General features: G+C 65.7%; 48 protein-coding genes, 1 tRNA gene, 1 rRNA gene and 4 pseudogenes (1 of these 54 only partly in view). 36 read left to right on the forward strand and 18 right to left on the reverse strand.

The annotated features are described in order from the left end of the window. Positions 1 to 13: 13 nt before the first annotated feature. Both rrf and RUMESO_RS09080 read left to right on the forward strand, forming a co-directional pair. Positions 14 to 130: ribosomal RNA gene (rrf, locus tag RUMESO_RS09075) — 5S ribosomal RNA — on the forward strand. Between the two features lie 79 nt (positions 131 to 209). Then, a tRNA-Met gene (locus tag RUMESO_RS09080) sits at positions 210 to 286 on the forward strand. A 181-nt stretch (positions 287 to 467) separates the two neighbouring features. Here RUMESO_RS09080 and RUMESO_RS09085 read toward each other — a convergent pair. After that, positions 468 to 1,824, reverse strand: a protein-coding gene (locus RUMESO_RS09085; protein ID WP_156362798.1) for an IS3 family transposase whose coding sequence is annotated in 2 segments (ribosomal slippage) — positions 468 to 1,482 and positions 1,481 to 1,824 — 1,359 coding nt in all. Because the reading frame shifts where the segments join, the coding sequence is not laid out codon by codon here. 65 nt (positions 1,825 to 1,889) lie between these two features. Between RUMESO_RS09085 and RUMESO_RS24070 the strand changes: the two genes are divergently transcribed. From RUMESO_RS24070 to RUMESO_RS24080, 6 genes and pseudogenes are all read left to right on the forward strand, one after another. Continuing rightward, positions 1,890 to 2,099: a DUF6079 family protein gene (locus RUMESO_RS24070; protein ID WP_211262827.1), complete on the forward strand. Its 210-nt coding sequence runs from the start codon at positions 1,890 to 1,892 to the stop codon at positions 2,097 to 2,099. A 35-nt stretch (positions 2,100 to 2,134) separates the two neighbouring features. Next, positions 2,135 to 2,698, forward strand: coding sequence for a DNA methyltransferase (locus RUMESO_RS26250; protein ID WP_211262828.1), 564 nt, complete (start codon positions 2,135 to 2,137; stop codon positions 2,696 to 2,698). 2 nt (positions 2,699 to 2,700) lie between these two features. Next, positions 2,701 to 4,890 carry a hypothetical protein gene (locus tag RUMESO_RS09095; protein ID WP_211262829.1) on the forward strand — a complete coding sequence of 730 codons (2,190 nt, stop codon included), beginning with the start codon at positions 2,701 to 2,703 and terminating at the stop codon, positions 4,888 to 4,890. A gap of 3 nt (positions 4,891 to 4,893) precedes the next feature. After that, positions 4,894 to 7,707 (forward strand): DEAD/DEAH box helicase, encoded by a 2,814-nt coding sequence (locus tag RUMESO_RS09100; protein ID WP_037279844.1) that lies wholly within the window; start codon positions 4,894 to 4,896, stop codon positions 7,705 to 7,707. A 285-nt stretch (positions 7,708 to 7,992) separates the two neighbouring features. Continuing rightward, positions 7,993 to 9,708 (forward strand): annotated as a pseudogene (pglZ, locus tag RUMESO_RS24075) (BREX-3 system phosphatase PglZ); the annotation flags it as partial. Then, on the forward strand, positions 9,698 to 10,417 hold the full coding sequence (locus RUMESO_RS24080; protein ID WP_082483525.1) for a hypothetical protein: 720 nt from the start codon (positions 9,698 to 9,700) through the stop codon (positions 10,415 to 10,417). The pseudogene pglZ and the gene RUMESO_RS24080, both read left to right, overlap by 11 nt. Positions 10,418 to 10,994: 577 nt before the next feature. Here the strand turns inward: RUMESO_RS24080 and RUMESO_RS09105 are convergent. The 3 genes from RUMESO_RS09105 to RUMESO_RS09115 form a co-directional block, all read right to left on the reverse strand. Beyond that, positions 10,995 to 12,776, reverse strand: a complete 1,782-nt coding sequence (locus RUMESO_RS09105) for a DUF262 domain-containing protein (protein ID WP_051521176.1) — start codon at positions 12,774 to 12,776, stop codon at positions 10,995 to 10,997. 236 nt (positions 12,777 to 13,012) lie between these two features. Continuing rightward, positions 13,013 to 13,270: a hypothetical protein gene (locus tag RUMESO_RS09110; protein ID WP_051521164.1), complete on the reverse strand. Its 258-nt coding sequence runs from the start codon at positions 13,268 to 13,270 to the stop codon at positions 13,013 to 13,015. Positions 13,271 to 13,506: 236 nt separating this feature from the next. Then, positions 13,507 to 15,186: a hypothetical protein gene (locus RUMESO_RS09115; protein WP_156362800.1), complete on the reverse strand. Its 1,680-nt coding sequence runs from the start codon at positions 15,184 to 15,186 to the stop codon at positions 13,507 to 13,509. Positions 15,187 to 15,916: 730 nt separating this feature from the next. Between RUMESO_RS09115 and RUMESO_RS09120 the strand changes: the two genes are divergently transcribed. Further along, the gene (locus tag RUMESO_RS09120) at positions 15,917 to 16,669 is read left to right on the forward strand and encodes a hypothetical protein (RefSeq protein WP_156362802.1); all 753 of its coding nucleotides are present in this window, start codon (positions 15,917 to 15,919) and stop codon (positions 16,667 to 16,669) included. Further along, on the forward strand, positions 16,636 to 17,262 hold the full coding sequence (locus RUMESO_RS25055) for a hypothetical protein (RefSeq protein WP_156362803.1): 627 nt from the start codon (positions 16,636 to 16,638) through the stop codon (positions 17,260 to 17,262). The genes RUMESO_RS09120 and RUMESO_RS25055 overlap by 34 nt, the downstream gene beginning before the upstream one ends. Before the next feature lie 107 nt (positions 17,263 to 17,369). On the opposite strand, the gene RUMESO_RS25060 is transcribed toward RUMESO_RS25055, so the two are convergent. Together RUMESO_RS25060 and RUMESO_RS09130 are read right to left on the reverse strand one after the other, a co-directional pair. Next, complete coding sequence (locus tag RUMESO_RS25060) at positions 17,370 to 17,546, reverse strand: hypothetical protein (protein WP_156362805.1); 177 nt, start codon at positions 17,544 to 17,546, stop codon at positions 17,370 to 17,372. 191 nt (positions 17,547 to 17,737) lie between these two features. Beyond that, positions 17,738 to 19,789 (reverse strand): AAA family ATPase, encoded by a 2,052-nt coding sequence (locus RUMESO_RS09130; protein ID WP_051521166.1) that lies wholly within the window; start codon positions 19,787 to 19,789, stop codon positions 17,738 to 17,740. A 290-nt stretch (positions 19,790 to 20,079) separates the two neighbouring features. On the opposite strand from RUMESO_RS09130, the gene RUMESO_RS09135 reads away from it, so the two are divergent. From RUMESO_RS09135 to RUMESO_RS09165, 9 genes and pseudogenes are all read left to right on the forward strand, one after another. Next, the gene (locus tag RUMESO_RS09135; RefSeq protein WP_051521167.1) at positions 20,080 to 21,078 is read left to right on the forward strand and encodes a hypothetical protein; all 999 of its coding nucleotides are present in this window, start codon (positions 20,080 to 20,082) and stop codon (positions 21,076 to 21,078) included. Then, the gene (locus RUMESO_RS26255) at positions 21,075 to 21,443 is read left to right on the forward strand and encodes an MBL fold metallo-hydrolase (protein WP_211262830.1); all 369 of its coding nucleotides are present in this window, start codon (positions 21,075 to 21,077) and stop codon (positions 21,441 to 21,443) included. The genes RUMESO_RS09135 and RUMESO_RS26255 overlap by 4 nt, the downstream gene beginning before the upstream one ends. After that, positions 21,440 to 22,306 (forward strand): MBL fold metallo-hydrolase RNA specificity domain-containing protein, encoded by an 867-nt coding sequence (locus tag RUMESO_RS09140; RefSeq protein ID WP_082483531.1) that lies wholly within the window; start codon positions 21,440 to 21,442, stop codon positions 22,304 to 22,306. The genes RUMESO_RS26255 and RUMESO_RS09140 overlap by 4 nt, the downstream gene beginning before the upstream one ends. After that, positions 22,306 to 23,019 carry a metallophosphoesterase family protein gene (locus RUMESO_RS09145; protein ID WP_037279804.1) on the forward strand — a complete coding sequence of 238 codons (714 nt, stop codon included), beginning with the start codon at positions 22,306 to 22,308 and terminating at the stop codon, positions 23,017 to 23,019. The genes RUMESO_RS09140 and RUMESO_RS09145 overlap by 1 nt, the downstream gene beginning before the upstream one ends. Before the next feature lie 101 nt (positions 23,020 to 23,120). Next, positions 23,121 to 23,231, forward strand: a pseudogene (locus tag RUMESO_RS28475) (MerR family transcriptional regulator); the annotation flags it as partial. 13 nt (positions 23,232 to 23,244) lie between these two features. Further along, the gene (locus RUMESO_RS27070) at positions 23,245 to 23,748 is read left to right on the forward strand and encodes a hypothetical protein (protein ID WP_037279805.1); all 504 of its coding nucleotides are present in this window, start codon (positions 23,245 to 23,247) and stop codon (positions 23,746 to 23,748) included. Then, a complete protein-coding gene (locus tag RUMESO_RS09155; protein ID WP_037279806.1) occupies positions 23,735 to 25,066 on the forward strand; it encodes a vWA domain-containing protein in 1,332 nt (443 codons plus the stop codon). Before RUMESO_RS27070 ends, RUMESO_RS09155 begins: the two co-directional genes overlap by 14 nt. Before the next feature lie 46 nt (positions 25,067 to 25,112). After that, on the forward strand, positions 25,113 to 25,997 hold the full coding sequence (locus tag RUMESO_RS09160) for a hypothetical protein (protein ID WP_156362811.1): 885 nt from the start codon (positions 25,113 to 25,115) through the stop codon (positions 25,995 to 25,997). 100 nt (positions 25,998 to 26,097) lie between these two features. Next, positions 26,098 to 27,132 (forward strand): hypothetical protein, encoded by a 1,035-nt coding sequence (locus RUMESO_RS09165; RefSeq protein WP_037279809.1) that lies wholly within the window; start codon positions 26,098 to 26,100, stop codon positions 27,130 to 27,132. A 116-nt stretch (positions 27,133 to 27,248) separates the two neighbouring features. On the opposite strand, the gene RUMESO_RS09170 is transcribed toward RUMESO_RS09165, so the two are convergent. Continuing rightward, on the reverse strand, positions 27,249 to 27,584 hold the full coding sequence (locus tag RUMESO_RS09170; RefSeq protein ID WP_156362813.1) for a hypothetical protein: 336 nt from the start codon (positions 27,582 to 27,584) through the stop codon (positions 27,249 to 27,251). A 518-nt stretch (positions 27,585 to 28,102) separates the two neighbouring features. On the opposite strand from RUMESO_RS09170, the gene RUMESO_RS09175 reads away from it, so the two are divergent. Continuing rightward, positions 28,103 to 28,702, forward strand: coding sequence for a hypothetical protein (locus RUMESO_RS09175; protein WP_156362815.1), 600 nt, complete (start codon positions 28,103 to 28,105; stop codon positions 28,700 to 28,702). A 66-nt stretch (positions 28,703 to 28,768) separates the two neighbouring features. Here the strand turns inward: RUMESO_RS09175 and RUMESO_RS09180 are convergent, their stop codons facing one another. From RUMESO_RS09180 to RUMESO_RS09190, 3 genes are all read right to left on the reverse strand, one after another. Further along, complete coding sequence (locus RUMESO_RS09180) at positions 28,769 to 29,647, reverse strand: exonuclease domain-containing protein (RefSeq protein WP_156362817.1); 879 nt, start codon at positions 29,645 to 29,647, stop codon at positions 28,769 to 28,771. A gap of 250 nt (positions 29,648 to 29,897) precedes the next feature. Next, entirely contained in the window at positions 29,898 to 30,587 is a 690-nt protein-coding gene (locus RUMESO_RS09185; RefSeq protein ID WP_051521170.1) for a HEPN domain-containing protein, read from the reverse strand. A 496-nt stretch (positions 30,588 to 31,083) separates the two neighbouring features. Next, positions 31,084 to 32,187, reverse strand: a complete 1,104-nt coding sequence (locus tag RUMESO_RS09190) for a helix-turn-helix transcriptional regulator (protein WP_051521171.1) — start codon at positions 32,185 to 32,187, stop codon at positions 31,084 to 31,086. 122 nt (positions 32,188 to 32,309) lie between these two features. On the opposite strand from RUMESO_RS09190, the pseudogene RUMESO_RS09195 reads away from it, so the two are divergent. The 5 genes and pseudogenes from RUMESO_RS09195 to RUMESO_RS09210 all read left to right on the forward strand — a co-directional run bounded on the left by RUMESO_RS09195 (position 32,310) and on the right by RUMESO_RS09210 (position 39,566). After that, positions 32,310 to 33,916 (forward strand): annotated as a pseudogene (locus RUMESO_RS09195) (ADP-ribosylglycohydrolase family protein). A gap of 175 nt (positions 33,917 to 34,091) precedes the next feature. Then, positions 34,092 to 35,012 (forward strand): metallophosphoesterase, encoded by a 921-nt coding sequence (locus RUMESO_RS09200; RefSeq protein WP_156362823.1) that lies wholly within the window; start codon positions 34,092 to 34,094, stop codon positions 35,010 to 35,012. A 279-nt stretch (positions 35,013 to 35,291) separates the two neighbouring features. Beyond that, positions 35,292 to 37,772 (forward strand): annotated as a pseudogene (locus tag RUMESO_RS09205) (TM0106 family RecB-like putative nuclease); the annotation flags it as partial. A 214-nt stretch (positions 37,773 to 37,986) separates the two neighbouring features. Further along, positions 37,987 to 38,544, forward strand: a complete 558-nt coding sequence (locus RUMESO_RS26260) for a C-terminal helicase domain-containing protein (RefSeq protein WP_245639213.1) — start codon at positions 37,987 to 37,989, stop codon at positions 38,542 to 38,544. A gap of 62 nt (positions 38,545 to 38,606) precedes the next feature. Next, positions 38,607 to 39,566 (forward strand): hypothetical protein, encoded by a 960-nt coding sequence (locus RUMESO_RS09210; protein WP_156362825.1) that lies wholly within the window; start codon positions 38,607 to 38,609, stop codon positions 39,564 to 39,566. A 97-nt stretch (positions 39,567 to 39,663) separates the two neighbouring features. Here RUMESO_RS09210 and RUMESO_RS28775 read toward each other — a convergent pair whose 3' ends face one another. From RUMESO_RS28775 to RUMESO_RS09225, 3 genes are all read right to left on the reverse strand, one after another. Beyond that, the gene (locus RUMESO_RS28775; RefSeq protein WP_037279815.1) at positions 39,664 to 40,104 is read right to left on the reverse strand and encodes a hypothetical protein; all 441 of its coding nucleotides are present in this window, start codon (positions 40,102 to 40,104) and stop codon (positions 39,664 to 39,666) included. 65 nt (positions 40,105 to 40,169) lie between these two features. After that, a complete protein-coding gene (locus RUMESO_RS27080; RefSeq protein ID WP_037279816.1) occupies positions 40,170 to 41,291 on the reverse strand; it encodes a hypothetical protein in 1,122 nt (373 codons plus the stop codon). 52 nt (positions 41,292 to 41,343) lie between these two features. Next, positions 41,344 to 41,775, reverse strand: coding sequence for a hypothetical protein (locus RUMESO_RS09225; protein WP_037279817.1), 432 nt, complete (start codon positions 41,773 to 41,775; stop codon positions 41,344 to 41,346). A gap of 254 nt (positions 41,776 to 42,029) precedes the next feature. Here RUMESO_RS09225 and RUMESO_RS09230 point away from each other — a divergent pair, with 254 nt between their 5' ends. The 5 genes from RUMESO_RS09230 to RUMESO_RS28485 all read left to right on the forward strand — a co-directional run bounded on the left by RUMESO_RS09230 (position 42,030) and on the right by RUMESO_RS28485 (position 45,941). Beyond that, entirely contained in the window at positions 42,030 to 43,223 is a 1,194-nt protein-coding gene (locus tag RUMESO_RS09230; protein WP_051521172.1) for an NUDIX domain-containing protein, read from the forward strand. Positions 43,224 to 43,342: 119 nt separating this feature from the next. After that, positions 43,343 to 43,984 carry a hypothetical protein gene (locus RUMESO_RS09235; protein WP_037279818.1) on the forward strand — a complete coding sequence of 214 codons (642 nt, stop codon included), beginning with the start codon at positions 43,343 to 43,345 and terminating at the stop codon, positions 43,982 to 43,984. Positions 43,985 to 44,133: 149 nt separating this feature from the next. Then, entirely contained in the window at positions 44,134 to 44,895 is a 762-nt protein-coding gene (locus RUMESO_RS09240; RefSeq protein ID WP_051521173.1) for a metallophosphoesterase, read from the forward strand. Positions 44,896 to 44,936: 41 nt separating this feature from the next. After that, entirely contained in the window at positions 44,937 to 45,503 is a 567-nt protein-coding gene (locus RUMESO_RS09245) for a cyclin-dependent kinase inhibitor 3 family protein (protein ID WP_037279819.1), read from the forward strand. Between the two features lie 213 nt (positions 45,504 to 45,716). Beyond that, on the forward strand, positions 45,717 to 45,941 hold the full coding sequence (locus tag RUMESO_RS28485) for a DUF4411 family protein (RefSeq protein WP_425414889.1): 225 nt from the start codon (positions 45,717 to 45,719) through the stop codon (positions 45,939 to 45,941). Positions 45,942 to 46,054: 113 nt separating this feature from the next. Here the strand turns inward: RUMESO_RS28485 and RUMESO_RS09250 are convergent, their stop codons facing one another. Next, positions 46,055 to 47,284 (reverse strand): GAF domain-containing sensor histidine kinase, encoded by a 1,230-nt coding sequence (locus RUMESO_RS09250; RefSeq protein WP_051521174.1) that lies wholly within the window; start codon positions 47,282 to 47,284, stop codon positions 46,055 to 46,057. Positions 47,285 to 47,479: 195 nt separating this feature from the next. On the opposite strand from RUMESO_RS09250, the gene RUMESO_RS24100 reads away from it, so the two are divergent. Together RUMESO_RS24100 and RUMESO_RS09260 are read left to right on the forward strand one after the other, a co-directional pair. Next, positions 47,480 to 48,261, forward strand: a protein-coding gene (locus RUMESO_RS24100; RefSeq protein ID WP_425414891.1) for an IS5 family transposase whose coding sequence is annotated in 2 segments (ribosomal slippage) — positions 47,480 to 47,966 and positions 47,966 to 48,261 — 783 coding nt in all. Because the reading frame shifts where the segments join, the coding sequence is not laid out codon by codon here. Between the two features lie 427 nt (positions 48,262 to 48,688). After that, positions 48,689 to 49,189, forward strand: coding sequence for a recombinase family protein (locus RUMESO_RS09260; protein WP_245639211.1), 501 nt, complete (start codon positions 48,689 to 48,691; stop codon positions 49,187 to 49,189). 63 nt (positions 49,190 to 49,252) lie between these two features. Here the strand turns inward: RUMESO_RS09260 and RUMESO_RS09265 are convergent, their stop codons facing one another. Continuing rightward, positions 49,253 to 49,705 (reverse strand): hypothetical protein, encoded by a 453-nt coding sequence (locus RUMESO_RS09265; protein WP_037279821.1) that lies wholly within the window; start codon positions 49,703 to 49,705, stop codon positions 49,253 to 49,255. A gap of 432 nt (positions 49,706 to 50,137) precedes the next feature. On the opposite strand from RUMESO_RS09265, the gene RUMESO_RS09270 reads away from it, so the two are divergent. Together RUMESO_RS09270 and RUMESO_RS09275 are read left to right on the forward strand one after the other, a co-directional pair. After that, entirely contained in the window at positions 50,138 to 50,659 is a 522-nt protein-coding gene (locus tag RUMESO_RS09270; RefSeq protein WP_037279822.1) for a hypothetical protein, read from the forward strand. Then, positions 50,656 to 51,657: a hypothetical protein gene (locus RUMESO_RS09275; RefSeq protein WP_055725561.1), complete on the forward strand. Its 1,002-nt coding sequence runs from the start codon at positions 50,656 to 50,658 to the stop codon at positions 51,655 to 51,657. Before RUMESO_RS09270 ends, RUMESO_RS09275 begins: the two co-directional genes overlap by 4 nt. 228 nt (positions 51,658 to 51,885) lie before the next feature. Here RUMESO_RS09275 and RUMESO_RS09280 read toward each other — a convergent pair whose 3' ends face one another. Next, positions 51,886 to 52,533, reverse strand: a complete 648-nt coding sequence (locus RUMESO_RS09280; RefSeq protein ID WP_037279824.1) for a hypothetical protein — start codon at positions 52,531 to 52,533, stop codon at positions 51,886 to 51,888. Between the two features lie 340 nt (positions 52,534 to 52,873). Here RUMESO_RS09280 and RUMESO_RS09285 point away from each other — a divergent pair, with 340 nt between their 5' ends. Next, the gene (locus tag RUMESO_RS09285; RefSeq protein WP_037279825.1) at positions 52,874 to 53,158 is read left to right on the forward strand and encodes a PIN domain-containing protein; all 285 of its coding nucleotides are present in this window, start codon (positions 52,874 to 52,876) and stop codon (positions 53,156 to 53,158) included. 198 nt (positions 53,159 to 53,356) lie between these two features. Here the strand turns inward: RUMESO_RS09285 and RUMESO_RS09290 are convergent, their stop codons facing one another. After that, positions 53,357 to 53,968 carry a GIY-YIG nuclease family protein gene (locus RUMESO_RS09290; RefSeq protein ID WP_037279826.1) on the reverse strand — a complete coding sequence of 204 codons (612 nt, stop codon included), beginning with the start codon at positions 53,966 to 53,968 and terminating at the stop codon, positions 53,357 to 53,359. A gap of 170 nt (positions 53,969 to 54,138) precedes the next feature. After that, complete coding sequence (locus RUMESO_RS09295; RefSeq protein ID WP_037279827.1) at positions 54,139 to 55,485, reverse strand: IS5 family transposase; 1,347 nt, start codon at positions 55,483 to 55,485, stop codon at positions 54,139 to 54,141. 654 nt (positions 55,486 to 56,139) lie between these two features. On the opposite strand from RUMESO_RS09295, the gene RUMESO_RS27785 reads away from it, so the two are divergent. Next, positions 56,140 to 56,247 carry the 5' portion of a hypothetical protein gene (locus tag RUMESO_RS27785; protein WP_281177550.1) on the forward strand. Its footprint extends 18 nt past the window's final position, so only the first 108 of its 126 coding nucleotides appear in the window; its start codon is at positions 56,140 to 56,142; its stop codon lies beyond the right edge, outside the window.

A 56,247-nucleotide genomic window follows, 5' to 3' on the forward strand; every position in this document is an offset into this window, starting at 1 on the left:
GGCCCTGATCCGGTCTGGTGGCCATAGGCTGCGCGACACACCCGATCCCATCCCGAACTCGGCCGTTAAGCGCGCATCCGCTGATGGTACTGCGCCGTCATAGACGCGGGAGAGTAAGTCACCGCCAGACCTGACCAGAGCCCCCCCTCTCTCTCCCAGCGCCCCAGGCCCCCCAAGCCCAGGGACCCTCCGGATCAGACACGCCTCGCCGCGGGGTGGAGCAGCCCGGTAGCTCGTCAGGCTCATAACCTGAAGGCCGCAGGTTCAAATCCTGCCCCCGCAACCAAAACTGATTGCAAGGCCGTCCCGAAAGGGGCGGCCTTGTTCGTGTTGGCGCCGACCCCGTTGCAGGCCGTGGCCAGCGCCAGAAGCCCGGCCAGCGCGCCCTCCAGATTGTCCGTCGTCAGGTGATTTGAGACCGGTGGCGTCGCTCAGGATCGGAGGGTCTGGTCCATCTGGGTATGAGGTTAGGCGGTTGCGGCGTGATGCTGCAAGCGCCGGTGGGTTAGGGTCTGTCGTTTGATCCGCGCCCGCTCGGCTAGGATGGCCTCGCCGCGGCCGTGATAGACGTCGGCGGGGGTGAGATTGCCCAAGCTCTCGTGGGCGCGAGTATGGTTGTAGTGCTCGACGCAGGCTGAGACCTGCTCCTCCAGATCGCCGGGCAGGTAGTAGTGTTCGAGCAGGATGCGGTTCTTCAGGGTTTGGTGCCAGCGCTCGATTTTGCCTTGGGTCTGTGGGTGGCGTGGAGCACCTCGGATGTGGGTCATGCCTTGGTCCTCGAGCCATTCGGCCAGGTCGCTGGCGATGTAGCTAGAGCCGTTGTCGCTCAGGAGCCTGGGCCGGTGCCGGACCTTGACCTGATCGAGCCCTGAGGCACTGAGCGCCAAGTCCAGCGTCTCGGTCACGTCCTCGGCCTTCATGGTCGTGCAAAGCTTCCAGGCCACCACGAAGCGCGAGAAGTCGTCGAGCACGGTGGACAGGTAGTACCAGCCCCAGCCGGTGACCTTGAGGTAGGTGAAGTCGGTTTGCCAAAGCTGATTGGGCGCGGTGGTCTGGTCTTTGAACTCCTCGGCCGCCTTGACCACGATGTAGGCGGGGCTGGTGATCAGGTCGTGGGCCTTCAGGAGGCGGTACACCGAAGCCTCGGACACGAAGTACTTCTGCTCGTCGGTGAAGCGCACCGCGAGCTCGCGCGGGGACAGCTCCGGCTGATCGAGAGCCAGCGCCAGAATCCGCTCCCGCACCTCCTCGGGGATGCGGTTCCAGACCCGGCTGGGCCGGGAGGGGCGGTCCTCCAGGGCCTCAGGTCCACCGACCTGGTAGAGCTCGTACCACCTGTAGAAGGTGGCGCGTGGGATGCCGAGCTTCTCCAGGGTGCGCCGAATGGGGAGATGGGACTGCTCCACCAGGCGGATGATCTCGGCCTTCTCAGCGGCGGGGTACCTCATGCGTCGTCGCCCCCAACCCCGCTCATGCTTTTTTGAGCAGGCGGTTCTCGAGGGTGAGGTCGGCGACCAATTCCTTGAGGGCACCGGCCTCGCGGCGCAGGTTCCTGACCTCATCCGAGGTCGCCGCCCGAGCGGTGTCGCCGGCCAAGCGCTTCTTGCCCGCCTCCAGGAACTCCTTGGACCAGCCATAGTACATGGACGAGCTGATCCCCTCGTGCCGGCAGAGCTCGGCGATGCTGTCCTCGCCTCGAAGGCCTTCCAGCACGATGCGGATCTTCTCCTCCGCCCCGAACTGGCGGCGCGTGGCGCGCCGGATGTCCTTCAGCGTGGCCTCGGCCGAGGGCTTCGTCTTTGTCGGTCCGGATGTCTGCTTCATCTTCGCTCCTTGGCGGCTACGATGAACCAGACATCCTCCTCTCACGAAATGCCCAGGTCTGTCTCATGGGCGCTGATCCGGGACACGCGTCCGCCATTCAGGACGCGTTGTCTGGACTGGAGAAGGTCAACGTCGGCAGCGGCGACATCAAGGCGGCGCTGTTGCAAGGCGGATCGCCTGCGACGCCCGAAGATCTGCGCAAGCGGTTCGAGGCCTTCCTGAACGATCGATGCAAGGGCAAGGACACCACGAAGCTGCGCTTTGTGGTTGAGTAAACGTCCGCCGACCTCCTCTTTGAAAGAGACGAACTATGAGTGACCAATTGAAAATTGAAAGCGGGAAGAGCGGCGGATCGGTCGAATGCCTCGGCATGACATTCCCGAGCGAGGACGCGCGGCGTGACCACTTCCTCAACCTCCTGGCGGGGAAGCTGAAGGAACCTGCCTTCCGAGCTCAGGAGGGTTTTCCCAAGGGAACAGATGACGCGATCCTCGCGATGTCGGATCCGCCTTACTACACCGCCTGCCCGAACCCATGGCTTGCGGGGTTCGTGACGCACTATGGTCGCCCCTACGATCCGGCCGAGCAGTATGCGCGCGAGCCGATGGCGATCGACGTGTCCGAAGGGAAGACCGATCCACTTTACAAGGCGCACTCCTACCATACCAAGGTGCCGCACCTGGCCATCGTACCTTCCATCCTGCATTACACCGAGCCGGGCGATATCGTGCTGGATGGTTTCTCGGGCTCCGGGATGACCGGCGTTGCAGCGCAATGGTGTGGGTTAGCGCCAGCCGCCTATCGCCACAAATTGGAGATCGAGTGGAAAAAGAGCGGGCGTGCCCTCCCCCAAAGTGGGGCGCGCGCCGAGTAGTTTTGAACGATCTGTCGCCCGCAGCTACATTCATCTCTGCCAATAACAACGTTCCGTTCTTTTCTGATTCCTATGAAAGAGCAGGAAGGAAGCTGCTAGCTGAACTTTGGTCGTCGATACATTGGATGTATGAAACAACCCATAGTGACGGAAAGTCATTAGGGCGAATCGAATATACTGTTTGGAGTGAGGTATTCATCTGCCCAAGCTGCAGCGGAGAAAACGTTTTCTTGGATGCAGAGAAAGTTTCCTATGAAGGTCAGCGAGATCGCATTCGCTGTAGCTCTTGTGGAGCCGAAGCTCGAAAAGAGGAGATGGCGCTCGCCCAAACGCAGTTCTTGGAAGATGGCCATGTTCAGTGGCGACCAAAGCGCGTGCCGGTTTCAATAGCCTACAAGTTCGGATCGAAGGTGTTCGAGAAGAAACCAGATCAAACCGACCTTGATGTGCTGAGGAGAATTGAAGAGCTTGAATTGCCCTCAGCTTTTCCTCACGTTTCCTTTCGTTCGTCGAAGACCTTCAACGAAGGGCGGATGCGAACTACTAACACCAGAAATACGAGAAGCATCTTCTTACCACGAGCAGCACATGCATTGGCGAAACTATGGGCTTTGGCCGAGAGAGAGAGCGATAAAAAGCTCCGTGTGAATCTTCTGTATAGTATCGAGCAAGCAATAATTAGCATGAGTATTTTCAATCGGTATCGCCCTACTGGTTACTCGCAATTCGGCCAACATCTAACAGGCGTTTTCTATGTTGGATCGCAGCATGCAGAGTGCACTCCGTGGTACATTCTCGAAGGAAAATTCGGCCGTGTAGAAAAGGCGTTTCAAAGCTTTAGGACAACGTATGGAAATGCCATAGTTGGTGCAGGCTCCTCCATGGCGCTGACTTGCCCCGACAATATAATTGACTATGTCTTCGTTGATCCACCGTTCGGATTCAATATCTTCTATGCTGATCTGAACAAAATCGTTGAGGCTTGGCACCAAGTCATCAGCGATGTTGATGGAGAAGCGGTTATCGATGATTATTCAGGAAAGGACATTCGTGTTTACCAGAGGCTGATCAAGGGTTGCTTCTCTGAGTTTTTTAGAGTGCTTAAGCCTGGTAGGTGGATGACGGTCGTCTTCTCAAATAGCCAAGCTAAGGTCTGGAATGCGATCCAAGTTGCGTTGCAGGAGGCTGGATTTGTTGTTGCTGAGGTTACAACCCTCGACAAGAAGCAAGGCAGCTTTAAGCAGGTTACCTCTACCAATGCCGTCAAGCAGGACCTCGTTATCTCGGCATATAAGCCAAATGGTGGATTGGAGCAGCGTCTTGCTGAACGGGGCGCCGCGCCGGAGTCTGCGTGGGACTTTGTCCAGACCCATCTGCGCCAACTTTCGGTTGCGAAATCGAAGAATGGCATGCTCGAGTTCGTCGTCGAGCGGGACCCTCGTCGTATTTATGACCGTATGATTGCCTGGTTCGTGCGGCATGATGTACCTGTTCCGCTTTCGACTGAAGAATTCCTCGACGGGCTGCGGAGCCGTTTTCCTGAACGAGATGGAATGGTCTTCCTGCCTGAGCAGATCCCCGAGTATGATCGGAAGCGCGCACAGTCGGCTCAACCTCCGCAGATGGAAATGTTTGTGGCCGATGAGCGCAGCGCCATCGACTGGCTGACCGATTTCTTGCGTAAACGCCCCTCAACCTATCAAGAGGTCCACCCTGAATTCACTGCCCAGCTTGGCGCGGGCTGGAAGAAGCACGAAACCCGCCCCGAACTGTCGGCGCTGCTGGAGGACAACTTCCTGCGCTATGACGGGTCGGCCGACGTTCCCAGCCAGATCCACAACTACCTGTCAACGAACTACCATGACTTGCGAAACCTCGAGAAATCCGAACCTCGGCTGAAGGCCAAGGCCAAGGACCGCTGGTTCGTGCCCGACCCGAACAAGGCGCAAGACTTGGAGAAAAAGCGCGAGAAGGCGCTGTTGAAGGAGTTCGAGGAATACCGCAACACGTTCGGCCGCAAACTCAAGGAGTTCCGCCTCGAAGTCTTGCGCGCAGGCTTCAAGGCCGCCTGGGCGAACAAGGACTACCAGACCATCGTCTCCATCGCCAACAAGGTGCCCGAGGATGCCTTGCAGGAAGATGAAAGGCTGCTCTTCTGGTATGACAGCGCCCTGACCCGGACAGGGGGCTGATTGGTGGCGGATGGCGGTCAAAGCTTTGGTGTTGGTGAGTGGTGCTGGCATGCGCGGCATGCTGCACCCTGCCGCGTCGTGGATCGGGAGACGGTCTGGGGCGAGACCGCCTATCGGGTCTGGCTGCCGGGTAAGGACGCCGTCGTCCGCGCCCGGGCGCGCGATCTAGGCCCTCTCGACGCTGTCCAGCCATCGGTCGACCAGATCCTACACACCGCATCCTCGGCAAAGCTGTTGGACGCGCTGGAGGACAACCTGCTCCTGGCGCCGATCCAGTCGAGCGTGGTGCCACTGCCGCATCAGCTCTATGCGCTCAATCGCGCCATGAGCCGCGACAGCATCCGCTATCTGCTCGCGGACGAAGTCGGACTCGGCAAGACGATCGAGGCCGGCCTGATCCTGCGCGAACTGAAGCTGCGCGGCATGGCGCGCAGGATGCTGGTTGTCGCGCCCAAGGGGCTGGTCCGACAGTGGCAGGCCGAGATGCGCCTGCATTTCGGCGAGCAGTTCACTTTCGTTGAACCGGCGGAGCTGTCCGCCTTTCGGCAGTGGCGGAACGATGAGGAGAATCTCTGGCGCGTGCATGATCAGGTGATCTGTTCGCTGGATTCCGTGAAGCCCATGGAGGGCCGACGCGGCTGGAGCGTGGAGCAGCTCCAGACCTATAACCGTGAACGGTTCGAAGACCTGATCTCTGCGTCATGGGATCTTGTGATCATCGACGAAGCCCACCGAATGGGTGGCAGCACGGACCAGGTCGCGCGGTATAAGCTGGGTGCGGCCTTGGCCGAGGCGGCGCCGTATCTACTCCTGCTGTCTGCAACACCTCACCAAGGCAAGACAGACCAGTTTCACCGGCTGATGCAGCTGCTCGATCGCGACACGTTCCCGGATGTGACCAGTATCGCAGCCGATCGCGTTCGACCCTTCGTGGTCAGGACGGAAAAGCGGGCCGCTATCGACGCGGAAGGGAAACCCCTCTTCAAGCCCCGAATGACACGGTTGCAGCCCGTCGCCTGGCTGGATCGACATGCTGCCCAGCAGGGCCTGTACGAAGCCGTCACCGAGTATGTCCGCCACGGATACAACCAGGCCATGGCGGCAAAGCAGCGCCATATCGGCTTCCTGATGATCCTGATGCAGCGTCTGGTGACCTCGAGCACGGCGGCGATCCGCACGACGCTCGAAAAGCGATTGCTCGCGCTCGACGACGATCATGCACAGTTGAAGCTCTTTCCTAACGAGCGTGCAGATGACTGGCACGAACTGTCCGGCGAAGATCAGATCGACATGGCGGTAGCGTTTGAAGCGCTTGCTGATGAACATAAAGATGTCGAGGCCCTGCTGTTCCTCGCGCGGGAGACCGAAGCACAGGGGACCGATGCCAAAGCAGAGGCCTTGCTGGAGCTCATCTACAAGATCCAGCAGGAAGAGAACGATCCCGACCTCAAGGTGCTGGTCTTCACGGAGTTTGTTCCGACGCAAGCAATGCTCGCTGACTTCTTGGAAAGCCGCGGCTTCTCTGTCGTGACATTGAACGGAAGCATGGATCTGGAGGCGCGGTCGCGGACCCAGAAATCGTTCTCGCAGGACGTCCGTATCCTGATTTCTACGGATGCGGGGGGCGAAGGCCTGAACCTCCAGTTCTGCCACGTCATCGTCAATTTCGACATGCCGTGGAACCCCATGCGGGTTGAGCAGCGGATAGGACGTGTTGACCGGATCGGACAGCCGTTTGTGGTGCGCGCCATAAACTTCGTCCTCGAAGACACGGTCGAGTATCGCGTTCGTGAGGTCCTTGAGACGAAGCTTGCCATCATCGCTGAAGAGTTCGGCGTGGACAAAGCTGCCGACGTCATGGACTCGGTGGAGGCAGAGCCGATGTTCGACGAACTTTTCGTCAACGGCCTGCAGAACCCAGATGCAATCGAAGCCGACTGTGAGACAGTTGTATCCCATCTGAGAACGGCGATTGCCGAGCATAGCCAAAGCAGTCAGCTTCTGTCTGGAGGACATGAGCTTGACGCGACCGACGCCCGAAAGTGGCGCGACCACCCGGCTCAGTTCTGGCTGGAGCGGGCGATTACCTCCGGTCTGCCAAATCGCGGCGGCCAGGCCATCAAGGAGGGCGATGCCTGGCGCGTCCGGTGGTCCGGGGATGGCGAGACAAGTGATGTCTGTTTCGATGCGAGGACCGCGGAAGGACGCCCGGACCTTGAATGGCTCACACTCGAGGATCCCAGAGCTCGTGCCTTGATTGCAGATTTGCCTCGATGTGTAGCGGGCCAGATCATGCCGTGCATCCGGATCTCGGGGCTTCCTGGAACCGTCAATGGCGTGTGGTCACTCTGGGAGATCACGCTGTCGGCAGATGCCTTCAGCCGCCGTCGCTTTCTGCCAGTCTTCATCAGCGACGAGGGGCGAGCGTTCCAGCCGACCGCTAAACGAATTTGGGATCTGCTTCTGACCGAGCGTGTGGAAACCATCGGCTCGACCAATGCTTCCATCGGCGTTGAGTTCTTTGGCAAGTCCAAGGATGTAGCCGTCTCTCAGGGCGAACGCATGTTTGCGGAACTGGTCGATGAGCACATGACCCGGTTACGGGAAGAGCGGGACCGTGCGACCTACGCTTATGAGGCGCGCCATCAGGCGATCGGGCGGGTCGGGCTTGCCACGGTTCGGGATTATCGCCGGAAGCGCCTTCAGGCGGAACATGAGGATCGCCTTGCGCGACTAGACTCTGCCGAAGCCTTCGTACCGGACCTGCACGCTGTTCTTCTGCTGCGTGTTGGCCGGCAAGCAGACGCTGGCTCATGACCTCCTGGACGGAGCGGATACTTCAGGCCTTTCCTGAAGACCTATCGCCGTTCTGGATCGCAAGTGATCCGGACAACCTCCTGTTGGATGAGCGCATCCTTCAGGTCTTGCGAGACCGCGGCTTTGAGGTGCTTCCTTTTGAGGATCCGATCGCCTTCCGTGTCGAATATGAAGAACGCTATCGTGCTGCTTGGGATAATGGCGCTTTGGGAACGTGCAAAGCCCTCGTCCTCCAATTCCCCGGAACGGACCTGAGCATTCTGCCGTGGGGACTACCTTCAGTATGCGCGAAGAGTAGACCTGAGCCTTGCCGACCTGATGCCCAAGCTGAACTCCAGTGTCATCCGGCAGATCGATAGCGCCCACCTCGACATGCTGTTCGCCGCCCACAATAACTTTGCTTCCCAGGTTCTTGGCGAGAGCCTGACCAAAGAATTCCTTCTGACACATCTGTTCGAGATCAGTCCACACCTCCTGAGGAGGCCAGAGAGCTTCTGGCGCGAGGCTTTTCGGCTCCTTTACCGCGGCGTGGCATTGCCGCCCCTTCTCGCGAAGCATGTCGCCACAATCCTATCAGGCACAGCCCTGGGGCATTTGCCCATAGAAGACTTGCTCTCATCGAAGAGCACCATGGTCCGTACGGTCCAAACGGCTTGGGGCCGCTTTCTGGAAGAGCAAGGCGTTGAGATCCGTCATACGGATAGTGATGCAGGGACCGAAACTACGAGAAGCGTCGAGATCCCCTTCGATCATGCGGACATCCGCGCCATAGTCGACACGCTCTTCCTTGAAGGCGCGCTTCAGCCAGTAAACGTGCAAACTGCACCAACTGCATTGCCGGACTGGATCAAGCTCGGCACCATTCAAAGCCCAACCAGCCTGCGCGATCTGGTTGTTGCTGGCATTAAGTCGGTGGCGGGGAAGCTCCCTGCTCCGAATGCCACTCACCGCGATTGGATCGATGCAGCAAAGCGGCTGGCAGAGACGATCTCCCGTTTCAATGAACTGCCAAGTGAGGACGCTGCTGTCCTTCGACCCGCGATGCGTGAGCTACAGGTTGAGGCCGATAACAGGCTGCGGGGCTGGGTGCAAAGGTGCTTTCAGGACCTGCCGTCGTTACCCATCGCCAATGCACCAGTCATGGTTCACCACATCCCGCGCTACCTATTGAGGCGTCGGGATGCCGGCGAAGAAAAGATTGCGCTTCTTGTGTTTGACGGGATGGCGCTTGATCAGTGGATACAGATTCGAGAGCACCTGAACTCTCGCGCCCCGAACTTTACCGCTGAGGAAACCGGTTGCTTCGCGTGGCTTCCAAGCCTCACTTCTGTATCGCGTCAGGCCTTGTTCTCGGGTCTGAGGCCACGTGAGTTCCAAAGGTCGATCGAAACGACGGCTCAAGAGTCCAACCTCTGGAGCCGTTTCTGGTCGGAAAGTGGGCTCCATGGCGGCGAGGTTTTATACAGAAAGGCCATCAAGCGCACTGAACAATTGCCAGAACTGAGCGCGGCGATCTCCAACCATTCGGTTAAGGTCGTCGGCATAGTCGTCGATATGATCGACGAGCTGGTCCACGGCGCGATGTTGGGCAAGCGAGGCCTCACAGGCCAGATCCGTGAGTGGTGCGAAACCGGCTTTGTTGAGGAGCTGGTGAGCCTCATAGCGGCCCGTGGGTTCCACGTTTATGTCACTGCAGACCACGGAAACGTTGATGCTTATGGTATAGGTCGCCTCAACCAAGGTGTGATCAGTGAGGTCAAAGGCGAGCGAGTTCGCACCTACCGCAACGAAACGTTGGCAGCGTCAGTTCCGGCAGAGATCGACGCCTTTCAGTTCCGTGGCGCAGGGCTGCCGTCGGATTTCCTTCCACTCTATGCCAGCGGGCGCGGGGCCTTTGTCCCTCCTGGCCATCAGGTTGTCGCCCATGGTGGAATGTCCGTGGAGGAACTGATCGTGCCTTTCGTGAAAATCGCAATGAAGAGAGAAGATAGTGAAGGCTAATGCTCCCCATATTGGCTTTGATCGCTTCATCCGCCTTGATTGGGCGGACACCGCTTTGCGTGTGCGGTCGGGCTTGGCTGACATAACCGAACTCGATCAGATACTCACTGAAGCTCATGCCGGACTGGGGGCAAAGAAGAAGACTAGGACAGTGCTGAATCGCCTTTGGCTGGAACCGCGCGAAGAAGTCTCTGGCTTGGCGCAGCGGGGCGTCGACATTTTCAGCCAGGTCCCGGATGCGCAAGTTGCGGTCCTAACCTGGGGGATGGCGCTTGCTGTTTATCCCTTTTTTGCAAAGACGGCTGAATTCGTAGGCCGACTGACATCCATTCAGGGTGACTGCACCACTGCCGAGGTACACAGACGAATGGCCGAGATCTATGGTGAACGGGAAGGCACCCGCCGCATGACAAATATGGTGCTACAGTCTCAAGTCGACTGGTCCCTGCTCAGCAGGAGTGAGAATGGCAGGACACTGACCCGGAGACCATCAGTGACCGTCCAGAGTCCAGAGACGGTTCAGTGGATATCCGAGGCGGTGCTTATGCATGTCGGGCGTCCCCTCAGTCTTGATGGCATTTCTGGTCAGCCGACGCTGTTTCCTTTCTCTCTGGGTGACAATCTCGGCTACGTGTTTTCGTCGTCTGACTCTCTTGATGTGCGGGCAGATAGTTCAGGAACCCGCATCGTCGGCTTGAAGCATCGGTGATAAGGAGTTGCGCACGTTACCGGGCGCCGGCGATGGTTTAGGAGCTGTCGTCGAAGCGTTCAAGGTGGCGCTCCGCGCGAAACTCGGGCCTGCCGTGCCCTGACTGTGGCTGGGCCGCCCGAGCGCCTGCAGCATCAACGGGTTGCCGATCCGCTCCTGCGGGGCGACGCCGATTGAGTGCGGACCTTCTCAGACAATTCGCTATCATCAATCACGAGGAGAGCGTCCTTTTCTCCGACTAGCCGGTCGCCCTAGGCAGCCAGCGCGGCTTCAGAGGCTCGGCATTCCAGACCCCGGCCGCCATCAACGATGATCTTAACATCAGACATAAGCACGTGCTTAGGACTATGCCGAAGCCTCCATGGTCGTGCCCAGGTGTCCGGTCGAAACGGGGGCCAGTTCATTCGAGCACATGCGCCGACCTGTCGGATGCGACAGCAGCGTCTGGGGTGGCTACAGCCAATGCTCGAGATCAACTCGTCCTGCTGCGTCCTCGACCAACACAGTTGACCCCGCCTCCGTCAGCAGCGGCGTTCCCAGCAGCCTCAATGGTTCTACCGAGACTGCCACAGCAGTGCTAGGAGGCGTCGGCGAAGTCGCCGGCCGCGGCCGGGCTGACCTTCAGGATCTTCGCGGCCAAGAGCCTCTCGCGGGCTTGGACGAACTCGGGCAAGGCCTCGACTGTCCAAAGCGACTTGTCGGACGGAATGCAGTGTCTATCGAGGAAGTTGGAGTCGCGGCTCTCGATCCAATCCCAGAAGGGCCGATTGCTCTTTTCGATGTTCTCACGGGCAAGCAAGATCTGGAGATTACCAAGGGTGCCAGCGAAGCTGAAGATCTCTTCGATCCGGTGGTTGGGCAGGCCCATCTTCATCAGAGCCTTCCGATCCGTCGAGGCTTGAGGAATGATGTGATCGATGTGGTAATCCGCGCCCCAGACCTGATCCTCATAGATCAGGCTCAGAGCAAGGAAGCACCTACGGTCGCCGTACTTGATATCGAGGACCCGGCCCAGAGTGTCTGGCGTGAAGGTCGCCATTCTATTGCTGCGCCCAAGGGCTGTGACGAGCTGGGCAAGTGGAAAATCTGTCGAGAGCCTAAGCGCGTCTCGGATTGTCCCGCGGCAGGTCGAAATGGCAAGGTCCGAGGTGCCGCTGAACGCGCCGTTGACCAACGCCCCGATTAGAAACTTATGCATCGCCCAGCGGGCCAGCACCTCTGCAGGGGTCGAGCCGTCGAACGAGCGACCACTCTTATGCACGTAGTACGCAATTGGCATGAGAGCGTTCGTCGACGTGAGGGTCTCCCGATCAATTCCCATCCGGTTCACGATGTTCAGAGTCGCGACGAGGCTCTCCTTGATGCGCCTCCACTCCGCCTCCATGAGGGCAAGGTTCTCGTTGGTGAAGTTGTCGACTTTATAAGCCACCTCGAGATCGGTGAGAACCAGCGCGGCCTTCAGGACGAAATCCTTCGTCAGCTTGTTGGGCCGCGAGAGCTTTTCGTTCAGGAAGTCGACAAAGTCGTAGATGTCCTGTCGCGCGTTTCTCGAGGACCATTTCGAGGTCACCATAGACATGAGAAGGTCGGATTTCGAGAGTTTCGTACCGGCGTCATTTGCGCGAATGAAAATGTTGAGAACGCGGTCGAGCGACTGATCTTTTTCTACGTAGCAGGAGATAATCTCGTCGTGAAAGACTAGGCTCCGAAGCCGCTCTAAGTTGTTCTCGACAGTGCGGCGCTCGCCGCGGGTTATGCCCGCCGGAAGCTTGTCCAAGACGTCCTTATGTACCCTGTCGAACGCCGCCTCATCCTCGCACTGCATGATACGCGCGAGAGGAAACCAGACGTTCTCGGTCGATTTTCTGGGGTCGTGCTCAGAGAACTTCAGCCCGTAGGAAACGCCGATATCGCTATCGAGCTCATCTTCGTCGCGCTCCTCAGGAGACTTCATGAGGTCGATATAGAGGAATTGTCGGGACCAGGCGTCGGGATTGTTCTTGCGCCCATGCTTGGCGCGCACGGTGTAGGATCCCGCAAGGCCGATCAACAAGGAGGTAAGCCGCTGCTGGCCGTCAAGAACGAGCTTCACGCGCCGCCCATTGAGCGCAACGGGCTGATTGTGAACGTCGCCTGATTTGAAGTTTTCGATGAACCTGTAGGTTTGCCAGCTATCGACTTTCTCCGGATCGACCTCCCACAGCAGGAATGAGCTGATGGGAAATCCTTTGAGCAGTGAGTCGAAGAGGCGCACAACCTGATCGGGCTCCCACACATAGGGTCGCTGGATCGAGGGGAGAAACCAGTCGGTGTTGATGGAGGAGAGGGCTTTATGGATCGTCGTGGCGCTGTAACTCAACTCGTCCTCCACTTTAGGCGAGAGACTACCAGTCCGCTGTTCACCCGCAAGGGTTAGAGCGGCGTGTCCGTGCGCTTTGAGGGATAGGACAAGCCGCTGTGTGTCGGCTATGCATTGGGCCTTTACTCCGTCGGCTTTCCCGTTCCGTGAGGACCCAAGTCCTTCCGCACGTTGCTAGAACGGTATCCCTGCCAGCCATCTAAGAAAGTGGAGCCCCGATGGGGCTGACTGCCTCCTCAAAGTGCGGGCTCGTGGGCGCGGGCGAGCTCGGACGGGATCGTGTCCAGCCCGATGAGGAAGGGATGACGTCCCGCCGCGAGGTTCGCCTCGACCTGTCTCCAGAAGCCTGCGGTGTCTAGGTAGGGCATAATCGCCGGGAGACGGTCGTCTGGGTCCTGTCCCTGGGCCGCGCTGGCGGCCAGCAACGCCCCTTCCAGCGTCCCGGCGGGCCAGTAGGCGGTCCTGTTCGCAGCGTAGTCGAGGAGTTGGCCCACAATCTCGCGCCGCAGTCGGGAGTCGGTTCCCCCATTTTCACCTCGAGTAGCACGGGCACCACGCCGCAAGTCACGAACAGGTGGTCGATGGCCCAGCGGGCGGGCGCACCGTCCGCATCGCGGATGCGGGGCTCGCGGGCGATGAACAGGAACTCGCTCTCTTCGGGTAGGGCGGTAGGGGACGTAGAGAGGAGGCGTCTGTCTCGTCCTCGGCGCAGATCGGTCAGGTGCTCATCTCACTCCCGCATTCCCGGGCGGGGCATCGGCTCCGTCAGGCCCCGAGCCGCCGCCCTGGGCAACGCTAGGGCATTACGCGGCCTTAATGGGGGAGACGAGCTTTCTTCGCCAGGTGGAAGGGGGTTCTGCGCCTGCCGCGTTGCAGGGTCGGCAGCGTCTGTGTCTTCGGCGGCGGAGGCGAAGTAGGTCGCGGGTCCCTGAAGCCACCGGCTGTCGATCCGACCTCCGAGGAGCGTGGCGATTGCCGCGGCTTCGGCAGGTCCGCTCGCCTGCGTGCCGGCGGCCACAATCCCGTCCCGGATGATGAGCTGACGCGTCTCGTAGAGGTGGTCGCAGCCGAAGACGCAAAGGGGGAAGACAATGTCGGGGTCGCGCCGCTCCTCCTCGGAGCAGTCCTTCCGCTTCTTCTTGTGCGCCGCCACGAGGGCGCTCACGCCAAAATTCCTCTGGCATATCGCACAAAGGCCATGGGTGTCCTGATCGAACAGGAGGGCGGCAAGCCTGGACTGCTCCTTGCGGTAGCGGGCAGATGTGCTTCCGTCGGTTTCACCGAGTTCTGCGAGGGCCTTGCGCAGGGCCGCCCGTCGAAGATCGGCAGGCGACGGCGCTTCCGCGTCCGCCGCGGCGGGGGACCGTAGCTGCTGCCAGCTTTTCTGGGCGTCGGTGATGAAGTGGTAGGTGGCCAGCTTCTCGCCCTCGGACCTGTCCACGAAGACGAGGGGCGAATGATAGAAGTACCGCCCCGCCATCGCGTCCTGTAGCGCAGTTCTAGCCATCATCTCCCTGGTGAGCGCGGGGCCCCTGGCGCCCGGGCTCTTCAGGAGGATGTCCCTGAGGATCCTCTCCTCCCGGGTCAGGAGGTCGGTCGTGCCGAGATAGGCGACCTCCGGCCCCTCACGCCGGAAGTTCGGCCCGGACAGGATCCAGCGCAGGACGATGTCCTGGTCGGGGTAGCGATACCTAGGCCTTTCGTCGGCGAGCGCGTTGACGAGCAGGGTCGACAGGAGCCTGGCGTCGCAGAGGGAGACCGCCGCGAAGGCCTTGGCCGTGGCGTTGGCAAGGCGGTTGCGCCACCCGTCGAAGGTGAACCAGAACTCGTCCCCCCGTTCGCAGATCCAGACGTCTGGGTCGTGACGGATGACGTGCTTCAGGACCTCTGCCGTGATGTCCGGGTGATCCGCGGCGTGCTTGGCGGGAACCGTGCGGATCTCGCCTATCCCGGAGTTCCCGGCCACCTTGCGCGCATCATCGAGGTATTTCGCCAGCGCCTTGTGGGCGTCCTTGTGGAGGACGAAGCGAGTCTCGGCGCGGACGTAGCTTTCTCGTGTCGCGGGCGACAGGTTCGGCAGGGTCCAGACATGGTCCCGCGCCAGGGACTGGGTCTTGAGGTAGTCGAGAAGGAGCCCCGCGGTCTGCGGGAGCCCGGTGATGCCCTGGGCCTCGATCTCGGCCAGGAGATCGGTCTCGAGCCAGAACGTCCGCGAGGTGACGATCGCGGCGACGCGGCTCGGGCCCGCGAGAGGGCCGGCCTTCACGCGGTCGAAGTAGTAGTTCTTCTCGGCCGCCGAGACCGCCTGCTTGTTCTTCATGCCATAGATCGGCAGCAGGTCCTCCTGGGTCGGCCAGACCAGGCTTCCGAAGCCGAAATGGTCGAGGATCATGGCCGTGTTGCGGGCCACGATCCCAGGATCCCGCTTCGGGGCCTTCCGGAGTTCGCCGTTCAGCTTGGGGGCCAGCGAAAGAGGAGTAGGGTTCTCGAGAAACTCGCGAAGCTCGTCAGACAGATTCAAAGGTAGTCGCTCCTCTCAGGGCGATCAGGGTGGGTAAGCAGTGTGCGTCCCGATTGCTCGAACCCTGCCGAGGCAAACTGTCGGAGCGATGCGGACTGGTCGTCAAGGTTACTTCCGCACTCGACGGAAGCCCTGCGGTTTCGGATCGCCTTCGGTCGGGCGGACCCACGGAATCTTAGTGTTTCGCCGGCCCAATGTTGGCTACGTCATCGAGGCATCACCAGTGTTCCTTCGGGCGCGCCTCGTCCCGCGGCAGTGATCCATGAGTCCGTTCAGGAATGCTTTGGTTCCAACGCTCCAACCTCGAACGCGCGAGCCTACTCCGCTGCCTGTTGCCGGCTATCCACGGGTGTCAGTTTCTCAATTGTTTCCATCGAGCTGCCTTCTCAGGCCAAGTCTGGAGAGCGAAAGTCCGCTTGGACCGGCGCGCCAAGCGCCAGGCGGTCGCGCGGGGTGACGAGTGCTTCAGGCGGTGCTGGGGGGAAAGACCTCCTTTGACAAAGGGTCCGAGGACATCCTGACGGCGATGGTCTCAGGCGGCTGGCTATCTCGACGGGCCTGCCTGTGGTCCGCCTGCGGCGATCCAGCCCGGCCCCGCCAGATCCTTCCCGAGCGGACCATGGTGCGGCTCACCGGCATCGAGTTCTGGCCCAAGTGGCCGGGGGCGGCACCCCTCTTGGGCGGGACCTATGTCGAGCCCGACGTCGTCCTTCGCTTTGAGGTCGGCGAGCCGGCCGAGCCCTACACCATCATCGTCGAGGCCAAGTACGAGAGGGGCGGCGAGGGCGGGCAGTACGGCGAGCAGTGGGCGCGGGAGTGGATCGCCTGCGGGGCCGAGCCCGACGAGGCCTCGCGGCATCGCGTCCTTCTTGCGGTCGGCGGACTCCTCGGGAGCCGGGAGGTCACGGTTGACCGCCTGACGCCAGCGATCGGGCGCATGAAGCAGACGCTGGGGGTTCCGGGTGATGAGGAGATCCTGACCTGTGCGGCCGGCTGGGCCGACATCCTGGCGGTCGTCGCGGAGGACGCGAGAACCGAGGCCGATTTGGGCCGGCGTCTCGTGCTGGAGGATATCGTCGAAGGGCTGGGCCTGCACGGCTATCTCAGGCTCCTGATGTTCGACGACCTCCTGCCGCTGTTCGAAGCTCTTAACGGCGACTTTGAGCGGTCCCTCAGGGCCATTGGACGCCTTGACGGCGCCGGTGCGGCCATGCCGGCCGGACCGCCTGACCTGCCGACGCTCGGTCCGCCCGCCAGCATGATGAGCTTTTCCGGACTCGACCGCCTGCTGCCGCTGACGGCCGGTCCGGGCGACTTTCCCCGATTGGAGACCTCTTCATGCCTGCCGATCCCAGACGTACCGCAGCCATAGCCGATGTGCGGCGCGCCTATCGCCTGCTCTGGGCCTACCAGCGCCAGATTCTCGATACGATCAAGATCATTGAGGGGGCATTCCCGAACCACGGTTTCGAGTGGTGGAACAACCGACTCTACAATCTCCCGACCCGTGGCCGGAATCCGGCACGGCACTGGGCCTGGGATCTCCTCCCGTTCTACAATATATCTGCTTTCTATCTCCCGGCCGGGCCCGCCCCTAGGGTGCCAGCGCCTGAGCAATGGATGCTTCAGATCCGCATCATCTCGGATGACGCCTACGAGAGTTATGAGGGGAAAGGCGAACGGGACGCGCGGGGCTTTGCGGATGCGGCCGGGTCGCGTTCGAGTCTTGCCTTGCTCGGGTGGAAATGCACCGGCCAATACGATGGGCCCTGGATCGACGGCCTCTGGAACCATGCCGAGTATCCTGACGGCGACGGCAAGGCCTCCGTGCAGTCCGACCCGCCAGTTTCGGTAGTCCGAAAGACCTTCGACATCGCGGACTTGGGCACGCGCGAGGAGGTCGAGCGGGCCGTCGAGGCGTTCAAGGGAGTGCTCCGCAGGGAACTGGGGCTGATCGTGCCCTGATTGACGCCGGAGGGCCACGATATGGAAAAAGCCCTCGGTTGAAGGGCGCCGGGAAGAGGGGTGGCTTGCGCCACCCCCGGGTACCCGATCCTTCACGGGCACCGGCGTCAGGTCAGGCGTCGTCGCATCTCGCGCACGACGCTTTCGCGGACGCGGAGCTGACTTTCGATCATCTCCCGGCCGGACGCTCTGCGATAGGCCTCTGCCAGAACCTGTTCCGCGGTGCGGATGACGCGGGCGAGCTTGTCCTCTCCGCGGCGGTCTTCCGTCTTTTGATGCTTCATGCCTCGAGCCTCCATGCATAACGGCTCGCCGGAATGGCGAGCGCACATCTGCATCGGGAGGTACGGGAGAGACTCACGTCATGGGGCGGCGAGTATCATACCCGCGCTTCCGGTTCAAACCTTTGTTGCGTCACAGCTCCCTGTCGGGCCGGGGGGCAGGGCCGAACGGAAGCGCCAAGGCGTTCCAGGTGTCATGAGGGCCCCCGGAGGCAGAAGCCTACGGGCTCGCTCCCCGCACCGGGCTTGGCAGCTTGCTCGCGGGCGAGCTCCGCCACGATCCGCTCGGGGTCCGTAAGGCCCATGAGGCTCGCCCGTCGATGCGCCGCTACGTAGTCTCCGGGCGTGAGGAGGTCGAGCGCGGCGAGGCCGACCGGCGCCGGAACGCCGAAAAAGTGCAGGAAGGCCGCCCGCGACTGCGCCGGTTCGAGCGGGCGGAAGCCGACCTTGAAAGTGAAGCGGCGCAGCGAGGCCGGGTCGAGCCTGTCGGCGAGGTTGGTCGTGCAGGCGAAGGGCAGGGGATGGTCCTCCATCCAGGTCAGCATTTCGTTCACCTGGCTCACCTCCCAGGTGTGTCGCGCGCCTTCGCGGCTGGCGAGAAAGCTGTCCGCTTCGTCGAAGACGAGAAAGGCCTGCGACTCGCGCGCCGCGGCGAAGGCGCGGGCGATCAGCCGCTCGGTCATGCCGACATAGGGCGAGATGAGGTCGGAGGCGCGCCTTTGGATCACTTCCAAGCCCATGGCATCGGCGAGCCGACGGGCGAATGCGCTCTTGCCGGTGCCGGGCGCGCCGGTGAAGAGGAACGAAACACGGCGGGCTGCCCCGGGCTCGCTCAGGCGTCTGACCAGCTCGGCCACATCGACATCGGCGCTAACGAGGTCGTCCCGCAGCGCAGCGGGCGCGACTGCGATCGGCGGCAACGTGCGGCCGCCGTTCATGGCACGCGCCCCCGCCGCAGCGATCCGGTCGAGGTCCTGAAGGCTTCCCCCCGAGAGCCGGGCTCCCCGGAGAGCCGAGGCGATAATGGCTGGCGGCGTCTCATGCCGCTGCGCGAGGCGGCGGGCCTCCTCGGGCGTCAGCGCGACGCCCTCGCGCAGCGCCAGCCGCGACCAGACGGCCGCGCGCACGGCCGGGCTCGGGCGCCGGATCTCTGCAGCAAGCGTCATCCGCCGCATCACCGCCGGGTCGACCCGTTCCACATCGTTGGCGGTCCAAAGTGTGGGCACGGGCGTGGTCTCGAGGATGCGATGGAGGTAGACCCGCGACGTGGCCGAGCGCTGGCCCCAGAGGCCGGCCAGAGCATGGGGCAGGAGGTCGTCCATCTCGTCGAACAGGATGAGCGCATCCTTGGCCCCGCCCACGAAGCGCTGCCCTAGGCGCAGCGACGAGAGCCGTTCGCTTGCGGAGGGGCTGTCGCCGTCGTCGTCGGCCTCGCCCACCGCGAGGAGCCTGAGCCCGAGTTCGGCCGATAGGGCCTTGCAGAGCTCGGTCTTGCCGGTGCCGGGCTCGCCGTAGAGGAGGATGTTGACACCCTGGGCCCGCTCCGCGACAGCGCCCCGGAGGAGGCGCGCAATCTGGTCCCGGGTTTCGGCGACATGGTCGAAGTCGGACCAGAGCGTCTCGGGCGCGGGCGGCGTGTCGAACAAGCGGCCGAGCAGGTCCTCGACGTTTTCGATTCGCTCGTCGAGACGGACGCGCAGACGTTGGGAGAGGCCGTAGCCCTTGCCCCACCCGTGCCGCCGTCCCTGCTCCTCGGACAACACGAGGCCACTGTCGATAAGTCGGCCCCGCGAGGCGAGGGCCTGTCGGATGGCGGCTAGAGGGCGGCCCGTCATGGCCGCTAACGCCTCCTCGCCCCTCATGCCGGCGCTGTCGGTCAGGGCCTCGAAAAGACGGCCCAGGGGCTCGCCCCGCTCGGCCCGCGCGATGACGACGAGGCAATCGCGCTCGATGGGATCGAGTCCGAGCCAGTCGGCAAGGAGATCGAGGTTGCGCGCAACATCATCGGGCCGAGAGCGCATGTAGGTCCGAAGGCCGGCCTCGATGGCGGCGACAAGGCCGGCACGGTTCGGCACGGGTGTCTGCAGCCGCCGTCCCCGCGGGCCCTCGTGCTCCCAGCCGAGCTCCAGCTCGCAATTCTCGGCCCATTCCGACAGCTCCCGGAGCGCCCGGCCGCTGCGGGGGAGTACGCGCGCGAGGCGCAGGGCAGATACGAGAACAAGGCGAACAGCGTATCGACCGGACATCCAGAACTCCGTGGCGGTTGTTCGGTCCAGATACTGGCGCGGTGTGACAGGATCGGTCGCAGGGCCCACACCGGCACATTGCAAGTCAGCGGTTTCGGGCGCCGTATAGGGAGCAGGAATCCGAGCCACAGAGTCAGCCGGCTTCGGCAGCACGCCGCGCCACGATTTCGCCTTAAGGGCGTGGTGCCTGTCCCTGTCGAGACTGACTGCGGCCCAGACGGCCGCAGCCTTGGCCTTGTTGTCCATCCCTGCGCCCGTGCTGGCGCTGCCGTTCTTTGTAAGGAGCACCTATGTCGGTTTTCACCCGTGCCTTCCCCAAGTCGATCGCCCATCCGGACGGGTCGCTGGACGATTGGCTCGCTCGGCAGGTTGACGACAATCCTTGGTTCTCGGACCTGCTGGCCCGCTGGGAGCCGGCCGGAGGGGTGCGGGCCGACGCGGAGCCGCATCTGCGCCTCGCCGTGCGGGACGGCTACCTCAACTTCTATCGCAACGGGCAGTCGGTCGCGAAGGTGGAGTTCGGGCCCAGGGTCGGCCTGCGCGCCGAGGTCCACGCCAAGTATGTGGAGGGCCCTGATGCGAGTCTGGGCCGGCTCTACCGGCGGATCACCTCCGGCCAGACTGCGGAGGCATCGGTTGATATCGGCGCGTGGATCGAGGAGGCCGACGGCTACAGCGGCGACGAGAAGCGCTTTGTCGAGGAAGTGGTGGCCGTGAGCCGCGACGTCATTGACCTGGAGATGGCGCTTCCCGCCATCGACCTACCGGCGGATGTCGCGCCCGTAGGACCCGACGGCAAGCGGCATCGTGTTGCGCCCCGGATCGACCTTGTCGCACTGGAGCCTGCGGGTCCGGGATGGCGGCTCGCGCTATGGGAGGCGAAGCTCGTCGACGACGGTCGCATCCGCTGTGAGGGCGACGAGAAGATGCCCGAGGTCAAGAAGCAGATCGAGAACTACAAGCTCTGGCTGGAGCATGAGGGGCACGAGGAGCTGGTCCTGGACGCCTACCGCGCGACCTGCCGCATCCTGGTTGGCCTGCACGGGTTCGTCGCCGCGCGGATCAATCTCGCGATCGGCCCGCTGGGCGAGGGCATCCGGGCCGTGGCTGAGGGAGCCTCCCTTCTACTCGATAAGGATGTGCGCCTGCTGATCGACGCCCGGAAGGAGAAAACCTTGAAGTGGGAAAGCTTCGAGGACAACGGGCACAAGGCCAAGCTCGAAGGCCGCGGCATCCATCTCCAAATGGTGCGCGACGACAAGGCCCTGCGGCTGGTCGGTCGTCCGTGACGCTGACGCTCACCGTCCATCGCGGCACGCGCGAGATTGGCGGAAGCTGCATCGAGGTCGCGCATCCTTCGGGGGCGCGGCTGGTGCTCGATGTGGGCCGGCCGCTCGAAGCGGAGCGGGGCGCGCGGAACCTTCTGCCGCGGACGCTCGATCTGACGCGCCCTGCCACCGTGATTCTGAGCCACTCGCATCAGGATCACTGGGGACTTCTCGAGGAGGTGCCCTCCGACTGGCCCGTCTGGGCCTCGGCGGACACGGCGGAACTCATGGCCGTGGTGCCCGACCTTCTCGGAACGCCGGCGAGCCGCGGCCTCCGGACCTGGCCCCGGCGTGGCGCTCCCCGGCGCTCGGGCCGTTCCGCGTGACGCCCATCGCAACGGACCATTCGGCCTTCGACGCTGCCATGCTCCTGATCGAGGCAGAGGGGACGCGCATCCTGTATACCGGCGACTTCCGGCGGCATGGGCGCAAGGCCGCGCTCGTGGACCGGCTCATGGCCGGTCCGCCCAAAGGCATCGCGGCCCTCGTAACCGAAGGCACGAACCTCGGCCAGGACAAGCCGGTGGAGAGCGAAGGCGCACTTGAGGACAAGTTCGTCGACCTCTTCCGCCGCACCAAGGGCCGGGTCTTCGTCGAATGGTCGGGGCAGAACATCGACCGCACAGTCACGCTCACCCGGGCGGCCATGCGGACGGGACGGATCCTGGCCATCGACCTTTACACGGCCGACGTGCTCGAGCGCATCAGTGAGGGCACGCGGCTGCCCCGCGCCGGCCATCCCGCCCTGAAGGTGGTCATCACCGGCCGGCTGGCCGAGCGCTACCGCGCGAACGGGCGAGGCGAGTTCGTGGCCCGCATGGCGCGGCACGGGATCAGCGCGGCGCGGCTCGCGACGGGGCGGCATGTGGTGATGCTGCGTGGGGCCCTCATCCCGGACTACGCGTGGAAGGGCGTCTCGCCCACGGCGGAAGACGCCTATGCCCACTCCACCTGGCGCGGATATCTCGCCCGGGACAGCCGCGCGCTGGACTGGTGCCGGGCGGGCGGCGCGGAACTGGCATATCTCCACACGAGCGGCCATGCTTCGGCGGCCGACCTGCGCGCCTTCGCGGCGGCGGTGCGGCCCGGGATCGTGGTGCCCGTGCATGGCGCGAACTGGGACAGCGAGGCCGAGGGCTTCGGACCGGTGCGGCGCCTCGCGGATGGCGAGCCTCTGGTGATCGGCTGATGCCGGAGGAGGGGGGCGGGGAGAGCGGCCGGGTACCCACCATCGTCGTGGGCGACATCCATGCCGATTTCGAGACCTACCGCGCGCTCCTGCGACGGGAGGAGTCCAGGGCCGGCCGGCGCCTTCCCTCGATCCAGGTCGGCGACTACGGCATCGGGACCGGCTCGGAGTTGGAGGCCCGCGAGGTGCGTCGCTTCCACCTGGCCAACCGCCGACACCGCTTCATCCGCGGCAACCACGACGCGCCGGACGAGGTGGGCCTGGCGCCCGGATTCATCGCGGATGGCACGCAGGCAGGGCGCGTCCTGCTCCTTGGCGGCGCTGAGAGTGCCCGCCACGGCCCGCGGCCCTGGGAGGACACCGAGATGAGCGAGGAGGAGATGGCCGATGTCTTGGGCTGGCTCCGCGAGAGCCCGGGCCCGGAGGTCATCGTCAGCCACGACGCACCGCAAAGCATCGCGGAGCGCCTTTGGGCTGAGCGGGAGGCAGGGACCGATCCGCTCCGACCCGGACCGGGACGGAGCGGCAGATTGGCCACGTCTCGCACCCGGCATTTCCTCGACGAGGTCTACCGGCTGGTGCAGCCCAGGCTTTGGCTCTTCGGCCACTGGCACGAGTCCTGGGCCCATCAGGACGGAGCGACCCACTTCCGCTGCGTGGGCTATCACGAAGCCTTCACGCTGGACCTGCCCAACGAGGTCGGGCGTGCCTAGCCCGGCCATCACCTCGCGGATCGCTGAATGGGCAACCGTGAATGTGACATCTTGACATGACTATATGTTGACATCTGGTCATCGTCGTCCTATCCTTGGTCATGTCCGACGGTGATCTTTCCCTCGACGACCTGAGCGACCTGTCCGGGGTAGAGCGCCGGACCTTGAGGTCCTGGGTTGCCGAAGGTCTTCTGTCTCCCCCCGGTGAAGATGGGTCGCGGCGCCATGTACCCTCGCGCGAATCTGGATCGAGCCCTGGCCATCAGAGCCCTGCGGGACATCCATGGCGCGTCCCGGACGGCCATCCGCGAAAGGCTGCTCTCCGCCAGCGACCGCGACATCCGCCGCCTCGCGGAGGAGGCCGGGCCGCTCGTCGCGGCAGCCGTGCCGGCGCCCTCCTCGGCCCGGGCCTATGTCGCGCGCCTGCAGGAGGCGGTGCCGAACCCTAGGAAGCCGCCCATGCCTCCGAGGGCCATTGCGTCCTCGAAGGTCCCGGCGACCGCCACGACCGCGGGCCTCGAAGCGCTGCTGGCGGTACTGGAGGCCAAGACCAGGGTCCCCGCGGGCACCCGCACTCGCGGCACCGCCCGCTACCACATCCCCATCACGCCGGACCTCGAGCTTTCCGTGCGCGGCGAGATCTCCCCCCAGGAGCGCGCCATGCTGGAACGAGTCGCCGACCTCATCCGCGCCATCCTGACAGGAGGACTGAACCATGACGATGCATAGACTCGCGCTCTCGGCCGGATTCGACCGGAGCATCGCCTGGGCTCAGGGCGGCTCCGTCCGGTACCTCGTGGCCCGGGTCGAGGCGTTGCCTGCGACACCGGAGGACCGGGCGGAGCGCGGGCCGCTGAACATCGCGCTGGCCATCGACGCGAGCGGCTCGATGGGGGGAGGCAAGCTCGAGGCGGCCAAGCGCGCGTCCCTGGCGCTCCTGGGCAGGCTCTCGCCGCGGGACCGCCTGACGGTGGTGTCCTTCGCCTCGGACGTGGTGACGCATCTGCGCGCCGTCCCGATGGACGAGGCGGGGCAGGTGCAGGCCTCGCACGCGCTGGGCCAGCTGCAGACGCGGGGCAACACGTTCCTGTCCGGCGGCTGGTTCGCTGCGGTCGACGCCTCCGCCGAAGCGGCCGAGTGGAACCCGGGCCTCACGCCCCGAGTGGTCATCCTGAGCGACGGGCACGCCAACGAGGGCATCACGAGCCCCGATGCGCTGGCGCATCATGCGGGCGAGCTGCGCCGGCGCGGCGTCATCACCTCGACCCTCGGCATTGGCGACGGCTATGACGAGGCGTTGCTGGCGGCCATCGCGGAGAATGGTGGCGGCCGGCTCCATGACGCCGAGCGCACCGACGAGATCGAGCATGTGCTTCTGGGTGAGATCGGCGAGGCAATGGCGCAGGTGGCGGACGCCGTGCATCTGTCGCTGACCGTGCCGGCAGGCGTCCGGGCCGAACCGCTGGGCCTGTCGGCCGCGGAGGCGCAGCCCGGACGGCTCGGCCTGTCCTTGGGGGGGCTCTCGGCCGGGGTCCCGCGGACCGCCGTGATCCGGCTCTTCTGCCCCACAGGCGAACCGGGGACCGGCCTCGACGTCGTCCTTTCCGCCAGCGCCACGGCCAGCCGCTCCGGCGACCACCTGGACGCGCCGGAGGTTTGCTGCCGGCTAACCTTCGGCATGGGCCGGGAGAACGACAGGCAGCCCCGCGACGAGGCGCAGTCGACGGACGCCGCCCGCGCCTGGCATGCCCATGTCCTCCGAAGAGCGGCGCTGCTGAACCGCGACGCCGACATCCACGAGGCCCAAACCTATCTCGGCCGGGAGCTGGCCCATTTCACCCGCTTCGCGCGAGAGCTTCCCGGCGGGCCGGAGATGATCGAACAACTCGAGCTGGTGCGCCGGCGATCTGACCGCCGCTGGGGCGAGCGCACGCGCAAGGAGATGGTGCTGCACTCCGCCCTCGCCGAGCGCTCGGGTCTCGACCACCGCGGCACGAGCAGGTCGCACTGGACGGCCCACATCGCGAACGAGCCTGATGCATCGTGATCGTCACGTCGATGCTCGAACCCTTCCACGCCCTGGAGACCGCCGCATGACGGGGATCGCAGACTATCTTGGAGCCTTTCGCCGGCCTGTTCCCGCTTGGTTGATGGAGGTGGGTTCCGTGGAGGCAGCACGCGCCGACCAGCGGCGAGCGCTCCTGCGTCGCTTCCTTTCGGAGCGGGTCGTCTTCTATCCCGGCAGCGGGTCGGACGGCCAGCCCGTCGCACTCTTCAACCAGACCCATGCGGCCCATTGCCATGTCTATGTGGACTACCTGCTGAAGCGGGAGGATCTGCTCCACAAGCTCGTGACGGACGGCTTCCTCGGCTATCGCCTGCAGGCACGGGTGGATCTGGAGGCGTCTGATTTCGGGTCAGTCCGGTATCATGCGCCGCCGCAGAAGTATCGTTTCGAGCCGGTCAAGCCATACGGCTTCGTCCAGGTGTTCGAGAGGGAGGCCGGACTTGGCGAGTCCCATGGCGCAGCGCGGTTCGCGGTCCTGTTTCTGGGCGCGGACGGACACGCAACCTATGACGCCCTGTTCTGTCAGGAAAACGGAGTGCCCGCGCCTTGGTGCATGGTCCTTCAGGATCATGGCTTCGGCGGGAACTACAGCGACTTCGGTGCGGGAGGCCTGACCCATCAGGTCGCCCGGGCTTGCGGCGTCTATCCCGAATTCATGCTGAAGGCCGACAACACCCGGATCTGGCCCGGCTACGAGGAATGCCTGGACAGCCAAGGCGGGACATTGGACACGTCCGGATTCGGGGCGAGCTACATGGGCGGGCGGCGCAGCCTTTGGGTCAGGACCGCGACGCGGGGCCTCAGATCAGATCGACCGGCCCGAGAATCCGATGCGCGACGTCCGGAGGCCATGGCCGGTGCGGGCAGCGGCCTCGACGGTGGGACGGCGGGATCGGCAGGAGGGGTGTGACCCCCGGAAACCGCTCGTCCGGGCCATTCCCGGATGGGCATCCAAGCGTTTCGGTCCGCCGGACCCGGAACGACATCGGCGGCATCAAAGCAGGGCAGGCATGACGAATTGGTTCGAACGACTGACGGGGTTCCGCGAGACGGGCTACGCGGCCACCCGTGCGCGGCTTCGCGTCGAGGACGGGTTGCTGCATTCCGATGCCAGCGACCGACGGGCCGCCGTGGGGCGGCTCGAGCTCGTCTCGCTGGCGGAGCTCAGGGAGCGGGCGCAGGGGGTCGTCGTGTCCGGCCGGCTTCGCCTCGGGATCGTTCAGGGCGACGTGCGCGGAATGCATCTCGAGGCCCGCAACGAGGGCGCCCTTTTCCAGGTCGCCTCGCAGTTCAACCTTCTCGAGATGGTGTCGCCCGAGGTGACCCCGGAGGAGGGGGTCGCCCGATACGAATGGGACCGGACGCAGGGCCCCGCCTGCGCCATCGCCGCGGGCGCCGGGACGATCTTCCGCAACTACTTCGCCCCCGTCGACGACCAGGAGGGTCAGACAGCCCTGCGCCAGCTCGACGGTCTCCGGGACCTAGGCGAGACCCTGGCCGCGCGTCTCGGAGTGGCGCCCGGCACCCTTTGGCAGATGGAGAACGGCTACGCCTTTCCGACCGGGCGCAGCCTCTCCATGATCAGCGCTCATCTGAAAAAACAATCGGAGGCCGACCTCGACGGACTACGTGGTCTCCTGAGGGTCGGGCTCCAGAGCGATGTCGAAGTCACGGATGGCGACCGTATTCCGGGGCCGCTGGTGAGCCAGATCTACTGCTCGGCCCTTCCGGTCGGCTACTCGGAACTGGATCGCCGTTCATGGACCGAGTTCGCCTGTCTCGTGCAGGAGGCGGCCTATGAGACCACGCTGCTGGCGGCCGTCCTCAACGCCGCCCGTGGCGCGTCCAGGCGGGTGCTGCTGACGCGTATCGGTGGCGGTGTCTTCGGCAACGACGACCGTTGGATCAGCGCGGCCATCCTGCGCGCGCTCCGGCTCGTGAAGGCGCACGATCTGGAGGTGGACATGGTGAGCTATGGCGTCCCATCGAAGGACATGCGCGAACTCCTCGCAACCTGGCAAGCCGAGGCTCATCAGGACGCCTGAGGCGACCGCGACTCAGACGGGCGAGGCCAGAGCAGCGACGGAGCGCCGCCAGTCCCGTCTCCTCCGCGCCGCTCGCATCGGTCCGGACAAACGGTCGCGCGTCCATTGCTACCCAGTCACGCCTCTTCCACATGCATCCTGTAGAACCGGAAGCTCCTGCCATCCTGCTCGACGAGGTATCCGAAGGTCCTGCCGAGCCGCGCCGCCGTCAAGGCATAGCGCCCCATCTTCTCTTCTTCGTTCGCGAGATAGGTAAAATAGTACGGGCGATGCTTCCTGAGCATGGTCGTGACAAACGCCATCACATTTCGGTAGACAGCGATCGGCTTCTTCGTCTCCAGCAATTCGCTCGACCACGACGTCCGCTCCGGCAGCGGCTCGAACCAATTCCAGGCGGCTTCGTCCTCGTCGTAAGTCACGCGGCGGCTCTCCAGTTGGAGAACGCAGAACATGAAGCCATGGCTCTCCGTGTCGTACGAGGCCTCATAAGTGATGTCATCGACGGTGAACTTCTTTGTCTCGCTCGGCAAATCGTGACCTCAGTTACTGGACGCCTTCGCGCACGTGTCTTCAATGCGGATCAAGGTGGCGGCCTTCGCCAGTCACTCCGTTGGCATCCCGGTCCGCCTTCCAGCGGGAATCCTATACCGGTTGGGTCGCATATTTGAGGCGGATCAAACCCTGCGGCGAGAGAAAACCGGGATGAGAGCTTTCATAAGTGGGCGCAAAAAATCGAGCCCTCGTCGGCAGGACGAAGCTGCCTGAGAACCATGGCTCTGATGCATCGAGTCCGGCGCGAAGCCTGCCTTAGCATCCGGGTCATTCTTGCAGCCATGCAAAGGATGCTGGACCTTCACCGCATGCAATAGGAGCTCGAATGAACAGGGCAAAAGAGGAAGAACGTCTTCGGCACGCCGAAGCGAGGGAGGGCCTGACGGCAGAACAGGTCGCCGACCTCGACCGGCACGAGGTGGAGGAGACCGCCAGCAAGGCTCGTCTCGCTGGCCTGCATGCGCGCCTCTTTCCCGAAGAATACGGCTTCTACTACGACGACTCGGTCGACGCGAAGCGGCGGGCGCGGGGCGAGAACCCCATGTCGCAGGATTACATCGATCGCACCAGCGGCCGCCGTCAGGCGCTGGGCCTCGCTCCCTATTCCGGCGGCTACGGCGGAGGGGAGTCGGACACGCAGGGATGGGTCAGACGGATGGTCCATGACGGACGGCAGGACGAGCTGCTGGCCTTGGCCGATCGCTATGCCGAAGAGGACGAACGCCGCCGCCGCGAGGAGACTCCGACACTCGAAGGCATCCCGCCCGAGAAGCTCGGCGCCGAAGTCGATGCCTATCTCCTTGACTGGAAGGGCTCGCGCCTTGGTCAATGGTCAAAGGAGGAGACGGAGGTGCTCGGCATCTACGGCTTCTTCCTGGGAAAGAATGCCAGCGAGAAGGTGTTCGAGAGCCTGGTTCTGCGGGAGTTGCGCCGCCTAAATCCGGCCGAGGAGGAGGACACGCTCCGCGGGCGCATGGGCTTCGCCAAGAGCTACTGGATCGAAGCCTATTGCGGGTGACCGGCAGCCCCCGGACCGGCGCCATCTGCATCGCCGCACCACCTGGCCTGCCCCGGGTGGGGCTGCTCAGCGGGCCGCCCGAAGCAGATCGCCCAATTCGACCACGCCCAGGCGTTCCAACCGCATGAGGAGGGCCGTCGGGCTGCGGCCATGCTCCTGCACGAGGTCGGGCAGGTCCCTCGTTTCATGCAGGAAGCCCACCACGAGCCTTTGGTCCTCCGCGGGCGTCCAACGTTTGCCTTTCGCGGGGAGGGGTCCGGCGAAGTCCGCTTCGGCATAGTGACGGATCCGCGCATCCATGGCGGGTGAAATCGCGATGAATCCGGGTGGCAGGAGATCCACCACGCCCGCGGGCCGAAGCCGGTGATCCGTTCCGGATGGCGCCTGTGAGGCGCTGCCCGGCCCGTCGGCCCTGTCCTTCGCGGCCTCGGCGGGCCAGAGGAGGTCGTGAAGGATCCCGGCCAGCACGCGGGCATCGGCGAGGGCGGAATGCGCGCCCCGGCCGGAGAAGGTGGCGCCAACCCGCCCCGCGAGCGTTGCAAGGGAATACTTGCCTGGGCCCAGCACCGCTTTGGCCAGGTTGAGCGAGCAGTTGATGGGAGGGCAGGGCGGGTGCCCCGCCCAGACGAGCTCGGCTTCGAGGAAGCGTTGGTCGAAGGAGGCGTTGTGGGCCCAAAGCGGGGTCGCCGGCTCTCCGACGAAGGCCAGCCAGTCCCCCGCGATCTCCCTGAAGGCAGGCTTGTCCGCCAGAAACGCCGTGGTCAGCCCGTGGACATTGGCGGCGACCCAGGGAACGTCCCGGCCCGGGTTGATGTAGGCGTGGAACTCGCGACCCGAGGGGCGGCCCTCGATGAGCTCCACCGCGCCGATCTCGACAATGCGGTCGCCGGATGCAGGCGAGAAACCGGTGGTCTCCGTGTCGAAGACGATCGCGCGGGGCGGCATCCTGATCTCCGACATCGGTTCAACTCGTGACAAGGAAGCGTCCTTTCGGTGTCCGGGCCTGCCCCTGATGGGTGCAGGCCAATGCGCTGGCTGGTTCGCCCGTGTTGTCAGGCAGCCCGGCCCCTGGCTCTGTGCGTCGTCGAGAGCCCGAATTCGTCCCGAAAGGAGGCCGGCTGCGCGGCCAGGGTCGTCGGGCCCGGGTGAACGGTCCAGAAGGCGGAGCGGGAGGCGGTCATCGGTCGCACCCTGTTCAGTCCTTCACGACCGGGTAGAAGGGCCGTCCCCAGTCCTCCTGGGCGTGGGTCATCATGATGTCCGCCATGATCGGAACCAGGCAGCCCAGGATCTCGGCGCCGTCGCGCAGTTGGTCGCGGTTGACGCTGGAGCCCCAGGTCGCGCCGCCGTGGACGATCTGGTTGCGCAGAACGTAGAGCCGGTCGAAGAGCATCGACAGGATCGCCACCGTGTCCTGCCGCGCCAGGGCCGCGTGGAACGCTCTTCTGGCTGTGGCGAAGCGGGTCTCCCAGTTCTCGTAGCCGGGCTGGCCGTTGTGGTGGGACCAGAACGGGCCGTAGACATAGCGGTTCTCCAGAAGCAGCCGGATCGGCCCGGAGAATCGCTCCCATACGCAGGCATAGAGCCGTCGCTCTGAGTCGAGTTGATCCAGCTGCCCGAAGAACCAGGCAAAGGCGCCGCGCTCCCCCTGGGGTCTCTCGCCCAGGACGTCGCTCTCGTCGGCATAGGCGGCGTTGAAGGCGATCCACAGGAACAGGAACATGGCGGCGGGATCGGTCGGCTCGGATTCCGCCCGCGCGAGCCAGCTCAGAGTCCGATGGATCCGCAGGCCGAAGGGCTCCGGGAAATCCGACCTGATCGCCCGCTGGCGTGCCTTGAGCGCCTCGAAGCCCAAGTCCCTCCTTGTCGCGGCGGAATAACCCATGACCCTGAACCCTGCTAAGTCGACCCCGCGATGTTGACAGATGCGACGCCGCGTCGGGAGCGGACGCGGGCGGCTCCCGCGGCACGAGAGGCGGATTCGCCACAGTCGCAGGCGTTCGCTTGGCTCCCATGTACCCGCCTCTGGTCCGCAATCGCCAACCCGACATGGCACTTCCTGCGAAGGTGCCAGCGGCCTGTCGGGTCTAGGTTGATCGCCCCGTCCGGCATAGTCGACTAGCCCTATCGGGGGTGACCGATCCTGTCGCAGTGCCCTGTCACTGTGCCTGCATGAACGGATCGGCAGCACAGGAGACAGATATGACCTTGGGATCATTCACCGGGCGGAAACCCCCAAGGCTCACGGAGATCGAGATAGCTCTCAACGCCCACCAGCTTGAGGAGACCTGGAACGCGATCGGGCCGCTTTGCGTGAAGCGCAGATACGGAGATTACGGCATCGCCCTCCTGAGAAGCTCCGAGGCCCTGCCGGTCTGGGTTTACCCCCGGGCCATGGCCTCCGATCCGCTGACCTCCATTTCGGAGGACGCCACGGGGGTGGAGACCTTCGCCGACTGGTCCGCAGCGGCGGAGGCCGGATGGCAGGTCGACTGAGCCGGGTCCAGCCGGGCGAGGTTGGCGGCAAGCTCGCGCCGCAGGATGTCGCGCAGCTCGGGAGGCTCGACGATCTCGACCGCTCCGCTCCAGGTGAAGACGTGGCGGGCCAGTTCGAGCAGCCCGCCCGCCCGGAAGGCCACCTCGAGGCGGCCGTCCGGCAACTCCCGGACCTTCTGCTGAGGGTGAAAGATGAAGCGCGCTGCTTCCTGCGCCACCGGGGCGTCGAAGCGGAGGACAATGTCCCGGGGTTTCTCCTGGAACAGCCCGAAGGAGCGGCTGGCGTAATCGCGGAGGTCGAATGCGGGGTCGGGCCAGGCGGCTCGCGCCAGGACCTCCGGCGACGACATCCGGTCGAGGCGCCAAAGGGCAGGGGCCCCCCAATCGTTCAGCGCGCCCACGAGATAGGAGCGCGCCCCAAACAGGAGCCCGCGCGGCGCCACCTCTCGTCGCTGCGGCACGGCCCCCGCGGCCGCGTAGTCGAAGGCCAGCACCGACCCGGCCTGGAGCGCCGTCTGACAGCTCTCCAGGATACCGGCTGCAAGACGCTGCTGCGGACCCGCTACGGCCACGGGAAGTTGCGCAGCCTTCAAAGCCTCGAGGTCCGGTTCGATCCGCGCCCGAGCGGCGGCCCGAATGGCGGCCAGAATCTTGAGTTCGAGCGCAGCGAGGCGCTCGGAGCGGACAGCCTCACCGGCCGACTCGAGAGCCGTTTTGGCGAGGGCAAGCTCCGCCAACTCCTCGGCCAGCGGAGCCACCATGTTGGGAGAGAGCCCGCCTACGATCCGGTAGCGCCGGCGGGATCCGTCGAAGAGGACATCCATTGGGAACACGGTTTCGAGCGCCGCACGCATTCGCTGGACGGTGCGGACAACGACGCCCATTTCGGCGGCCATCTCGGCTACGGTCAGGCCCTCGGCGCATCCAGCCAGGCGAAGCGCCAGCTCAAGGTGGCGGGCCACGCCCAAGTGTCGTGCGTCGTCGCTCATCAACCGGTCTCCCCTCGGCGGCTCGTCTCCCAACCGCACACAAGCGCTGATCCTATGACAAGACTGGTCGTGTCTATCTGCCGCTCGGCTTCCTCAAATCGGTCACAGTCGCTAGCTCTGATATGGCGAGTTTACAAGTTCGGGAGGTTTTCGTGATCCACACTCGGACGAGCCAGAGTCATCCACTCTATGTCAGCGACCTTGCCGTGGGGCCGGGCCGGCTTGGCCTGACCATCTGCCCGGGCAAGAAGGGGGACAGCGTTTTCGGCGCACCCTGGGACCGGGACCTCGGTATGGATCTTGCCGCAGTCCGCGACTGGGGCGCTACGGCCGTCCTGACGCTCGTGGAGCCGCACGAATTGCGGATGCTTGGGGTGGAGCGACTGGGCGAGGCCGTCCGCGCGCTTGGGATGGAATGGCACCACTTCCCCATTCCGGACCTGGGCGCGCCGAAGGATCTTGACCGCTCTAGCTGGTGGAGGCTCTCGACCCGGCTGCACGGGATACTCGACCAGGGGGGCCGCGTGCTGGTCCACTGCCGCGGCGGGCTCGGGCGCGCCGGCACCATGGCCGCGCTCCTGCTGACCGAGCGCGGCGACACGGCCCAGGAGGCGATTGCGCGAATCCGCGCTGTTCGGAAGGGCGCGATCGAGACTGCCGTGCAGGAGCGGTTCCTCGCCAGCCGCGCGGCCCTCCCCGACGCACGCACGGAACGCATCCGCGCCTCGCTCTTCGGCGGAGCCATCGGCGATGCGCTCGGGGCCGCGATCGAGTTCTGGAAGCTTCCGCAGATCCTGCGCCGCTTTCCGAATGGTGTGGACGAGATGCTGCCTTATGACGGGCGCCTGGGGGCCATCACCGACGACACGCAGATGACGCTGTTCACGGCCGAAGGCATGATCCGGGCCATGGTGCGCGGCATCGGCAAAGGCGTCTGCCATCCGCCGTCGGTGATCCACCGTGCTCTCTTGCGCTGGTATGCCACCCAAGGCGCCCGACCGGCGCGGGAGGTCTGCGCCGTGGGCCTCGTCGAGGACCCCCGCCTGCACCGCCGGCGCTCGCCGGGTATGACCTGCATGGCTGCTTTGGGGGCGACACGGGCGTTTGGCGATGTTGCGCGCAATGACTCCAAGGGATGCGGCACGATCATGCGGGTGGCGCCCGTAGCCTTCATGGGCGGAGACCTGGGGCAGGTCGAGACCATCGCTTTAAAAAGCTCGGCGCTCACGCATGGCCATAGGACAGGGCAGGAGGCTGCCGCCGCCTGGGCGCTCATTCTGGCAGACGTGCTGCGGGGCACGAGAGTCGAGACGGCTGCGCTCGGTGCTGCGGAGCGGTTCGGGACGGAAACCGCCCGGGCGATTCGATCCGCGCTCAGCGCGCCGCGGGATGGTCGACCAGGTACGGTCGAGAGCCTGGGGGCGGCTGGATAGCGGAAGAGGCTCTCGCCATCGCGCTCTACGCCGGGCTGGCCTCCACTTCCTTCGAGGACGGACTGCGCATTGCCGTGACGCACGGCGGCGACAGCGACAGCACAGGCGCCATCGCAGGCAACCTGCTGGGCCTGCTCTACCCGCAGGAGGTCATGGCGCATCCGTGGCGGCGCGAGATCGAGTGCGCCGACGTGATGGAGCGCCTCGCTCGGGACATAGGAGCCTGCCTTCGCAACCCGGCTGTCTGCGACGACGAGGCACCCGGCGGAATCGAGGAGCGCTACCCCGGCTGTTGAGAGCGGCGGGCCGAGCCCGCCGCCGCCAAAGCTCCCTCTCCCTGCTGTGCCCGACCAGTCAGGCGAGCGCATCGGCCAGCGGAGCGCCTCGCCAAAGATACCCTCGGACCGCGTGCTCTCTGAGCCGCGGTCCGACCACCATAACCGGAGTTATCGATTGACCCAGATCTGGGACGTGATCCCCGACATCCATGCCGACATTCACCGGCTCGACGCGACCCTCGCGCTCCTGAAGGAGCGTGCCGAACGCGACGAGGAGGCGCCGGCACCCATCGCTTTCCTTGGCGACTTCATCGACGCGGGGCACGCAACCAAGGTGTCGGACGACGCGGCCGTTCTCACACACGTCCGTCAACTGGTCCAAGACGGGCAGGCGATCGCCGTGATGGGAAATCACGAGCTTAACGCCATCCTGTATCACACCCCCGGACCGGACGGCGCCCCGCTGCGCGTGCATGGCGCGAAGAACACAGGCCAGCACCGGAGCTTCCTGCGCCAGTTCGGGGTGTCCACGCCGCAGGCGATGGTCTGGGTCGACTGGTTCCTCACACTGCCACTCTGGCGCGACTTGGACGGCCTACGCGTCGTCCATGCCTGCTGGAGCCAGCCCCACATCGACATCATCGCGGCACGACGCCCGGACGGGCGGTTGCAGCCCGAGGATCTCTGGGAGGTGGCCACCGAGTCCACCGACTTTGGACGGGCCGTGAAGATCGTCGTGGGCGCCCCCGAGCTGGATCTGCCAGCGCCCTACAGCTTCCATGACCGGAACGGCGATGAGCGGCGTCGGGTCCGTATCGCCTGGTGGCGCGCTGATGCGCCAACCTGGCGCCAAGCGTCCCTCTCGGTCCCGAACCCGCTGGAGCTGCCGGAAGGCGACGTTCCGACAGGCCACGCGGTGGCCTTTTATCCCGAGGGGAGCACGCCCGTCCTCGTGGGCCACTACAAGATGGATGGCACCCCCTCCATCGAAGCACCTCAGGCGGCCTGCCTCGACTATCCAAGCACAGCCTGTGCCTACCGCTGGCGCGGGGAGGGACGCTTGGCGAAAACGCAACTGCTTCTGGCGGAGCGAGCTGAAAGCATGCCTGCGTGAGCGGGCTCTCGGGAGAGACGGAACCAGGATCGAGACTGCGTCCAGAATCTGCCGAGCCGGCGGTTGCTGCAGCCCTGACAGAACCGGTCATCCCAAGTTCCTCGTTCTTTCTTTGTTCATCTAGGCGACCTGCGGCCCGTCCATCACGCTTTCGCACGACGCGCCACACCGAAAACATGAGGCAAAATGAAGACCTTCGGGGACACGATCCTTCTGTCCGCATCCGACGTGATGCGCTTTGCGGGCTGCCAGCACGCCACGGCGCATGACCTGCGCTGGATGCGGCGCGAGCCGCCGAAACCGCGCGAGGCCGGGGCGGAGGCTGTGATCCTCCAGGGCAAGGGCGACGCGCACGAAGCCGGGCATCTCGACAAGCTCCGGGCCGACGGACGCCGCATCATCGGGATCGAGGGCAACGACCTCGTTCGCGACGTCGGGGCCACGCTTGCGGCGCTCCGCGAGGGCCCGGAGGTGATCTACCAGGGCGCGCTCATGGCGCGAGGAGAGGGCGCCGCCTGGGGCGGCTGGTCGGACTTCCTCGAGCGGGTGGATAGACCCTCGAAGCTAGGCGAGTACAGCTACGAGGTGGTGGACACCAAGCTCAAGCGCAGCGTTACCGCCAAGCACGTCCTCCAGCTTGCCCTCTACTCGGACCTTCTGGCCGAGGTGCAGGGGGTGCATCCCGAGCACATTCATGTCGAGCTCGGCACGGGCAAGCGCGCGACGCTGCGGCTCGTGGAGTTCGCCGCCTACGCCCGGCGGTTGCGGCGGAGGCTCCAGGGCTTCGTGGCCTCGCCTTGGGCCACGCGGGCTGCTCCTTGCGCGGACTGCGATCTCTGCCGCTGGGGTGACGCCTGCGACGACCAGTGGCGCGCCGAGGACAGCCTCTTCGGCGTGGCGAACATCTCCAAGGTGCAGGTCGCGAAGCTCGAGGCGGCGGGCGTGCGGACCATGGCCGAACTCGCCTCCCTCGACCGCGTGGTGCGAGGCCTGTCGCCCTCGACGCAAGGCAAGCTTGTCCTCCAGGCCAAGCTCCAGCACGACCGCAAGACCGGCGAGCCCACTCATGTCCTGCGTGAGCCCGAGCCGGGGCGCGGCTATGCGCTCCTGCCCCGGCGCGATCCGGGCGACATCTTCTACGACATCGAGGGCGACCCCCATGTGGACGGGGGCGGGCTCGAGTACCTGCACGGCCTATGGTGTGGGGGCGAGTTCCACGCGCTCTGGTCCCATGACCGGGCGGGGGAGAAGGAGGCGCTGCGCAAGCTCCTCGGCTTCTTCGAGGCGCGCCTGCGCGAGAGCCCGGAGGCGCACATCTACCACTACGCCGCCTACGAGGTGACGGCGCTCAAGCGCCTCACCGTCCGGCACGGGATCGGCGAGGCCCTCCTCGACCGGCTCCTGCGCGAGCGGCGCTTCGTGGACCTCTACACCGTTGTGCGCGGCGCAGTGGTGGCTTCCGAGGACAACTATTCCATCAAGTCGCTTGAGGCGCTTTACGGCCTCGAACGCGACGGCGAGGTGAAGACGGCGGGCGGTTCGGTGGTGGCCTACGAGCGCTACCGCGACACCGGCGACGAGGCGATCCTCAAGGAGATCGAGGCCTACAACCGCGTCGACTGCGTCTCGACGGAGAAGCTGCGCGATTGGCTCGTCACCGTCCGCCCCGCGGGCGAATGGCCGGTGCTCGGCCAAGGCTCCGCCGACGCGGAGGAGTCCGACAGCGCCCGCAAGGACCGCGAGCACGAGGAGGAGGTGCGCCGCCTCTTGGGGGAACCAGGCGAGGACAAGGTCCGGCGCGCGCTCCTCGATCTGGGCCTCTTCCACCGCCGCGAGGCGAAGCCGGCTTGGTGGGCCGTGCTCGCCTCCGTGGACAAGCAGCCCGAGGAGCTGGAAGAGGATCTCGACGCCCTGGGCGGGCTGGAGGCGATGGGCCCGGCCGAGCCGACCTCGACCCGTAAGTCGGTTCAGCGGCGCTACCGCTTCCCACCGCAGGAGACGAAGATCCGCGCCGGGCAAACGGTCTCGGTGCCCACCGACGGGTTCCCCGACACGGTCGAGGTCGTCGAACTGGATCATGCGCGGGGCGAGGTTCTCCTCAAGAAGGGGAACGCCAAGGCGCATCTCCTGGCGGATCGGCTGAGCCTGCATCCGACCGGCCCTCTGAAGACTGACGTGATCCGCGACGGCCTACGCGCCGTGATCGTCGACCAGTGCGGCGAGAAGCGCCTGACCGCCGTGGACGACCTCCTCGCCCGCCGGCCGCCGCGGCTTCGGGGCGGGCCGGTGGCCGACATCCTGGGCGGCCGCGACCCGGTCGAGGGGACGGTCGACGCGGTGCTGCGGATGGAAGGCACGGTGCTGCCCATCCAAGGGCCGCCCGGGACGGGCAAGACCTATGTCACCGCCCGCGCGATCCTGGCGCTGGTGCGCGAGGGCAAGCGCGTGGGGGTCGCCGCCTCCTCGCACGAGGCGATCCGCAACGTGCTCCTGGGCTGCCTCTCGGCTCTGGAGGAGGCGGACCTGCCCTTCGACTGCGAGATCGCCCACAAGGTGGGCGAGGGGGAGGACAGCTACGAGGAGGGCTGCCCCATCCAGCGCCCGACCTCGAACGACGCGGCGATCCTGAGCGCCGCGCCGGTTGTGGGCGGCACCGCCTGGTTCTTCGCCCGCGACGAGCAGGCCGGCCGGTTCGACTACCTCTTCGTCGACGAGGCGGGGCAGATGGGCCTCGCCAACCTCCTCGGCATGGGCCGCGCCGCGCGCAACATCGTGCTCGTCGGCGACCCGCGCCAACTCCCGCAGGTGATCCAGGGCTCTCATCCTGATCCCGCCGGGCTCTCCTGCCTCGAATGGCTCTTGGGCGAGGCCTCGACCATCCCGCCCGACCGGGGCATCTTCCTGCCTGTCTCGCGCCGGATGCACCCGGACGCGTGTCCGCTTCATCTCGGACCAGGTCTATGCGGGCCGGCTCCTGAGCCACCCCGACACCGCCAAACAGAAGGTTGGCAACACCCCCTTCCCGGAGGGCGGCGCCTTTTGGGTGCCTGTGGAGCACAGCGCCCGCGCCCAGATCTGCCCCGAGGAGGTCGAGGCCATCGCCGAGGCCGCGGCTCTGCTCCTCTCCGGGCTCTGGACCGACAAGGACGGCGCTAGTCGCCCCATGCGCGAGAGCGACATCATCGTGGTCGCCCCCTACAACGCGCAGGTGAACGCGCTGCGGGACGCGCTACCTGCCGGCATCAAGGTGGGCACGGTGGACAAGTTCCAGGGCCAGGAAGCGGCCGCCTGCCTCGTCTCCATGACCGCCTCGTCGGCCGAAGAGACCTCGCGCGGGATGGAGTTCCTGCTCTCGCTCAACCGCATCAACGTGGCCGTGTCGCGGGCCAAGGCGCTCGCGCTCGTCTTCGGGGCCGAGCGGCTGCTGGACGCGCGCTGCGAGACGGTGGAGCAGATGCGGCTCGCGAACACGCTCTGTGCGCTAGCCGAGGCGGGGCAGGTGGAACGGCCGGTGATCCGGAGGGCGTCGTGACAGACATGGTGGAAGCAGGAGCCGCAGGAGTCCGAACAGCTTGGCGCGGCTTGAGGGCGCTCGTGATCCTTGGCGTCGTTCTGGTGATGATCGCGCTGAACGTGGCGACCCTGACCCTGTCCAGCCTGAACACGCTGGTCTCGGCGGCCATCAGCGCCGTCACCGCGCTGGAGCCGGTGGGAGACCGCGACCGGCGGGCCAAGGAGACCGCCGAGCAGGCTCTTGAGGACCAGCGTGCCCGTGCGGATCGTGCGGTCGCGGAGGCCGACGGGCTCCGGGCCGAACGCGATCGGCTCTCGACCGACCTCGATGCGGCGGAACGACGGGCTGCGGCCGCCCTGGACGAGGCCGATGGCCTGAGGCGAGAGACGGGCCGGCTCGCGGCCGAGCTCAATGCTGCAGACGATGCTGCCGCCGAGGCTGTCGAGCGGGCGCGCGGCTTGGAAGACGAAGCCGGACGGCTCGTGGCGGAGCTAAATGCCGCAAAAGCGGAAGGGCTCGCGCTGGCGACCAGGGTCGAGGATGCCGCAGACGACGTGCGCGGCCTGCGCGCGGCTCTGGAGGCAGCAGAGGCCGCGCAACTGGTCGAATGGGGCGGCGAGCAGGTGCCCGTGCGCGAGGTTGTCCAGCGCGTGACGGGAAGCATCAGCGACCGCACCGCCCGGGTCGCTGCCACGAACTTGGGCAGCATGGCAGGGGAATCAATCCCGTTCTATGGCGTCGCCATTGTCGTTGCGGCTACGACCTATGAGCTGAAGTCCTCGTGCGACTCCATGCGTGAAATGCACGAGCTGGAGGTCGCGCTTGGCGTCGCACCGGCCGAAGATCCGCAGGTGAGCCAAGTCTGCGGCATGCGGGTGCCCAGCAAGGCTGAAGTCTGGCAGATGATCAAGGACTCGCCTTCAACGGTCTGGACGGCGGCGACCAACGTCATCCCCGATGCTGATGATCTGCCGGTGCCTGATTTTGGTGGCATGTGGAACAGCACAATCGGCTGGTTCGGTGGCTGGTTTGAAGAGTGATTTCTCGAGCCGCGTCGGATGGCTGATGTGTCCACAGCTTTTGGAAAGCAGGAGAACGAAATGCTGAGACCAGGTCTTCGTCGCCTGCGAGACGGGATCAACAGATCTGGCTTCGACCGAAATCGCTGCGCTCGGCGTGTCTCCTTCCGCCGTCAACACCTAAACCCCAGCTCCGATAGGCATCATGTCCGTTGAAGACCTTCTGGCCGCCCTCCGAGCGAGGAGGGAGCAGCTTCGCCACGCCCGCGAAGCTGCAGCCGAGACAACATCTCCGGGCTTCGACCTCTACAGTCGCCTTCCCCTGAAGGAGACGATCATGTCCGGGATAATTGCGGATCTCCTGAACCCCCGCGAGCCCCACGGGCAGGGCAGCCGTTTCCTCGATCTCTTCGTCGAACTTCTTGGGGATCCATGGGCCGGCCGCGATCGCGAGGGAGCCCGGGTGCGGGTCGAGGCGCAAACAGACCTCAACCTTGGCCTTGTATACCACCACGGTGAGGGGGTTCCCCAGGAAGATCAGAAAGCCGTTCGATGGCATGGCGGGGTCCTTTCCGGCAAATGGGGAGGTGGGTCGGGGGCGATGGTGCCCCCGGGCGTCTTGGGTCAGGCGGCCTCGTCGAGGTCGAGAAAATCATCCATCATGAAGGGGTTCGGGTCGTTGCGGTACGGGCCCATCATCTTCTTAACGGGCCCGTCGGTGCGGATCCCGCAGCCGTTGAGCATCCGGTGCAGGTCCCGGCGCAGCTTCAACGGCAGCCGTCCGTTCTCCGCCAGCTTGGCCTCGGACAGGTAGCAGCCGAACGGGGCCTCCGCGCTGATTGAGAAGACGACCGCCGGCGCCTCGGGCGCGCGCCATATGTAGTACTGCCGCTCCCCCTTCAGCGCCTCGGCCACGTAGCCCGCCAAGCAGTTCGAGAACTCGCGCGCGGTCCGGACCAGCGCCTGCCCGTCCGGGATGTAGGCCAGCTCCGGGCCGCTGAGGACCGGGGCCGGGAAGGGGAGGTCGAGGTAGATCCCCTCGAGGAGGTTCCCCGGCGCCTCGCCTTCGGCGATCCGCCGCAGATGCGCCTCGGTCAGCTGGGCATTCCCGGTGATCGCCTGATAGGGGCGCATCAGCTGGTTATACTCCCCCATCGCCTCGAAGCGGGCGGCGGCGCGGACCCCGAGCGGGGTCGGCGGGAGCGCCTGCGCAAGCTCGATCAGGTCATCGGTCAGCGGCCCGGTCTGGCAGGCGCCGAGCAGCGGCGGCGCGAGGTCCGGGTGCGCGTCCAGCAGCCCGAACAGGCCGGTGTAGATCTCCGGCTTGCGCGCGCAGTCCCCGAACCGCCCGATCAGGCGCAGGAACCCCAACGGGCAGGACCCGTAGGCCTGAGCGATCAGGTCCTCGTTGCGCGCCAGCACGAGCCGGCTGAGCAGGTCGGCCCGGGCCGCCTCGTCGAGGCCGGGCGCCTCGAAGGCCCCGTCCGCGTCGAGCCGGGCCAGCACCGCGAAATACACTTGGCGGCGGCGCGGCTCGGTCATCACGAGCAGGAGGGCGAGCGGGCCGAAGACGGCGGTGGCGGCCCCCTCGAGCGACCCGCAGACGGCGCTGACCAGGAAGCGGTTCCCGGGCACGACCTGGCAGTGGCGGGCGAGGTCGAGCAGCTCGGACTTCAGGGCGGCGGGGCTGATGCTGTCTGCGGCGCAGATCAGCTGGGTGATACGGCGGGACAAATCGGTATGCATCGCGGACCTCGCGTTGAAAGGGGCGTTCAGGGGCGAAGGGCGATGGGCGCGGTCAGGCGGCCCGGGGGAGGGCGACGCGGGCGTCCTCCGCCCCGGCATGAAGCGCCTCCGCCGCGGCGGCGCGCGCGGCGGAGAGGGTGGTATAGGGGCGGGGCAGCGCGGCCCCGCGCACCTGGACGATGAACTTGCCCGGGCGGACCCGGATGACCCGGGCGACGAGGCGGCCCCCGTCAAAGCCGCGGAAGGTGGTGCGCCCGGCGGTCGTGCGGTCCCAGTCGAGGCCGCAGGCGGCGATCAGGGAGTCCTCGGCGGGGCAGGCCGCCTCGAAGACGGTGAGGGCGTCACGCAGGCGCAGCGCGTCAGCGTAGGCGGGGCTGCGGCGGGGCCCTTTGGCGATGACGCGGGCGGCGTTGGCGGCCCAGACGGCGCGCTTGGCCGCGGTCATGGCGGGGATGGCGGTGATCACGTCGTCGATGCGGCTCATGAGCTCTCCGTTGTGATGGGCTACATATATGGGGGAGACGCGAGGCGGCGGGGCGCGGACATGCGAAGACGCCCTCGCGCGGGCGGCGCGACGGCGTGCAGGATGCGCGGTGATGTGAGGCGGGAAGGACACGTCTACACGATCTGCGCGGTGACTGTCAAGGTAAATCTCACATAATAATATTGTAAATTTTACCTATCATGGATATCCTTGAGCTGCGTGCGTGAACCCATCAAAAACCCCAAGGAGACCCCATGAGCCGGAACGATCAGCCCGACGGGGCGGAGGGCCACCTCTACCGCTTTCCGATGGTGTCGGTGGCGACCGACATCGTGCTCCTGAACCTGCCGCGCGGGGGCGGGCTGCGGGTCGCGCTCGTACGTCGCTGTCCGGACGCCGAGGCCTACGCGGACCGTTGGGCGCTGCCGGGTGGGTTCCTGAAGGCGGGGGAGGACCCGGACTTGGAGGCCTGCGTGCGGCGCGAGCTCCTTGAGGAGGTCGGGATCGAGAACCCGCATCTTGAACTGATCGGGGTCTACAGCGCGATCGACCGGGACCCGAGACCGGAGCGGGTGATCTCGGTCGCCTATCTGTCGGTCCTCCTGTCCGAGGAGCCGGAGGTGGCCCCGATCACCGGGACGGACGTGGTGGAGGCGCGATGGGTCCCGCTCCCGGAGCTTGTTGACGGGGATTATGAGGGAGTGCCGCTCGCCTTCGACCACGCGCGCATCCTCGCGGACGCGCGCCGGCTGATCGAGGACCGGATCCCGTTCGGCCGCCGCGAGGAGGGGGCGCCGGAGCTGCTGTTCGCCTTCCTGCCCGAGGCGTTCACGCTGGGCCAGGCGACGGAGGTGATGACCCATCTGAAGGGGAAGGTGGACCCGAGCAACTTCCGCAAATACCTGCTCCCCTTCCTGGAGCCGACCGGCGCCTCCGCGCGGACCAGCACCCGGTCCGCCGCCCTCTACCGGCGCCGCCTCGCCGCCCCCGAACCGGAGCGGGAGCTCCCGGCCGGCCTGCAGCGGCTGCGCCGGATCGCCCGCGAGGCGCAGATCCGCCTCTTCGACCTGTTCCTCGCGACCCTCACCGCGGCCCCGGAGGGGGAGGTGCGGCTCCTCGGCCGGGTCCTCACGGCTTACGCACGTCACCGGGACTTCGGGGTCAGCGTCTCGCGCGCCCCGGAGCTCCGGATCACGGACCTGGGCACGGGCCGCCCCCTCATCGCGCTGAGCTGGGACCCGCGGCGCGGCGCGCTGACCGGGACCGCGCTGGCGGAGCCAAGGGAGCTTTCCGGGGTCCGGCTCCCGGAACTCGAGCCGAACCGGTCCGGTCCGCATCGGAGTCGGTTCCGGGCGGAGCCAGGGGAAGAGGGGGCGGACCGGCTGGACGAGGCGCTCCGGATCAGCCGGGCCGCGCTCGTCACCGGCGGGGGCGGGGATCCGGCTTGACAGGTCGGCGCAATATGGTATAAATCACCATATCTCACATCACGGTCACCGGACCCCTCCCCTTAGCGGCCTCGCCCGCGTCGGCGCGGGCCCCTTTGTCCGTTCATCAGGAGCCGCGCATGATCGAACCCGCCCCCAGTTTCCCCCTTGACCTCTCCCACCTCAAGGTAGCGGCGCGCTCCGCGATCCGGACCTGGGCCGGGGGGGAGGGGCGGATGTCGCGCGAGATCCGGGAGCTGGGGGCGATCGACGAGGCGTTCCTGCGCCGCTGGCTCGGCCTGTGGATGCTGGCCCGGTCCAACCCGACCCCGTATCGTCCGCTGCTCGCCGCCGAGCTCGGGACGGTCGTTCGGCCCGCGCTGATCGCGGCGCCGGAGGAGCGGCTGCCCGCCCTCGTGTCTGAGCTTGCCAGCGGGCTTCAGGCGGCGGGGGCGACGCGCGGCCTGCAGACCAGCCTCGTCTCGAAGTTCGCCTTCTCGCTGCGCCCGGAGGTGATCGTCCCCTATGACAAGCGGGCGCGGCAGGGGCTCGGCGAGATGTTTGGGCGCCGGCTGCCGGATCACGACTACCCGGCCTACCTGGCCGCCTTCCACCGGTTCGCCGACGCCTTCTCCGCGCATCTGGACGGGACCGGGGTTACGGAGGCGATGTGGGACGACTGGGCGCCGGTGATGTCGGAGCGACTCTTCCGGATGCGGGCCGCGGACAAGTATTTCATGCTGCTCGGCGGGTTCCCGGTCGAGCGGATGGCGTGCGACTGACCCGCCCGACGCGATCTCTGCTGAACATACGCGCCCGGCCGGGCGCGTCCCTCTCACCCCCTTCCAATAAGGCCCGCATGTCGGTTGATCGGACCCGTCCGGGCCCTTGGCGCCCGCTCCCCTGTCGCGGCCCTGAAGCGCAGCTCTTCGTGATCGGGGACCTGCACGGCCAGGCGGGCGCGCTCGGCGCCGCGCTGGACGCGATCGGCCGGGTCCCGGGGACCGGCCTGCCGCGGCGCCTCGTCTTCCTCGGGGACCTGATCGACCGGGGGCCGGACAGCCTCGGCGCGGTGCGGCTGGCGATGGGGGCGGCGGATCAGGCGCGGGTCGACGCGGTCACCCTGCTGCCCGGGAACCACGAGCTGATGCTGATCGACGGGCTTCTGGACCCGCAGGAGTTCATGGGGGACTGGCTCGACAACGGGGGGGATGAGGTGATCCGGGAGGTGGACCCGGGCTGCACGGCACGAAAGCTCGTAGACCTCGCCGAGATTGCCCGGGCCGCCTTCGACCCGGCCTTCCTGATCGCGATGACCTCCGGCCCCTCCTTCGAGCGGGCGGGGGAGTTGCTCCTGGTGCATGCGGGGCTCGCCCCGGGCGTGGATGCGGGGATCTTCCTGTCACAGGGCCGGTTCGGGTCGTCCGGGAAGCACTGGGCCTGGATCCGGGACCCGTTCCTCGACTGGGAGTTCGGCTGGGGGCCGGACCGGTCCTGGGTCGTCGTCCACGGCCACACCCCGGCGGTGACGCGCCGGGCCGGACCGGACGGGTTCGCGCGCGCCGCGGACCGGGTCGAGACCCATCGGCGGCTCTGCCTCGACGCGGGCGCCGCCTTCGGGCTGCCACAGGTCGGCTGGGCGGAGTTCGGGCCGGACCGGTACCGGGTCGGGCTCGCCCGGCAGGACGTCTGATGCAGAGGGGAGATCAACGAGGCGATGAGAGAGGGGACCCAATGATCCGCACCAGCCAAACCCACCCGATCCGGGTCGACGCCGTCCCGGTCCGCGAGGGCCTCCTCGGCCTGACCTTCTGCCCCGGCAAGCACGGGGACAGCCTGAACGGCGCCCCCTGGGCGCGCGACCTCGACACGGACTTGCGCGCCCTGCGCGACTGGGGCGCGGGTCTGGTCCTGACCCTGATCGAGCCGCATGAATTCGGCCTCCTGCGGGTCCCGGACCTCGGCACGCGGGTGGAGGCACAAGGCATGAGCTGGGCGCATCTCCCGATCCGGGACGTGGACGTGCCGGCCTCCCCGTTCTTGTCGGGCTGGCCCGCGGTCCGAGCAGACCTGCTCTCCCGGCTTGACGCGGGGGAGCGGGTGATTGTTCATTGCCGGGGCGGGCTCGGCCGGGCCGGCTTGGTGGCGGCGCTCCTCCTGATCGAGACGGGCCTGCCCGCGGAGGCGGCGATCCGGACGGTGCGGACGGCCCGGCCCGGCGCGATCGAGACGGCGGCGCAGGAGCGGTACGTGCGGGCTTATGTCCCGTCCGGGACCGCTGACCCGGAACGAACCCTCTGAAGCCCCTGAGGAGGACGGACAAGATGACCCTGAAAGAGACGGGGGAGGCGCATACCCGCCTCGCCTCCGCCACATCCCGTCAGAGCCGGCGCCTGCCCACGCGAGCCTCTTCAGCGGGTTAGGCCGTGCATATGTCCCTTGCAGGTGTTGGCTCCATTCGACCGCGCCTGCAACGATGCGCTCAAAGATTAGAACCAGATCGGCGCAGCCGAGGTGCTGGCCCGCCTTCCTCGCTTGGTCGGGGAAAAGAAGCTGCGAACCTCCGCGGATCCATTCGTGATTGCCATGGCGCGGGTCCGGGGCTTGCAGATCGTGACCAACGAGAAGCCGACCGGATCGCCTCTGCGCCCCCACATCCCGGACGTGTGCTTGGCGCTGGGGATGCCACCTATGAATCTTTTGGACCTCATCCGCGCGGAGCGATGGGTGATCGGCTAGGCAGTCGAAAACAGTGTCGATCAATCACCACAGCCGGCGGAGTTCGGTTCGGAGATGCATCATCTGTCGAGCAAACGACCGTATTCCTGACAGCTCTCTTGTCCTATGAGGGCCTAATGCGCCAAAAGCGGCATCCGAAACACGAAGCGGGTCTGCTCCGGCGTGGAGGTCACGCCGAGTGAGCCGTGATGTGCCCGGGCAATCTCGGCCGCGATGTAGAGGCCCAGGCCGAGGCCCTTCTGTCCGGGCCGCTCGCCGCGTGCAAAGGGTTCGAACAATCGGGCCTGCAGGTCTGGTGGGATCGGGGCCCCGCTGTTGGCGACCCACAGAGTGAACTCCCCATTGCGCGTCTGGGCTCCGACCCGGATCGGCCTGCTCACGTCGCCATGCGTCATCGCATTCCCGAGCAGGTTCGAGAGCATCTGGCCGATGCGGTCGGGGTCGCAATGGACTGGCTCGGTCAGGTTGAGCTCTTCGACGATGTGGCACTCGGGGTGGCTGGCCCGCGCCTCGGCCACGACATGCGCCAGCACCGGCAGGAGCGGATCCCGCGTCCGGCGGTGCAGCTCGATCCCGCCCCCCAAGCGAAGGCGTGCGAAGTCGAGCGTGGTCTCGACGAGCTCCCTCATGCGGACCACGCTTTGCTTCATCAAGGGCAGGAGGGCCTGGGCGGTGTCGCTGGTCGGATCCCGTCTGAGAATGCGCAGGCCGGCGTCGATGGCGGTGAGCGGGTTGCGCAGGTCGTGGCCCAGCACCGCCACGAAGCGCTCGCGCAGCTCGGCCATCCGGCGTTCGTTCTCCAGCGCCTCGGCCACGGTCGCCAGTTGGGTGGCATCGTCCATGTCCTGTCGCGGGGAACGCCGGCGGGTCTCCAGCAGTGTCGCGGTCTGCCGGGCCAGAGCCTTGAGCCCGGCGGCCTGCGCCTCTGTCAGTCCCTCCGGCCGGGGTGCGGTGTCGATCACGCACACCGCGCCCAGTGGCACGCCAGCGTGGGTCTTGAGCGGGGCTCCGGCATAGAAGCGGATGGACGGCGAGCGGGTGACGAGCGTGTTGTCCGCGGTACGAGGGTCGGATCGGAGGTCGGGGAGGACCAGCACGTCCGGCTCACTCATGGTGTACTTGCAGACCGACTGGTCGAGCGAGGTCTGGTCCATGGGAGCGCCGCAGCGCGCCTTGAACCATTGCCGCTCGTCAGTGACCAGGGTCACGAGAGCGATCGGGGTCTGGCACAGGGCACTCGCCAAGAGCACCACATCGTCGAAATCGGCCTCCGGCGGGGTGTCGAGAATGTCGAGGTCAGCAAGCGCCGCCAGACGCGCCGCTCTGACCTCGCCGGCTTCCATAAACTCGCCCATGATAGCGACCAATAAACACCCACACGGCACGTATAGCAGAAGAGCAGCCGTCCGACCCCCTGCGCACTCCAAATTGGGATCTCGTGTGAAACACGGTCACGTCGCTTAGAGCCTGTTTGGCGAAGGGGGTTGGAGCGATCAGCGCTGAACCGGGATGGTGTGAGCTCGTGCGTTCCTGCCAGCATGAAAGCACGATATCCGAGCAGCCTGACGGACGCGCAGTGGGCGCTGGTCCGACGGCATCTTCCCGAGCTGGTTGGCGGTCGCCGGCGTCACTGGCCCACCCGCCTTGTGGTTGACGCCGTGTTTTACGTCGTCCGAACGGGGTGCCAGTGGCGTCAGCTCCCACGCGACTTCCCGCCATGGCAGACGGTCTACTACCACCATCGCCGATGGGACGGACGGGGTCTTCTGCACCGGCTCCACGAGGCGCTCCGGCGAGCCGTTCGCGTCCAGTGCGGCCGGGCGCCCGAGGCCTCAGCGGGCGTCATGGACAGCCAGAGCGTGCGCACGACCCAGGCAGGCGGTGTGCGGGGTTACGACGGCGGCAAAGGCGTGCAGGGCCGCAAACGGCATCTGCTCGTCGACACCGAAGGACTTGTTCTGGCGCACGAGGTCACCGGCGCCCATGTTTCCGACCAAGCCGGAGCCCGGCGCCTGCTGTCGGCCCAGATCCGCTCCAGCCTCGCCTTGAGCGGATCTGGGCCGACGGCGCCTACGCAGGGCAGCCTCTGTCCACATGGGCCTCCGAGCAAGGCGTCCGGATCGAGATCGTCCGACCCGCCGAAGGCCAAAAGGGCTTCGCTATCCAGCCGCGTCGGTGGGTGGTCGAGCGCACCTTTGGTTGGCTCGGCCGATCGCGCCGCCTGGCGAAGGACTACGAACGCCGCCTCCAGTCGGCCGAGGCTTTCATCAAGCTCGCCATGATCCACCTCATGCTCCGTAGGCTCGCTCCATCGACATAGCTTCGCCAAACAAGCTCTTAGGGTATACCGTGTCCGGTCAGATCCGTCGGACACATCTCTACGTTCGAGTTGGGTTCCTTCCGAATGTATCGGACAGAGTCATGGACGGGTCTCGAGCCTACTCGGACAGACACCCCAGCGCTGGAGTGCCAACAAACGACCGGACACTGTTGGCGAAGTCAGGTTGAGGTCGTGAGAGCAGAGAAGAGCGTGGTGTGAGTGGGCGCCAGCGTCCATCGGGCGTGCTCCAGAACCGCAACTTCAGCGCTCGATCGCTACCCGGCTCCGACTTCGCCAACAGTATCCGACCGTTTGTGTCCCACTCCAGTTGGTTCAGCAGCTACAAAGGCTCGACCCGGACAGAACCCTGGGCCAAAACGTCGGAGGTTTTGGGAGGGTTCTGTCCATCATCCTGGGCTATGCACGGGTGTCCACAGCGGACCAGAGCCTCGACGGCCAGCGGGACGCGCTGGAGAAGGCCGGGGCAGGCCGCCTGTTCACGGACACCATCACCGGCACGGCCCGACATCGCCCCGAGCTCGACCGTCTCCTGGACCAGCTCCGCCCCGGCGATGTGGGGGTGGTCACCAAGTACGACCGGCTCGCCCGCTCGCTCAAGGACCTCCTGGAGATCGTGGAAGCCATCGAAGCCAAGGGCGCGGGCTTCCGCCCCCTTGCCGAGGACATCGACACCACCACGCCAGCGGGGCGGCTGGTCTTCCACGTCTTCGCCTCCATTGCCGAGTTCGAGCGGGGCCGAATTGCGGAGCGCACGCGCGAGGGTCTGGAAGCTGCCCGCAAGCGGGGCAGGGTAGGGGGACGGCCGCCGGCGCTCTCGCCGTCTCAGCGGGCCGAGGCACGTCGCATGCGGGATGAGGAGGGGCGGCCCATGGGCGAGATCGCCGCCCTGTTTCCGGGTGAGCGCTAAGACGATCCGGCGGGCGTGACTGCTCTCCGAGAGTTTGGCGTCCTACATCTCCGAAGGCTTGGCCTAGTCGAACAGGTCCCCACGGGCGTGGAGCCGGAACACCTTGCTCCAACGTCGCCTGCGGTGCTCGTCCGCATCGTACAGCATGTGGCACCGTTGGCAGAGCGCGGCGAGGTTGCGGGGCCGGTTGTTGCTGGGATCGTGGTCCAGACGCGCGCTGGCCAGGACCACGCGCGTGACGGGGAGACGCGGGGCAGGGGGGATGCCGACCAAGATAAGCTGACCTGCTTCGAGGGCCTGAGGCGGCGGCAGCCCCCGCACCCGCCGGCCACGGCCATCATGCCAAATGCCTCGCTCGGCGTCCCACCAGGTGCCGTCGCCGAGATGCGTGATCTCCTGCCCGTGCGGGCGGCCGCAGTGCTCGCAGCGGCCCTGGGCACGGGTGAAGCGGATGACCTGCGAGAGCTCGCGCCAGTCGATGGGGTAGAACCAGCGGTGCTCGGGAGCGATCGGCATGACCAGAGTCTGAGTCACGCCCCGCTTGGCGGCAATGCAGATGTCAGTCTCGCATGTGGGGCTGTGCTCCCGGAGTGGCAGTGTTCCAACTCACTTCGACCAGCAACCTTCAGAAACCCTGAAGGACGTGCTGTGGACTCCGACCTTCATCCATGCAGAGCCAGAGTCCTTGGTTGAGATTGGCGCGCGAGCGCCGAGGGAGCAATGGGCGAGCGGCGCAGCAGGTCAGGGTTGCGGAGCCGATCGCCCACTGGGCGTCTGTCAGAGTCAGTCTCTCCATCGCACGCTCCCGTCAGAGAGCTTGAATCAGACCTGATCGAGGAGCGGAGTCCTGAGTCTCAACAGGCTCTAGGCTGTCGCATCTGTCCGGGACCTCTTCACGTTTGCTGTCAAACCCACCAAGCTGGCTCGGACGAGGGGTGGATCGGCACGATGGACGTTAAAGCTCTTGCGATGAGGCGCCATGCCTTCGATTGGCGCGACCACTGGGCCTGCGCCGCCCGGACGATGGTTGACCGGGAGGCGAGGGTTCTGACCCATGACATCTTGGAACGCCTGACCAGCTCGAATCTGAAGGAGTATTATTGGAGTAGGTCTGCTCTTTCGCTTCGCCTGACGATGGAGGAGTGGTTCGAACGCGGCCCAGCCCCTTTCCTCGTCGAGGCGCGCCGCGAGCTGCGTCAGATGCTGGCTCACGAAGGCTCCATTGGGCCCGACCAGCAAGCGCCTGCCCTGTCCGAATGGCTTCGGAGCGACGGCTTCGAGACGTTGGCGAACGAAGCCTCGACGCGCTTCTCCTCCACGTCGGGCCTCGTCCGGCGCGCGCTTCTCGGAGCAAAGGGCAGCCTTTTCGATCCGGAGCCAGGAAGCTTTCTGGCTCGGATCGATGCATTTCTCGAGGATGAGTTCCAGGCGGCAAGGTCGCTCGCCAAAACACAGAAAGAATCAGCGTGACCATTCCGTTTGAGATTCCGGCCAGGTTTGCGGCGCAACTCGACTTGGGCCAGATCGAACGGTTCGGAACGATCCTGAAGGAGGTCGGCACCGGCCGGATCGTGGGGCATCTTCAGGAGACCGGCGCGCTCCAGGCGGTCCTCACGCAGTCTGGAGCCTTTGCCAACCCGGTTTCCGCGCTCGTCAACGCCGCATCCGGGCTCGGCGCAAACTTTCAACTCTACCGACTCGACAACAAGGTCGACGCTCTTCGCTCCATGATGGGCGGAATCCAGTCCATGCAGATCGCAAACCTGGCCCTTGCGGGTCTCGGGATCGGCGTGTCCGCGCTAGGCTTCGCCTTGGTGAAGTCGCGGCTCGACGACATTTCCGGCAAGCTCGACGAGCTTGCCTCCGAGATTCGTTCAGGGTTCCAGGACCAGCGCGCGCGCGCACTTCGGGAAGCGGAAGCCAACCTGCGCGGCGAGCTCGACAACGCGGCGGAGGGTTGGCACGCCCGTGACGGCGGACGCGAGACCTGGTCCCATGTTGTCAAGGCCCTGAGCAGCATTGAAAACGTATATGTGGGCGAGATAGGGCATGCGATCACGGAGGGGAGCTCCGTCGACAACCTGACCTATCTGGTGGACCGATACCGGGTGGCTGTAGCCACCAAGACGGAGTGCTATGTTCTTCTAGACGAGTTCGCCCAAGGTCAGGCCTATGCCGAAACGGCCGCTGGACGCACCACGGAGATCTTCCAGCACCTCAATCCTGTCGCCTTGACGGCGGGCTTTGCCAAGACCGCACCGGCCGATGCCCGTCCGTTGAAGCTCCTGTCCACCTCAAGGGCGATCTGCTTGGGCCTTCGAGAGTTGCAGGACCTTCACGCGACCGCCCCGCTCCTGCTTCGCCGCATCGGCTCCCTGGAAATCCGTGGGCGGGACTATGTTGAACGCCTCAAGCACGAGCCCCAGGAGCCGCTGCTCGTGCTGAGTCCCGAGGGACAGCCTGCCTAGCCAAAAAGGCTCTCGAGAGCTCAGAGCCGTAACACCTTGCTCCACGGCTTCCTGCCGTGCTCCTCGCCATCATGCAGCATGTGACACCCCTGGCAGAGCGCCGCGAGGTTGCGGGGGAGGTTGCTGCATGGGTGGCCAGATCACGGCTTCGGCTTGGCGCAGCGCGAGGTCTAGCCCTGGTTCCCAGAGAAAGGAGGATGAGGCTACAGAGATCAGACGCGCCTCAGGTCATTCCGGGATCACGACGCTGACGCGACCGATTATGCCGTTGCCGACCCAGCCGTCGTATTTGAGGAGTCCGTTCCAGATATAGAGGTCATCGAGTTCGTAGATCTGGAGGCGGCTGTCGCCGTCGCGGATGAGGACCTGCACCTGGGACGCCCAGATCCTGCCCTCCCCATCCCGATGGTAGTTGAGCCGGAAGGCCTCCGGGTCGGCGTGAGCCTCCATGTCCTGCAGGATCCCAAAGATCGTCCTCGGGTCTCTCACGACCTCGTCGTGGAAGTAGTAGCACCCCCCCTCGACCCCCGCGAGGACGACCAGCGCCACTGCCGCAAAGGTCGTGGCAGCCATGGCGCCGCCCACCGTGGCGCCAATGCCGGTGCTCGTCCCTGCGACGATGCCGACCGTGCCGGCGGCCGAGGTTCCCGCTGCGGTCGAGCCCAGCATGATTGCGCCCGTCGTCGCATTCGTCAGGGTGTAGTAACCCAGAGCCTGAGCGGTCGTCCCAGTCGCGAAGGTGGCCGCCGAGCCCGCGCCGACCGTGGCGGTGGCCAGCGACTGGCTCGGGCGCCAGTCGCAGAATTCTGTGGCTAGGGCAGGACCGGCCGCAACGGCGGCGACCAATGCGGACGCGAACAGTCGGTGCTTCTTCATGCTTTCTCCCATGGGCCGGCGGTCGACGGGCTGCCGCCGCCTGCCCCTAGGGAACCTTAGCGCGGGGGCACCCTTCCGGCGAGCCCCTTCTGACCTGCCAGGAGAGCGGTCCTGGGCGGGGCTCCAGGGGTGCGCAGCTCCCCAGGCCCTCGGAGAGACGACCGGGGCTTGCCCCCACGTGAGTTGTTCAGTCGGCTAGGATCGCCCATCGGGCGCAACTCAGTAGTCGGTCCCTATTGCGTTCGCCGGCCAAGCTCGCCGGACCGCCGGTTCGTCTGGTACTCCATTGGAAATTTTTTGCGGGCGGCCCTGATCCTGTTCGGTCGAAGGAGGGCTCCCAATGGCGTTGATGCTGTTCGACGCCAGCATCGGCTGGACGACCCTGCAGCGCGACATTGGGGAAGGCGAGCTCGCACAAGTGCTGGGTCTTGGTCCTGACCGGGTCCAGATGGTTCCAACTGGCAGCCAAGCGGACGCCTTCCTGATCGGCTACGCGCAGCGGAACGCGGTGCCTATCGTGACCAACGACCGGTTCAGAGACCGCCTGAATCCGGACCTCGACCTGCGCCTCGTTAAGGGAATGATCATCGGTGGACAGGCGGTGATCGACCCAGTGATCGGCTGAGCCTCGGGACACCGGGCCGACCCACGGCCACTGACTCGGGGATCCAGAACTGGAGCACACCCTCCTAGGCTCGCACCCCGGCGTGATAGGTTGCCTTTGGGTCGTGGTCTCAGCCGTCATCTCCGTCTCCCACTAGATCACGGATCCACCGCTCTATCCTCCTTGTTCAGAGCGCGGCCGAGTCACGCCAGAACGGATCTACAAGCTGCCTGGCGACGACGCAGCTTTGGAACTTCGCAGGTTCCAAGGCGGGCGGAACGTCTGAATCAGGCCCAGTTCAAGACCGGCATCGCCTGCCACCGGCAGGCCGTTCCACTCGAGATCCGGCGGCGAGGCGGTGAATATCCTGATCGTCGCCCCGGCTTCGAGCTCCGCTTTCAGGGCTGCGCCGATCCGCTGGCTGGTCCGCTGCGTGACACCGGGACGGCCGTAGAAATAGAGGCGCTTGGCCAGCCCCATCGTGGCCACCCCGACGTAGAGCGCATCGTCGTCCTTCATGAAGGCATAGACGCCCCGGCGCTTCGGCAGGACCTCGCTCGGCCTCAGGTCTCCCGAGACCAAGACCCAATCGGCGGTGTGCTCAAACCCGCCGGCCAGCAGCACCGCGGTGGTCAGCCGGGGCCGCCCAGCTTGCATCAAAGACGCCGGTGCGCCATCGACAGGAGCAACATTCGACGGTGTCTGGGCCAGCATTCCGGCCGCTTTGAGGACGTTGTAGGCGTGCTGGTATCTGACGCTCACACGCTTGGCGATCTCGGCGACAGGCAAGCCCTGACGGGCCAACTCCCGGATCTCGTCTGACTTGCTCATGAGCACCCCACACGTTTACGGAGCCGTTCCTGGTCAGCCTGAACGCGGCCCATGTGAACGCACAAGAGAACCGGCCCCTTGGCTCAGTCCTAGCAGGTGGCAGGTCCGCTCCGGGTCAACATTCACATGCGTCACAAGAAATCCTACTGAGTTCGGCCTGAACAACCTGATCAGGCGGTTGCATAGCCCTGTCGGCGGTCCTGCATGGTCTCGACGAGGTTCAGGACCGCGGCGATGATCTGGGCAAGCCAAGCCCGGAGGTGGGCGAGGATCTTGCGAAGATTGTGGCCGCAGCCGCAGAGCACGGCGAAGAGGGCGTCGCCCAGGGTGCCCTTGAGGCCGCAGCAGGCGAGCCGGCCGTCGGTCTTCATGTGGCCGATCTCCGGCTCGATGGCACTGCGGCGTCGGAGCGCCTTCGCCAAGGCTGGCGTCAGACCGCGACGGGTGCCGCTGATCAGGACGCGGGTCGTCTCGACACCGTGGCCGCGATAGCCGCGATCGACCACGGCCAGGCGAGGGCGGCAGTCGGTGAGGATCTCGACCTGCTCCAGCGCCTCGGCCAGGGTGTGACCGTCGTAGGGGTTGCCCGGCAGTGACCGCATGCCGACAATAAACCCGCCGTTGAGGGTAGTGGCAACGCTGACCTTGCATCCGAACTCGTATCGCACACGCGCCTTGCCCTTGGAGATGCAATCCACCTCCGGCTCGTGCAGGGCGTAGATCTTGCCGCTGTCCATCGGCGTCTGGTGCAGCAGGCGCGAGACCAGCAGGAGCTTGTCGAGCACCCTCTCCCGCAGCGGCCCTGCGGGGATATCATCGAACTGCCGGCGTAGGTCCCGCAGCACGCGCCCGGTATAGCCCCTGAGCGTCCTCAGGGCCTTGCGCATCCGCTTGAACTGCTTGGCGTGGGCGTATCGGCCGACCTGAGCCGCCAGCCGGGGAGCGAGGCGGGCGTAGCTCTGCCGCAGCTCAATCCCGGCCGCCCGGGCCAGGTCCACCAGTTGCGCTCGCGCCCGCTCGTAAAGGCGGGAGTCGGTCGGGTGAGCGATGGCCTTCTCCATCACGGTGGTGTCGACGGCGACCTGCTCCAGGCTCCGGTCCTCGACGGCACCGGACTTGCGACCGGCCTCGATGGTCTTCGTGAGCAGCCACTCGACGCCCTCCTCGCCGATCCGCTTGCGCCAGCGGGTGAGCGAGGTCGGGTCAATGGGCGGGCGGTGCTGGAAGAACACCTCCCCGGTGAAGTGCTGGTAATACGGGTTCTCCACCCAGCGCGCGACCACCGCCTCGTCCGACAGCCGGAACGCGTGCTGGAGATAGAGCAGGCCTGCCACCAGCCGCGGCGAGGTCGCCGGCCTGCCGGTGGTGGACGGAAAGAACCCGGCCCACTCCCGCTCGAAGAACTCCCAGTCGATGAGGCTCGCTAGCTTCACCAGCTCATGGCGCAGGTCGATTAGGTCAACGAGCCGTGGGCGGAGAAGGTCGTCCTGCTCGGGAGGGCGCGGGCGGTGCTTCATCGAGGAGCCGAAATTGCAGGGTTCCAGGCCAGATCCTATGAAACCCTGCACGCCAAATCGACCGAAACCTCCGGTTTGCACCACAAGATTAATGACTTCGCTGTTGTTCAGACCGGACTACTGACAAAATGATTGCCGTCGGCAGAGCACTCCCCGGCACGCCGGTTCGCCCCGCTTGCGGGGGAACTCGCGCCACCAGCATCGGGCAAAACCGGAATGCTTCTTCAGGGCATAGGCGCTTTCCTTCTAGAGGTTTGCCTAGCCTTGCCCTGCTTCGGCTGCTCGCTGCCCCATCTCTCTCTTCGAAGGACGCCGGGTCTTCCTCGTTTCCCTGCCTCTAACTTCCTGTGCTGGATTCCGCTGTCTTCCTGAATCACATCCAATAAACTCCGAATTACAGGAGCTCTTTTTCCTGAAGTTCGGAATGCGAGGGTTCGCTCATCCGTGAGATGACAATGGCATCGAACGGAGGATGCCATGAGACAGAGCGCCCGTGACGTCATGAGCCAACACGCTACCCGACGGTGCCAGCAACGCGGGGTCCCGCACGAGGTAGTCGAACTCCTTTTGGACCACCACGATCTCGACCGGGAGGCCGGCTCGGGCTGCCGGATCCTGTGCATCAGCCGCCGGAGGGTACGGTCCGACGCAGCCATGCTCGAGCCGCAGCTTGCCCGTCGTCTCGAGAACCTCGCCGTGATCTGGAGCGACGACCGCGGCCAGATCGTCACTGTACTCCGCAACCACGGCACCTCGCGGCGC

Origin of the sequence: Rubellimicrobium mesophilum DSM 19309 (assembly GCF_000600335.2) — a bacterium.
GTDB classification, from domain to species: Bacteria; Pseudomonadota; Alphaproteobacteria; order Rhodobacterales; family Rhodobacteraceae; genus Rubellimicrobium; species Rubellimicrobium mesophilum.

Bases quoted from the DNA above. Each gene is read 5' to 3' on its own strand.
- RUMESO_RS27080 (WP_037279816.1), bottom strand. From the start codon at position 41,291: ATGCATACCGATTTGTCCCGCCGTATCACCCAGCTGATCTGCGCCGCA.
- RUMESO_RS09180 (WP_156362817.1), bottom strand. From the start codon at position 29,647: ATGCCGCCCCGCGCGATCGTCTTCGACACGGAGACCACCGGTTTCTCG.
- RUMESO_RS09225 (WP_037279817.1), bottom strand. From the start codon at position 41,775: ATGAGCCGCATCGACGACGTGATCACCGCCATCCCCGCCATGACCGCG.
- RUMESO_RS09285 (WP_037279825.1), top strand. From the start codon at position 52,874: ATGGCGTTGATGCTGTTCGACGCCAGCATCGGCTGGACGACCCTGCAG.
- RUMESO_RS09185 (WP_051521170.1), bottom strand. From the start codon at position 30,587: ATGGGTTATTCCGCCGCGACAAGGAGGGACTTGGGCTTCGAGGCGCTC.
- RUMESO_RS26250 (WP_211262828.1), top strand. From the start codon at position 2,135: ATGAGTGACCAATTGAAAATTGAAAGCGGGAAGAGCGGCGGATCGGTC.
- RUMESO_RS09265 (WP_037279821.1), bottom strand. From the start codon at position 49,705: ATGCCGATCGCTCCCGAGCACCGCTGGTTCTACCCCATCGACTGGCGC.
- RUMESO_RS25060 (WP_156362805.1), bottom strand. From the start codon at position 17,546: ATGAAGCATCAAAAGACGGAAGACCGCCGCGGAGAGGACAAGCTCGCC.
- RUMESO_RS27070 (WP_037279805.1), top strand. From the start codon at position 23,245: ATGTACCCTCGCGCGAATCTGGATCGAGCCCTGGCCATCAGAGCCCTG.
- RUMESO_RS09295 (WP_037279827.1), bottom strand. From the start codon at position 55,485: ATGAAGCACCGCCCGCGCCCTCCCGAGCAGGACGACCTTCTCCGCCCA.
- RUMESO_RS09290 (WP_037279826.1), bottom strand. From the start codon at position 53,968: ATGAGCAAGTCAGACGAGATCCGGGAGTTGGCCCGTCAGGGCTTGCCT.
- RUMESO_RS09270 (WP_037279822.1), top strand. From the start codon at position 50,138: ATGGACGTTAAAGCTCTTGCGATGAGGCGCCATGCCTTCGATTGGCGC.
- RUMESO_RS09245 (WP_037279819.1), top strand. From the start codon at position 44,937: ATGATCCGCACCAGCCAAACCCACCCGATCCGGGTCGACGCCGTCCCG.
- RUMESO_RS09145 (WP_037279804.1), top strand. From the start codon at position 22,306: ATGCCGGAGGAGGGGGGCGGGGAGAGCGGCCGGGTACCCACCATCGTC.
- RUMESO_RS09130 (WP_051521166.1), bottom strand. From the start codon at position 19,789: ATGTCCGGTCGATACGCTGTTCGCCTTGTTCTCGTATCTGCCCTGCGC.
- RUMESO_RS09235 (WP_037279818.1), top strand. From the start codon at position 43,343: ATGATCGAACCCGCCCCCAGTTTCCCCCTTGACCTCTCCCACCTCAAG.
- RUMESO_RS09135 (WP_051521167.1), top strand. From the start codon at position 20,080: ATGTCGGTTTTCACCCGTGCCTTCCCCAAGTCGATCGCCCATCCGGAC.
- RUMESO_RS25055 (WP_156362803.1), top strand. From the start codon at position 16,636: ATGCCTGCCGATCCCAGACGTACCGCAGCCATAGCCGATGTGCGGCGC.
- RUMESO_RS24070 (WP_211262827.1), top strand. From the start codon at position 1,890: ATGGGCGCTGATCCGGGACACGCGTCCGCCATTCAGGACGCGTTGTCT.
- RUMESO_RS09190 (WP_051521171.1), bottom strand. From the start codon at position 32,187: ATGAGCGACGACGCACGACACTTGGGCGTGGCCCGCCACCTTGAGCTG.
- RUMESO_RS28775 (WP_037279815.1), bottom strand. From the start codon at position 40,104: ATGCCATCGAACGGCTTTCTGATCTTCCTGGGGAACCCCCTCACCGTG.
- RUMESO_RS09280 (WP_037279824.1), bottom strand. From the start codon at position 52,533: ATGAAGAAGCACCGACTGTTCGCGTCCGCATTGGTCGCCGCCGTTGCG.
- RUMESO_RS09165 (WP_037279809.1), top strand. From the start codon at position 26,098: ATGACGAATTGGTTCGAACGACTGACGGGGTTCCGCGAGACGGGCTAC.
- RUMESO_RS09120 (WP_156362802.1), top strand. From the start codon at position 15,917: ATGGTGCGGCTCACCGGCATCGAGTTCTGGCCCAAGTGGCCGGGGGCG.
- RUMESO_RS09160 (WP_156362811.1), top strand. From the start codon at position 25,113: ATGACGGGGATCGCAGACTATCTTGGAGCCTTTCGCCGGCCTGTTCCC.
- RUMESO_RS09170 (WP_156362813.1), bottom strand. From the start codon at position 27,584: ATGTTCTGCGTTCTCCAACTGGAGAGCCGCCGCGTGACTTACGACGAG.
- RUMESO_RS09230 (WP_051521172.1), top strand. From the start codon at position 42,030: ATGAGCCGGAACGATCAGCCCGACGGGGCGGAGGGCCACCTCTACCGC.
- RUMESO_RS09155 (WP_037279806.1), top strand. From the start codon at position 23,735: ATGACGATGCATAGACTCGCGCTCTCGGCCGGATTCGACCGGAGCATC.
- RUMESO_RS09250 (WP_051521174.1), bottom strand. From the start codon at position 47,284: ATGGAAGCCGGCGAGGTCAGAGCGGCGCGTCTGGCGGCGCTTGCTGAC.